Origin of the sequence: Alloprevotella tannerae ATCC 51259, from assembly GCF_000159995.1 — a bacterium.
GTDB lineage: Bacteria > Bacteroidota > Bacteroidia > Bacteroidales > Bacteroidaceae > Alloprevotella > Alloprevotella tannerae.
Genome location: NZ_GG700642.1, coordinates 300040 through 357710, shown reverse-complemented (window position 1 = coordinate 357710; position 57671 = coordinate 300040). Strand labels below are relative to the sequence as shown.

The 57671-nt window shown below is 46.4% G+C and carries 44 protein-coding genes, 1 tRNA gene, 2 pseudogenes and 1 other annotated feature (1 of these 48 running past the window's edge); of the genes and pseudogenes, 41 read left to right on the top strand and 6 right to left on the bottom strand.

The features are described 5' to 3' along the window. The 11 genes and pseudogenes from GCWU000325_RS01490 to pflA all read left to right on the top strand — a co-directional run. Positions 1-2069: the 3' portion of a TonB-dependent receptor gene (locus tag GCWU000325_RS01490; RefSeq protein ID WP_040598758.1), read on the top strand. The gene continues 307 nt to the left of window position 1, outside the view; only the last 2069 of its 2376 coding nucleotides appear in the window; the start codon falls outside the window, past its left edge; the stop codon is at positions 2067-2069. 17 nt (positions 2070-2086) lie between these two features. Continuing rightward, positions 2087-3268, top strand: a complete 1182-nt coding sequence (locus GCWU000325_RS01485) for a hypothetical protein (RefSeq protein ID WP_006254172.1) — start codon at positions 2087-2089, stop codon at positions 3266-3268. 197 nt (positions 3269-3465) lie between these two features. Continuing rightward, a complete protein-coding gene (locus GCWU000325_RS01480) occupies positions 3466-3939 on the top strand; it encodes an HU family DNA-binding protein (protein ID WP_040599118.1) in 474 nt (157 codons plus the stop codon). Between the two features lie 74 nt (positions 3940-4013). Further along, the gene (locus GCWU000325_RS01475; protein ID WP_004364067.1) at positions 4014-4397 is read left to right on the top strand and encodes a hypothetical protein; all 384 of its coding nucleotides are present in this window, start codon (positions 4014-4016) and stop codon (positions 4395-4397) included. Further along, positions 4394-5374, top strand: a complete 981-nt coding sequence (locus tag GCWU000325_RS01470) for a helix-turn-helix domain-containing protein (protein ID WP_006254170.1) — start codon at positions 4394-4396, stop codon at positions 5372-5374. The genes GCWU000325_RS01475 and GCWU000325_RS01470 overlap by 4 nt, the downstream gene beginning before the upstream one ends. Positions 5375-5846: 472 nt before the next feature. Beyond that, a complete protein-coding gene (locus tag GCWU000325_RS01460; protein WP_040598751.1) occupies positions 5847-6170 on the top strand; it encodes an RteC domain-containing protein in 324 nt (107 codons plus the stop codon). Between the two features lie 200 nt (positions 6171-6370). Beyond that, on the top strand, positions 6371-7306 hold the full coding sequence (locus GCWU000325_RS01455; protein WP_006254168.1) for an IS982 family transposase: 936 nt from the start codon (positions 6371-6373) through the stop codon (positions 7304-7306). A gap of 105 nt (positions 7307-7411) precedes the next feature. Beyond that, positions 7412-7879: pseudogene (locus tag GCWU000325_RS01450) on the top strand (IS1380 family transposase); the annotation flags it as partial. Positions 7880-8126: 247 nt separating this feature from the next. Continuing rightward, positions 8127-8321 (top strand): hypothetical protein, encoded by a 195-nt coding sequence (locus GCWU000325_RS01445; RefSeq protein WP_006254165.1) that lies wholly within the window; start codon positions 8127-8129, stop codon positions 8319-8321. 421 nt (positions 8322-8742) lie between these two features. Then, the gene (gene pflB, locus GCWU000325_RS01435) at positions 8743-10989 is read left to right on the top strand and encodes a formate C-acetyltransferase (RefSeq protein ID WP_006254163.1); all 2247 of its coding nucleotides are present in this window, start codon (positions 8743-8745) and stop codon (positions 10987-10989) included. Next, positions 10976-11758, top strand: a complete 783-nt coding sequence (pflA, locus tag GCWU000325_RS01430) for a pyruvate formate-lyase-activating protein (RefSeq protein ID WP_006254162.1) — start codon at positions 10976-10978, stop codon at positions 11756-11758. Before pflB ends, pflA begins: the two co-directional genes overlap by 14 nt. 709 nt (positions 11759-12467) lie before the next feature. On the opposite strand, the gene GCWU000325_RS01425 is transcribed toward pflA, so the two are convergent. After that, positions 12468-14654, bottom strand: coding sequence for a hypothetical protein (locus GCWU000325_RS01425; RefSeq protein WP_154646547.1), 2187 nt, complete (start codon positions 14652-14654; stop codon positions 12468-12470). A gap of 761 nt (positions 14655-15415) precedes the next feature. Between GCWU000325_RS01425 and GCWU000325_RS01420 the strand changes: the two genes are divergently transcribed. From GCWU000325_RS01420 to GCWU000325_RS01410, 3 genes are all read left to right on the top strand, one after another. Continuing rightward, positions 15416-15979 carry a methyltransferase family protein gene (locus tag GCWU000325_RS01420; protein ID WP_006254160.1) on the top strand — a complete coding sequence of 188 codons (564 nt, stop codon included), beginning with the start codon at positions 15416-15418 and terminating at the stop codon, positions 15977-15979. 37 nt (positions 15980-16016) lie between these two features. Continuing rightward, positions 16017-16829, top strand: coding sequence for a class I SAM-dependent methyltransferase (locus tag GCWU000325_RS01415; RefSeq protein WP_006254159.1), 813 nt, complete (start codon positions 16017-16019; stop codon positions 16827-16829). Between the two features lie 1086 nt (positions 16830-17915). Then, a complete protein-coding gene (locus GCWU000325_RS01410) occupies positions 17916-18641 on the top strand; it encodes a hypothetical protein (RefSeq protein WP_006254156.1) in 726 nt (241 codons plus the stop codon). A 19-nt stretch (positions 18642-18660) separates the two neighbouring features. On the opposite strand, the pseudogene GCWU000325_RS12315 reads toward GCWU000325_RS01410, so the two are convergent. The 3 genes and pseudogenes from GCWU000325_RS12315 to GCWU000325_RS01400 all read right to left on the bottom strand — a co-directional run. Next, positions 18661-18747: pseudogene (locus GCWU000325_RS12315) on the bottom strand (helix-turn-helix domain-containing protein); the annotation flags it as partial. Positions 18748-18971: 224 nt separating this feature from the next. Further along, positions 18972-19502, bottom strand: a complete 531-nt coding sequence (locus tag GCWU000325_RS01405; protein ID WP_006254154.1) for a DUF1643 domain-containing protein — start codon at positions 19500-19502, stop codon at positions 18972-18974. Positions 19503-19574: 72 nt separating this feature from the next. After that, positions 19575-19656 (bottom strand) — tRNA-Leu (locus GCWU000325_RS01400). Between the two features lie 391 nt (positions 19657-20047). On the opposite strand from GCWU000325_RS01400, the gene tsaB reads away from it, so the two are divergent. From tsaB to GCWU000325_RS01365, 7 genes are all read left to right on the top strand, one after another. Next, a complete protein-coding gene (gene tsaB, locus GCWU000325_RS01395) occupies positions 20048-20737 on the top strand; it encodes a tRNA (adenosine(37)-N6)-threonylcarbamoyltransferase complex dimerization subunit type 1 TsaB (protein ID WP_040598748.1) in 690 nt (229 codons plus the stop codon). 71 nt (positions 20738-20808) lie between these two features. Continuing rightward, complete coding sequence (locus tag GCWU000325_RS01390) at positions 20809-21318, top strand: DUF4290 domain-containing protein (RefSeq protein ID WP_040598746.1); 510 nt, start codon at positions 20809-20811, stop codon at positions 21316-21318. A gap of 12 nt (positions 21319-21330) precedes the next feature. Continuing rightward, the gene (gene murA, locus GCWU000325_RS01385; RefSeq protein ID WP_006254151.1) at positions 21331-22638 is read left to right on the top strand and encodes a UDP-N-acetylglucosamine 1-carboxyvinyltransferase; all 1308 of its coding nucleotides are present in this window, start codon (positions 21331-21333) and stop codon (positions 22636-22638) included. Between the two features lies 1 nt (position 22639). Beyond that, positions 22640-23173: a ribosome maturation factor RimM gene (gene rimM, locus GCWU000325_RS01380; protein WP_006254150.1), complete on the top strand. Its 534-nt coding sequence runs from the start codon at positions 22640-22642 to the stop codon at positions 23171-23173. Between the two features lie 4 nt (positions 23174-23177). Beyond that, positions 23178-24332 carry a 1-deoxy-D-xylulose-5-phosphate reductoisomerase gene (locus tag GCWU000325_RS01375; protein ID WP_006254149.1) on the top strand — a complete coding sequence of 385 codons (1155 nt, stop codon included), beginning with the start codon at positions 23178-23180 and terminating at the stop codon, positions 24330-24332. 16 nt (positions 24333-24348) lie between these two features. Further along, positions 24349-25731 carry an RIP metalloprotease RseP gene (gene rseP / locus GCWU000325_RS01370; protein WP_006254148.1) on the top strand — a complete coding sequence of 461 codons (1383 nt, stop codon included), beginning with the start codon at positions 24349-24351 and terminating at the stop codon, positions 25729-25731. 78 nt (positions 25732-25809) lie between these two features. Beyond that, the gene (locus GCWU000325_RS01365) at positions 25810-26886 is read left to right on the top strand and encodes a DNA adenine methylase (RefSeq protein ID WP_006254147.1); all 1077 of its coding nucleotides are present in this window, start codon (positions 25810-25812) and stop codon (positions 26884-26886) included. Between the two features lie 31 nt (positions 26887-26917). Here the strand turns inward: GCWU000325_RS01365 and GCWU000325_RS01360 are convergent, their stop codons facing one another. Next, entirely contained in the window at positions 26918-27154 is a 237-nt protein-coding gene (locus GCWU000325_RS01360; RefSeq protein ID WP_211205518.1) for a hypothetical protein, read from the bottom strand. Between the two features lie 982 nt (positions 27155-28136). On the opposite strand from GCWU000325_RS01360, the gene GCWU000325_RS01350 reads away from it, so the two are divergent. The 11 genes from GCWU000325_RS01350 to GCWU000325_RS01300 all read left to right on the top strand — a co-directional run bounded on the left by GCWU000325_RS01350 (position 28137) and on the right by GCWU000325_RS01300 (position 42126). Next, positions 28137-28634, top strand: a complete 498-nt coding sequence (locus GCWU000325_RS01350; RefSeq protein WP_050756598.1) for a hypothetical protein — start codon at positions 28137-28139, stop codon at positions 28632-28634. Beyond that, the gene (locus GCWU000325_RS01345; protein ID WP_006254143.1) at positions 28631-29563 is read left to right on the top strand and encodes a calycin-like domain-containing protein; all 933 of its coding nucleotides are present in this window, start codon (positions 28631-28633) and stop codon (positions 29561-29563) included. Before GCWU000325_RS01350 ends, GCWU000325_RS01345 begins: the two co-directional genes overlap by 4 nt. 3 nt (positions 29564-29566) lie before the next feature. Continuing rightward, on the top strand, positions 29567-30352 hold the full coding sequence (locus tag GCWU000325_RS01340; protein WP_006254142.1) for an HmuY family protein: 786 nt from the start codon (positions 29567-29569) through the stop codon (positions 30350-30352). A 19-nt stretch (positions 30353-30371) separates the two neighbouring features. Next, positions 30372-32339, top strand: coding sequence for a TonB-dependent receptor plug domain-containing protein (locus tag GCWU000325_RS01335; RefSeq protein ID WP_006254141.1), 1968 nt, complete (start codon positions 30372-30374; stop codon positions 32337-32339). A 408-nt stretch (positions 32340-32747) separates the two neighbouring features. Next, positions 32748-34382, top strand: a complete 1635-nt coding sequence (locus tag GCWU000325_RS01330) for a BACON domain-containing protein (RefSeq protein ID WP_006254138.1) — start codon at positions 32748-32750, stop codon at positions 34380-34382. A 12-nt stretch (positions 34383-34394) separates the two neighbouring features. Then, positions 34395-35999, top strand: a complete 1605-nt coding sequence (locus GCWU000325_RS01325; RefSeq protein ID WP_006254137.1) for a BACON domain-containing protein — start codon at positions 34395-34397, stop codon at positions 35997-35999. Between the two features lie 20 nt (positions 36000-36019). Beyond that, complete coding sequence (locus tag GCWU000325_RS01320) at positions 36020-38776, top strand: S8 family serine peptidase (RefSeq protein ID WP_006254136.1); 2757 nt, start codon at positions 36020-36022, stop codon at positions 38774-38776. A gap of 12 nt (positions 38777-38788) precedes the next feature. Continuing rightward, entirely contained in the window at positions 38789-39742 is a 954-nt protein-coding gene (locus GCWU000325_RS01315) for a PorV/PorQ family protein (protein ID WP_006254135.1), read from the top strand. A 34-nt stretch (positions 39743-39776) separates the two neighbouring features. Further along, a complete protein-coding gene (locus tag GCWU000325_RS01310; protein WP_006254134.1) occupies positions 39777-41339 on the top strand; it encodes a hypothetical protein in 1563 nt (520 codons plus the stop codon). A gap of 165 nt (positions 41340-41504) precedes the next feature. Further along, entirely contained in the window at positions 41505-41852 is a 348-nt protein-coding gene (locus GCWU000325_RS01305) for a type II toxin-antitoxin system RelE/ParE family toxin (protein WP_006254133.1), read from the top strand. Continuing rightward, the gene (locus GCWU000325_RS01300) at positions 41818-42126 is read left to right on the top strand and encodes a helix-turn-helix domain-containing protein (protein WP_040598740.1); all 309 of its coding nucleotides are present in this window, start codon (positions 41818-41820) and stop codon (positions 42124-42126) included. Before GCWU000325_RS01305 ends, GCWU000325_RS01300 begins: the two co-directional genes overlap by 35 nt. 120 nt (positions 42127-42246) lie before the next feature. On the opposite strand, the gene GCWU000325_RS01295 is transcribed toward GCWU000325_RS01300, so the two are convergent. Next, positions 42247-42849: an HU family DNA-binding protein gene (locus GCWU000325_RS01295; RefSeq protein WP_006254131.1), complete on the bottom strand. Its 603-nt coding sequence runs from the start codon at positions 42847-42849 to the stop codon at positions 42247-42249. A gap of 644 nt (positions 42850-43493) precedes the next feature. Between GCWU000325_RS01295 and GCWU000325_RS01285 the strand changes: the two genes are divergently transcribed. The 9 genes from GCWU000325_RS01285 (at position 43494) to GCWU000325_RS01240 (ending at position 56345) form a co-directional block, all read left to right on the top strand. After that, positions 43494-44114, top strand: coding sequence for a DUF4294 domain-containing protein (locus tag GCWU000325_RS01285; RefSeq protein ID WP_006254128.1), 621 nt, complete (start codon positions 43494-43496; stop codon positions 44112-44114). 149 nt (positions 44115-44263) lie between these two features. After that, on the top strand, positions 44264-46555 hold the full coding sequence (gene rnr, locus GCWU000325_RS01280) for a ribonuclease R (protein ID WP_211205526.1): 2292 nt from the start codon (positions 44264-44266) through the stop codon (positions 46553-46555). Between the two features lie 460 nt (positions 46556-47015). Next, positions 47016-49853 carry a leucine--tRNA ligase gene (leuS, locus tag GCWU000325_RS01270; protein WP_006254123.1) on the top strand — a complete coding sequence of 946 codons (2838 nt, stop codon included), beginning with the start codon at positions 47016-47018 and terminating at the stop codon, positions 49851-49853. Positions 49854-49859: 6 nt separating this feature from the next. Continuing rightward, complete coding sequence (locus tag GCWU000325_RS01265) at positions 49860-50870, top strand: YitT family protein (protein WP_006254122.1); 1011 nt, start codon at positions 49860-49862, stop codon at positions 50868-50870. Positions 50871-50897: 27 nt separating this feature from the next. Beyond that, a complete protein-coding gene (locus GCWU000325_RS10880; protein WP_006254121.1) occupies positions 50898-51644 on the top strand; it encodes an O-fucosyltransferase family protein in 747 nt (248 codons plus the stop codon). Next, positions 51641-52237 (top strand): non-canonical purine NTP diphosphatase, encoded by a 597-nt coding sequence (locus GCWU000325_RS01255; protein ID WP_006254120.1) that lies wholly within the window; start codon positions 51641-51643, stop codon positions 52235-52237. Before GCWU000325_RS10880 ends, GCWU000325_RS01255 begins: the two co-directional genes overlap by 4 nt. A 46-nt stretch (positions 52238-52283) precedes the next feature. After that, complete coding sequence (gene porZ / locus GCWU000325_RS01250) at positions 52284-54605, top strand: type IX secretion system anionic LPS delivery protein PorZ (RefSeq protein ID WP_006254119.1); 2322 nt, start codon at positions 52284-52286, stop codon at positions 54603-54605. A gap of 231 nt (positions 54606-54836) precedes the next feature. After that, entirely contained in the window at positions 54837-55109 is a 273-nt protein-coding gene (locus GCWU000325_RS01245) for an HU family DNA-binding protein (protein ID WP_006254118.1), read from the top strand. 456 nt (positions 55110-55565) lie between these two features. Then, entirely contained in the window at positions 55566-56345 is a 780-nt protein-coding gene (locus GCWU000325_RS01240) for a DUF4595 domain-containing protein (RefSeq protein ID WP_006254116.1), read from the top strand. Between the two features lie 1058 nt (positions 56346-57403). After that, positions 57404-57671 (top strand) — a sequence feature (16S ribosomal RNA rRNA prediction is too short).

The following is a 57671-nucleotide window of genomic DNA, read 5'->3' as shown; positions in this document are numbered from 1 at the left end:
GGAAGCGTTATACCATAAAACTACTCCCGGAATCAACAGAGCTGGCAGATGTAGTCGTAGTTGGGAAAACAAGAACACAAGTTCTCAGAGAGTCGCCTGAAGCAGTTTCTGTAATAAATGCGAAAGAACTTCAAGGCAGATCTATTTCGTTAGAAACCGTTTTGAATAAAACCATAGGTTTGAAAGTCGGGCATACCGGTGGTTTGGGGAGCAGTTCGAGAATTATTGTTCATGGATTGGAAGGAAACCGCATTCAAATCTTATGGGACGGAATACCAATGAGTACTTCTGATGGGGCTTTTTCTCTTGATGAAATTCCGATAGACATTATAGAAAGAATAGAAGTCTATAAGAGTATCATTCCTGCCCGTTTCGGTTGCGATGGATTGGGAGGCGCTGTCAATATCGTTACGAAGGAGTTTAGTACGGATTATTTAGATGCCTCGTATGAATTAGGTTCTTATCAAACACACAAAGGAAGCGTCTTCTCTCGCAAGAATTTTCCAAAGAGTGGCATTCTGCTCGGTGCGGGAGGTTATTATACATCTGCAAAGAATGACTACTCTTTCAGAGTTCCCGAGAGAGAGAATCTGTTGGTAAGGCGTGACCATGACCGTTTTCGTTCGTATATGTTGAAAGGAAAAATTGCTTTCACGAAACTTTGGTTCAATGAGATTAGTACCGAGTTCGGGTACTATAATCGTCTCAATGAAATCCAAGGCATCTTAAAAAACATACAACACGCCGAAGACCAATCAGGAATGTTTATGTTGGAAAACAAACTGATAAAAAGCGGAATGCTGGACGACCGCCTTCACTTTGAGTCCCATTTCTCCCTCTCGCATACAACAAACAATTTTGTGGATACGGCACGAGTTAATCACGATTTCGAGGGAAACATATATCCGAGTCCGAACGGAATGGGAGAAACGGGGGACGTCCCTCATAACTCAAACGACAAAGGATTGGAAATCAACGAACGTATCAATCTTGATTACAGATTGTCTGCCAATCACAGTTTGAATCTGAACACACTCATTAACTATGCACGAAGACAACCGAGCGATAACATTGCAAGTCAGCATGCAGGTTTTGTCATCGGGGGATTTCCCAGTAAAAAGACCAGTGTCGTATCGGGGTTGACTTGGGAGGCAAAACTCTTTGACAAGAAACTGACGAATATGCTCTCCGCAAAGTATTTCCACCTCCATTCCGAGATAGAAGATTTGACTTCATACGAGATGATTGAGGCTCCGAAGAAAAAGAACAATACGACCTCACAAATCGGCTGGATAGAGGCAATAAAATACGAGCCTTTCAGAGGTTTTCATCTGAAAGCATCTTACCAGCGGGCAATACGCCTCCCCAATTCGCAAGAGTTGTTCGGCGATGGTATCATCACCTTTCCTGCTGCCGGATTGAAACCGGAGAAAAGCCACAACTTCAATCTGGGCTTCTTGATAGATAAAAACGACATACTCGGCTTATCGCGATTGCAGTTTGAAGTGAACGGCTTTTATATGCAGGTAAGTGATATGATAAAACTGATGAAACAGCACATGGCAGCCGGATATGTGAACGCTGAAAAGGTACATATTAAAGGTATAGAAACCGAATTAAAACTGGACATCTCACCAACGGTCTATGCCTACGGAAATCTGACTTATCAAGATGTGCGCGATGTCTTGAACTATTTACCCGGTACCCAAGCCCCCAATCCGACAAAAGGATTGCGACTGCCGAACATTCCCTATTTATTCGCCAACTTCGGGGCGGAGTATCACAGCGACCGGTTATTCAAGAATTGGTATGTCAAGGCTTTCTGGGACGGCAAATTTACTGAGGAGTTCTTCTATTTCTGGGAACTTACCGAATTGCAGAAACGACGTATTCCCCGCAGTTTCGTCAATGACATAGGTCTGCTACTGACCTACAAAAACAAATATTCCGTAGCCTTGGAATGCCATAATATAATGAACAAAGAGGTCTGGGACCAGTTCCGACAACCGTTGGCAGGACGGACACTTCACCTCAAATTCAGATATGTCTTCTCGAAAGGGATTTTCTAATTTAACAAATATAAAAGATGAATACAACAATTTTCAATCGCATAGTCTTTTCCGCTATGCTGGTCGGCTTCATAGGGTTGACATCTTGTAACAAAAATGATGAACCTACGCCTACCCCTCAAGAGGTGCAGCAGCATTTCGCCTTTGTGCATTATGTGGACAAAAGTGCTTATGTAGGGACATTCAGTGATTTGACTCCTCAAGCGACCGACAACAAAAAAGCATTTGAATTCGGTTTCGGTTGCTATCTCTTTGCTAAGGGTAATACAGTGCTTATCCCCGAAGGAAAATTCGGGGATAAGATACATAAGTTTACAAGAGGTGCCCATGGAGAACTGATAAAAGCAGGTACTATGACATTTGAACAGATGGCTCAACCTGGAGAAATCAACTTCGTTGATGAACAGCGGGCATACATCGCTTTGCATGGACGTGGAAAAATTGCGTTAATCAACACTTCAACATTGCAAAAGGAAGATGAAATTGACCTCTCGTCTTATGCGGTTCAAGACAACAATCCTGATCCCGGCTGTAATGTCATCCGTGATGGAAAGATGTATGTTGCCCTCAATCAGCTTAATTCGCCCCATACCTCCGTACCGGGTACTGGAGCAGAGGTAGCTATCATTGACCTCAAGACGAAAAAGACTGAAGTTATCAAAGATAACCGCACAAGTGTTGTAGGATTGTTCCGCCATTCTGACGCATTCATAGACGAGCGGGGTGACATCTACTTTTACAGTGCGGGCAACAACTTCAACGTTGCCGATAAGGAAGGTTTCCTACGTATCCGCAAAGGAAGCGACAAATGGGATACCGATTATCTGTTCAACCTATCGAAGACAACCATAAAAGGAATAGGCAAAACAGGGCAGTATATGATTAAGTCTTTCTATGCAGGTAACGGTATTGTGTATAGTTGTGTGAAAGTAACGGATACAGAATTTGGAATACTCAAGAAAGACTTCCAACCCGTGAAAATCGACATTTGGAACAAAACCATCGAAAAACTTGATTTGCCAATGACTGACAGCAACGGCTCTTTTGCCATAACTCGCTACAAGGATTTCATCGTCTTTGGAATGACATGTAACAATGGTACGGGCTATTACACCTACAATACCAAGACAGGCGAATGCTCGCAAAGACCGGTTGTTACTGCCATAGGAGTACCTTCAAGTTTAGTCGCATTTGAGTAACTCTATGAAATAGTCCCAAAAGTCGCACGATTTTCCGCCGAAAGTCGTACGACTTTTGTGCGAAAATCATACGACTTTTGTGCGAAAATCATACGACTTTCTGCCGATTATTCATTATCTTTGCAACAGAAGACTTGTCGAGCCAACTGCTCCGGCTGGTCAAGCCCGGAAAAAAGGAGCACAAAAAAATCATCACTATGGCAAACAAACCATTGCAATTCGTTTTGACAACAATCAAGATGTCTGTCGGCAAAAATTCCGGTAAAACCGTGCAAATAGCCAAGCCCACAGGCAGACACCGTGTAGATTTTCGCAATTTCTGCGAGCGTGTGGCAAAGTCCACCAGATTCAATCGTCAGGAAGTGGAAGCCGTGTTGAACTACGCCACCGAGATTGCCCGAGACATCGTGGCAAACGGCGACATCGTAGAGTTTGGCGACTTAGGTACGCTCAAACCCTCGTTCAAGAGCAAAGCCGTACCACAAGGCGAAGTATTCAATGTGCAGAAGCATATCGAAAAACCAGTCGTTCGGCTCAGTCCTTCAAAGAAATATTTTACGCTTACCGATGTGAGCTACGAGCAGACGACTGCCAAACCCAAGAAAAGCAAGACAGAACCGACGCCCAAGCCTAATGAGGGCGGAAACACCGGCGAGGCTTTAGGACTTTAAGCAAACGTTGTGGAGCGATTGTCTTCATCGACAGTCGCCCCTCACCAAGAATACATCTGATAATATAACGAGGTATGAATAACAATTTAGTAATCCAATGTATACTCACAGTTATTGGCTGGATAGTAGTCTATATCCTTGCTCTTCGTCAAAATACCCAAATCAAAAAAAAAGAAGTTACAATTAAATTTTTAGTTCAAGCATGGGAAAGGTTAGAAAAAGCATCCAATAGGCAAGACAATAGCTATAATACAGACATAGAAACTGCGATTGCAGATATTCAACTTTTTGGGACAAAACGGCAAATTGAACTAGCACAGCAATTCGCTGAAGAAATTGCAAGAAACAAAGAGAGTTCAACGTTAGAATTATTGATCTTGCTAAGGGAGGATTTGCGAAAAGAATTAAGATTAGAAAAGGTTCCTAGAAAGTTTAAATTCCTCAGATTTTCTAAATGACTATAGAATTTTGTGCCATCAACAAACCCGAAGATTGGATGGAGATGGTTGCCGAGCAATTTGATACATCAGTAATAAACGATGGATTTACCATTCCTTCTTCTATGGGTAGTGGATTCTTCAAACAATATTATCCTCTGCCATGGCTCACATTGACTTGCATCAGTTTCATAGCATACGAGCCGATAACTATGATACGTCGCTCGGTGGAAAACTCGAAATGGATTCCTGTGATGTTCTATATCAATGAGCATAAGCACGAGCAGATAATTGGAACAAGTACTAAAACGGTCGGAGTGGACACGCTCGATGGTATCTTTATGCCATCAAGCAGTATCCCGACCGAATGGAGTTTTCCACCAAAGAAACGATACGAAAATATTACACTGACTTTCAATAAAGATTGGATTGAAAAGATTGATGCAGCACATGAAACCTATATCGGTCGTCTTCTCCAATCGGACAAGGCTTTTTATTTGTTTGAGACCATTACACCTGCAATGCAACAGGTCTTGGATAATATTAAATCAATAACTGAAATCGACAATCCTTTTTCAACGCTTCATTTGCATGGAAAAACTATGGAATTACTGACGATGTACTTTGAAAAGCTCGAAAAGCGTTCGGAAGTAAAATCTCTTGCCAACCTAAACTTGAATGATGTTGAATCAGTATTCCGTGTTCGTCGTCAGATTCTTCAAAGTCTCAGTAATGTACCGAGTGTTCCCAAATTGGCACGTGAAGCCAATATGAGCAGTTCCAAACTACAAAAGTGCTTCAAGCAGGTTATTGGAAAAGCCATTGCCGAATATGCCCTATCCGAAAAGATGGAATGGGCAAAACGACTGCTTTCCACTCGCCTCTACTCGGTGTCAGAAGTAGGCTATAAAGTTGGATATGCCAATCTCAGTCATTTTACGGAGGCTTTCTGCAAATATCACAGGATAAAACCCAAGCAATATCTTGATTCGTTGTAATTCAACTTAACAGGGGTACAACTATACTTTTTACGGATATTTTGTCTCAATAAAACATATGAACTTTGCCCGTAAATTAAAAGGGCAACGAAGATAACACCTGATGAGAATCTTCTTTTCATATCTCTTGCTCTATCATCTGTTTTGACTATTCAATGTTATTCAGATGTATTTACTCTTTCAGAAGAATAGTAAAACCATTCATAGATTAGGAATATGAAAAGACTCGTAAAAAAGAACTCTTTTAAAATGCTACTCTCTGAAAATACAACGAAAGCTACTGCTTGCTTAATTAGAGAAATCTTAAAGCTTGTAGAGACAGAGAAAAAATTGGAGGCATTATTTCGAACCTTGCATTACACTCGATTTCAATTGCAGATTATCCATGCGAGTCCTGCCTTAACAGTCGAAATGGGGGAAAAATGTGTCAGAACTACTCTTTGTCATTGACACGGAACTAAAATTGCTGGATATGAGGTTGCAAGGGTTGCTCCCTGCTCCACAAAAAGTGGCTTGCAATCTCTGTTGGACGGGCAAAGCAACAGACTTGGTAGAACTCCTTTACGCTCTCGACACCTGTGATTGTATCAACAACGGAGAAATCGGTGTTGAGGAGTTGGCAGATGCTCTCTCTGAAATCTTCGGGGTGGAGATAAAGAACTGCTACAACGTATATATGAATATGAAGCATCGCAAAGATGACAGCCGCACCTATTTCCTTGACGAACTCCGAGAGAAACTCAATAAGCGTATGGTGGAGAGCGACCTGAAAGGGGGCAAGTTCAAGAAGCGATAATCGCCATCAAAAGGTTAATCAGGCTTCCCTTTTATTTGAGGGAGGCCTGATTTTTTTCATTACGGAATGGTAATAACCCCAATTCGGGATAAGCAAGGCTTATTTTTGTCTTAAAATAGTTTCAATAAAAGCCCAAAAAGAGGATTATTTTTCGTATATTTGTTGTTGATAACCAAACAGATAACAAAAAACAATCCTCTATGAAACTTGTCAGCAAAGTTACGGAAATTTATTGTATTGCAGATGATTTCTGCAAAGAATATGAGTTAGAATTGAACAAAAAAGCACTTTCGCTTTCAACCCCCTCTCCAAACACCCCTAAAACTCGCAATAGAAAGGGAAGAATGAGCGATGCAGAAATGATTACCATTCTTGTCTTGTTCCACAGCAATACATTTCGCAATTTCAAACATTTCTATCTCTTCTACGTCTGTCGAGAACTTAAAGAAGAGTTCCCTAACCTTCTTTCGTATACCCGCTTTGTGGAACGTATGCCACGAGTGACGATCCCCCTTTTGCTCTTCCTTAAATTAGCTCTGATGGGAGAATGTACAGGGATTACTTTTATCGATTCAACGCGTATTCCCGTGTGTGAAAACAAGCGTGAGTATTCTAATCGTGTCTTCAAGGGCTATGCTCATAAAGGGAAAAGCACGATGGGATGGTACTATGGTTTTAAGCTGCATCTGCTGTGTAATGAACGAGGGGAATTACTCAACTTTGCACTTACCAAAGCCAATGTGGACGATCGTAACCCGGAGGTATTTAATAACTTAACTAAGGATTTATTCGGAAAGCTCTATGCGGACAAGGGATACATTTCACAATCTCTTTTTGCTTCACTCTTCGATAGGGGAGTTCACATCGTCACGGGAATACGCACTAATATGAAGAACCGCTTAATGGATGTGCACGACAAAATCATGCTCCGCAAAAGAAGCATTATCGAAACCATTAACGATATGCTCAAGAACGTGGCACAGATTGTTCATACCCGCCACAGAAGTATCTCAAACTTTATTGTCAACCTTTTGGCAGGAATGGCGGCTTATGCTTTCTACGATACAAAACCCTCTATCAATATGGAGTTTGAGATGGAGGGAGAAACAGAAGTGAAACAGCTCACACTTTTCTAAATTTACTTGCGTGAAACAATAAATCTTCGGCCTAAAACAAGGTCGAAAGAATCGTTGTGGACTATAATCTGAGTAAAAAGGAGGGGGCCTTAAACCGAATTGGGGTTAATAGAAGGAAAGTCATACAGGCTTGTCGTACAGCGTAGTCCCTTGAAAGACAAGCACGGTAGGGAACAGATGGATATGTTCGGAGTGATATACACATACCGCTGTATCCTTACCAATAACCGGACATCTACCGAGAAGGACATCATTACATTCTACAATGAGCGTGGAGCAAGCGAAAAGAACTTCGACATACAGAACAATGACTTCGGATGGTCGCATCTGCCCTTTTCCTTTATGGCTGAGAACATGGTTTTCATGATGGTTACCGCCATGCTGAAGAACTTCTATCTCTACCTCGTCCGTCATATCAGCGAGAAGGTCAAGCCATTGAAAAAGACAAGCAGGCTGAAAGCCTTTATCCTACATTTTGTCAGCGTACCAGCAAAATGGGTAAGAACGGGAAGGCAGAACGTTCTGAACCTATATACAAATAAAACCTACTACGCTGAGGTCTTCCTTGAATAAACATCATTTCTTTGTGGTTTTTCATACTTCCCCATTGGTTTGGGTGGGGGATTTCATGACTATGCAAGAACTCTCTCTCCCCAAAAAACTCGTATCAATGTATAAAGCTCCAAAAACTCATCTCAATGTATAAAATTATCTTACAAGGAATAATGCTGCGGAATTGAGGAATCAGCAAAACTTGGAGAGGATATCCTTTGTTTCATGCCATAAAGGTACAAAAAAGTATTTGATATGGGCTAATTAAATGAAGAGTTTTGTAGAGATCTCAAAGCACGAGCTTCATCCGGAAATGGCAGAGAAGAATTTTGAAATATACTTCGGCGAAATACATCCTTCGGACAAGGAAATATCTGAACAAGGTTCGATTTCATTCTTATACTTTGATGCGAATGACGAGGCGCTCTCCATTCGATACCCTTTGGAAAGCTATGTTGAATAATGCGAGGCTTGCGAAGCGGATCCTCGTATGCAGGTAAAGGAGTGTGAAAACATCGATGAAGGCTGGATTGCCATGAAGCTTCAAGGCGAAGAGGCGTGAGTAAAGAGAAGAAACAGCTTGTCTGACAAACTATCGGAGCGCAGGGCTTCGAGGGCGCGATTGGAGGAAGATGAAAACTTGTTCATTGCTCCTGCATTCGATAAGCTACTCTTGATCGCTCACCATCCACTCACAGAAGTTCTCCGCTTCTGAACTTTTCAAATCTTGATTTTTTGCGCTACATATAAACATAAATTTAACCAAGCTCTTGGTTTTACCCTTTTTATACCTAACTTTGCTCGCTGTGATTAGGAGTGCTTTGGCAGTAAGCGTACGTACAAGCATTTTAACGCAGCATTTTACATAATAACAATCAAATAGTATGAAAAAAGCATGGAGAGGATTTACCGGCACAAAGTGGGTCGATGAGGTCAACTTGCGCCAGTTTATTCAAGACAACTACACCACTTATGAGGGTGACGCTTCATTCCTCGAAGCTCCAACTGAAGCAACGGACAAACTTTGGGGTATGCTCAAAGAACTGCAAAAGCAGGAGCGTGCGAAAGGTGGCGTATTGGATATGGAAACGGAAATCGTTTCCAGTATGACGGCCTATGGTCCTGCCTATATCGGAGAGGGAACTAAGGAGCAGGAGAAGATTGTCGGTTTGCAAACGGATAAGCCTTTGAAGCGCGCCTTTATGCCCTACGGCGGTATAAAGATGGCGGAACAGGCTTGCACAACTTATGGCTATGAGCCTTCTGCAAAGCTTCACGAAATATTTACGAAGTATTGCAAGACGCACAATGATGGCGTATTCGATGCTTATACGGACGAGATGAAGCTCGTCAGACACAACCATATCCTTACAGGTCTTCCTGATACGTATGGACGTGGGCGTATCGTCGGCGACTATCGTCGCGTGGCGCTGTATGGTGTTGATTTCTTGATTAACGAGAAAGCGAAGGATCTGCGCAATTGCGGCGACGGAACGATGACGGAAGAAGTAATCCGCTTGCGCGAAGAGATCTCTATGCAGATCAAGGCCTTGAAAGAGATGAAAGAGATGGCGGCCATCTATGGTTACGACATTTCTGAACCGGCCAACAATGCGCACGAAGCTGTGCAGTGGCTTTACTTCGGCTACTTGGCAGCGATCAAAACGCAAAACGGCGCGGCGATGTCGGTAGGTCGTATTTCTACTTTCCTCGACATCTATATTCAGCGTGACTTCAAAGAAGGAACGCTTACGGAGAAAGAAGCGCAAGAACTCATTGACCACTTGGTGATGAAGTTCCGTATGGTGAAGTTTGCCCGCATCCCATCTTACAACCAGCTCTTCTCGGGCGACCCTGTATGGGCTACGCTCGAAGTGGCCGGATTAGGTATGGACGGCCGTTCAATGGTAACGAAGACCGACTTCCGCTTCCTCCACACGCTGGAGAATATGGGGCCGTCGCCTGAGCCCAACCTCACCGTCTTGTATAGCTCACGCTTGCCCAAGACCTTCAAGGACTATGCGGCAAAGATTTCTATCGCGACAAGCTCAATACAATATGAGAATGACGACGTGATGCGTCCTATTTGGGGCGATGATTATTCGATCTGCTGCTGCGTATCGGCTACACAGACCGGTAAGGAGATGCAGTTCTTCGGTGCTCGTGCCAACCTCGCAAAGTGTGTGAACTATGCGATCAGTGGCGGTGTAGATGCTAAGACGCGTGAGCAATGCGGTCCGGCTTATCGTCCGATCGAAGGCGACGTGGTAACTTATGACGAGTTTATGCCGCGCTTCAAAAATATGATGGAATGGTTAACGGGGGTTTATGTAAACACGCTGAATCTTATCCATTATATGCACGATAAGTACTTCTATGAGGCTGCCGAACTTGCACTGATCGACACCGATGTGCGTCGCACTTTCGCAACGGGTATTGCAGGCTTCAGTCACGTAGTTGACTCTATCTCGGCTATTAAGTATGCTAAAGTCAATATTATCCGTGACGAGAGCGGCTTCCCGGTAGAGTATAAGACAGAAGGCGACTTCCCGCGCTATGGTAATGATGATGACCGCGCCGATGAAATCGCTGTATGGCTGTTAAAGACTTTCATGAGTATGATTCGCAAGCACCATACTTATCGTAAATCTGAGCCGACGACAAGTATTCTTACCATCACTTCTAACGTGGTATATGGCAAGAATACGGGTAATACGCCCGACGGTCGTGCTTCCGGCGCGCCGCTCGCTCCGGGTGCAAACCCATCTTACGGAGCAGAGCAGAATGGTTTGCTGGCATCGTTGAACTCAACGGCGAAGATTCCTTATGAATATGCGCTTGACGGCATTTCCAACACGCAAACAATCAGCCCGGATGCACTCGGTCACAATGATGAGGAACGCATCAATACGCTCGTAGGCGTGATGGATGGTTACTTCAATCGTGGCGCACACCATTTGAACGTGAATGTCTTTGGCGTAGATAAGCTGATCGACTGTATGGAACACCCCGAGAAGGAAGAGTATGCTAACTTCACGATCCGTGTGAGCGGCTATGCGGTGAAGTTCATCGACCTTACACGCGAACAGCAGTTGGATGTTATTGCACGTCGCTCACATGGTTCTATGTAACGTGGATATTCATCAAACAGACAATTCCAAATTACAAACTACTGACAGTATGCTTCAGGTCCATTCCATCGAATCTTTCGGTTCGGTGGATGGGCCTGGAATACGTTTCGTGATCTTTCTTAAAGGATGCGCGATGCGGTGTCAGTATTGTCATAATCCGGATACGTGGAGCAGAGCGGGCGGGCAACTACGCTCTGTTGATGAGGTCTTAGCTCAGGCGCAACGTTTTCAAAGTTACTGGGGAGAGCAAGGTGGCATCACGGTGAGCGGTGGTGAAGCATTGCTACAGATGCCTGCACTTACCGAACTGTTTCGCAAAGCCAAGGACTTAGGCATCAATACTTGTCTGGATACTTCCGCTCAACCTTTCAGTAGGGAGGCGGCCGCTTTCTCAGCTTTTGAAGAGTTAATGAAGTATACCGACTTGCTTCTGTTGGATATCAAGCATATTGATAGCAAAGCCCATAAGCAACTGACGGGTTGGGGCAACGAGAATATCCTCGACTGCGCCCGTTATCTCTCTGAGATCGGCAAGCCGGTATGGATAAGACACGTATTAGTGCCGGGCATCAATGATAATGACGAGGCACTATACGGACTTCGTGCTTTTATTGATACATTAAGCAATGTTGAACGTGTAGAAGTGCTACCTTATCACGCCTTAGGCGTCTATAAATGGGAGCAATTAGAAATGCCCTACGCACTTACAGACGTTAAACCACCTACGGAAGAAAGTCTGCTTCACGCACGCAAGATATTAACTGCGTAAGAAGTTCTTTTATTTTGAGGCGTAATGGATAATTTGTAAGGCTAAGCAGCCCAAATTATCCATTGCGCTTTTTTGCAAAACAACACCTTGCGGATAACACGTTATTTAGAAGCCGATGTCTAAATGACTTTGATGATACTGACCTACAAACGTGTGTAAGTCTAAAGCATTCCCTCTTTACTTTCCATCTTTTAGTATCAGCCAACACAGTATTGCTGATTCATTTTCAAAGTTACAAAATGGAGTTTCAACACGTTGATACAACTGTCTCTACACGCTGAGACCAGCGTCTCTACTCGTTGATACGATCGTCTCCACACGTAGAGACACTAAATATGCCCCTATCGATGTCCGAAAAGCTAAGCTCAGATAAGTTTTACGGTAATGTCCCCCCAAAGTGTGTAAGCCTCGCTTGTTCTTATCTTTGTAATTGAAGAAAAAAGAAAGTAACTATGAAGCTTACACAGTCACAAGTCGGCATTTATTTTGGGAATGCTGTCATCAGGGTCTGGAATAAATTACGTTTCCTCATTTTATGAGACACTTTCTTTCAGCAAGATCGCGCTTCTCTCTCTCACGAACTTTACTCCCGTGAGTTTAGTGTGAGAGCATTTTACATTACAAAAAATTAAAGCAAATAAGGCTCACAGAAGAATGGACGTAATATTCTCACTCCTCTACGAGCCTTATTTTAATATCAACAGATTGCTTATGCTCCCTTGACGTGTATCTTTATGGTAGAGAGCTTTCCTTCTCGCTTCACTTTCAGGATATAAATGCCCGAAGGAACAGCAGCAAGGCTTATCTTGCGACCTCTGCTCTCTGCCACTTTGTATCCGGCAAGAGCATATAGTGAAGCTTCAGCCTTATCAGTGCCTAAATCAATGGATCTTCCGCAGAACGCTATGGTTTGATCGTTGCAGATTTCCGTTATACTTGTGGCGTTGCCCTCCTCAATAGAAATCATTCCAATTTGCAGGTGTGACACATTTGACTGTGGATATTGAGAAATGAGATGAACGCCAACACAATTGACGCCATCCGTATTAACGGGTAACTTCACTTCGTACTCGGACATAGGAATAGGGAGCTCTTCCTCACCTTTATTCTTCACCACTATTGTATCTACAGCCTGCTGCTTGTCTGTCGCGTTATTGGAACCAAGGGTAACCACAATCTTTTCATCAGATATAGCACGCATCTTGAGTTTTACCACATAAGTCTTGCTCTTTTCAAAATTGATGGGCGGCGTAATAATCCATTCATCTGCGTCTTTTCCCGAATTAGCAACACCCGGATTAACGATATACTCTGCTGCCGAGATATCATCGCCAAACTGATAGGCGCCATAAGGAGAGTTGTAAACCCAACTATAGTTGTCGTCGTTGCCGTCAACAGTAGTCCACCTACCAAAATATTCCTCTTCATTATTAAATTCTTCAAGTATCGGCGCATCAACGGCTGAACCAAGCACATAACTCGCTTGTGTATATGCACCCGTTTCTCCATAAGGATTGCAAGCATATACCTTGTAATAGTATCGTCCTAAAGAAGTGATAGACTGATCGGTGAAAGAGGTCTCGGTCAGTTCTTGGCCAACAACAACGCTGTCCGGGAAGCGGATAACTTTGTAGGTGAGTCCTTCATCAGTGAAATAACCACCGTGAAATCCCCCTTGAGGCTTTGCCCATTGAACTACAGCCGACTTGCATCCTTCACTAATCTGCACAGCAATATCGTTAGGCTTAGCGGGAGCATCAAAACCTATATAAACCCTTTTATTGGATTGCTCCCCATCTCCTACACTATTCGTTGCATATAGCGTATATCTAAACTCTCCGCTATTGGGCACAGAAGCATCCTCATAAGACATACTACCGCCTATTTCGCTTGTAGGAAGCGTGGCAATAAGTTTGCCGTCTCGCATTACAGATATAGATTTAATGTCTGAAAGATCTTTGCCTCCAAAAGTCTTCGTTGGGTTTACCCAGGTTATAACAGCCTTATTCATTCCATTATCGGCAGGCTTTATCGTTATATCGGCAAGTGATGCCGGCGCATCTTCCCCAGCCTTGACAAAAGGTATATACATGGCTAAGAGATTGCATTGGTCTCCAATCATTCCTAATTCCGTTACCTCTACGGGCGAAGTCTTCAAATTAAACCTTATCATATACGAATTCTTACCACCGTCTTTGGAGTTTGTGCAAGATGCCCAATAAAGCATTCCGGTAGTATTATCGAACTCCATTGTCTGGTGAGAGAGCATTCCCTGATATTCGGTTTCACATAACGCCTCCACTTCACCCGTCTCCTTGTTAATCTTCATAAGCGTACCGCCTTGCCCTATGGTATACAGATTGCCCGACAAATCGGCCGCCAGTGTGCCTACGCCTTTTTGTGCCAACGTGGCAACCGGAGTACGTGCGCCGGTTTCAAGATTAAATGTATAAAGCATAGAATTTCCACTTTCGAAGCCCACAGCATACATTGTGCCTGACGAATAATCGTAGGTCATATCCTGGATTCTGAGTTGATTGTTGTCGGCTGCATATTTTCCAATGACTTTCTTTTCTCCCGTGGAAAGATCGTAGGAGATAAAATCGCCTGCAGTGGGTGGTCCATAAGAATTATAAGTGTACTCACAAGCATAATAGACTCCATTGGCACAAGCCCCGGCATATACGCCAAGGGGTTGCTTATAAGGATAGGTCACTGAACAGGCTTGGAGATTATCTAGATATAAGTCGCCGAATCCATAACCTCCCAATGAATTCCCGCGTAAAAAGAATCCGTAAACCTTACGGTGTGGAACCGTGTTGTCAACATTGGAATGAGCCGTCATTCCCAAGATGCTCATAAACATTAAGCACAGTAATAATGATTTTCTTCTCATATTAGTAACGATATTAATTTAGGTAAAACGTTTTCTTCGGCATGATCAAATATGTTATGGCAAATATACATAAACATACAAACAATTTACTAGTTGAATATATTTTATTTCGTCCTCCTTATCCATCTCGTATCATTTTATTTACAAGCCTGGAATTTTGTTGATGTGCAACCATTAAAATATAGTTGCCCCACTTTAATTGACATAGCCCAATAAAGATGATTCATAGTAGCAGGGTAAAACGAAAAGATAAGAACACACTCATCAAAGACGGAGAAAAGGAAATAGAAAAACCCGCCTTGATTAGGGCGGGATAAGTTTAAGAGCCTTACGCGGTAAAGTCCTTAAAGGATGAAAATAGCTTTTCTATTTTTCCAAGAACTAATGTCTCGGCATCATCATATTCGCTGTTAGCTCCATAAAGCTTAAACCAAATTGGGTTTATTATACAATGGGGGAGTGTGTTTGGTATTTTATGGGCGTTAAAGAGAATAATCTTCTCTTTCTTTCGGAGGTGTTCTGAAATATACTTCAGAAGATACTTTGCAAAAGTGGTGTTGAAAACAGGGAAGATTGTACAAAGTGCTAAAGCTTACTTGTGTAAAATCACTATTTTTAGGGATTGTGTACTCATTTCGCCTTCCGTACCTTTGCTTATCAGAGAGGATAAGTGTGCTTTCCCTTTGCATTCTCTCTGAAACTACATTTTTAAGACCCAGCCGTAACTCCTCGGTAATAATGCGAATATAAACTTGTCAACTATGGATCTTTCTTTTTTCACAACATTGCAAGCCGGCTGGCTCAACGCCTGGATTCCTTCCTTTGGAATGGTACTGATACAATTTATCTATATGGCGATATTCAGAGAGGGCGGGAGGCGTGCGGTAGATACGTCATGGTACACTGCAAAAGATAAGCTAAATGGTCTGGTGAGTACGGTTTTACAAATCCTACTGTTGATACTTTCCATCTTTGTGCCTCTGAAGTTTGGCACGATGTGGTTTATCATCGGCTTGGTTATATTCATCCTTTCATTGGCAGCCTTTATCGCGGCTTTTCACAGTTATGCAGCAGCGCCGGCCAACAAGCCCATCAAGAACGGCATATACCGATGGTCTCGAAACCCTATGTACTTTTTCTTTTTCGCAGGTATGCTCGGCGCTTGTATTGCTTCCGCTTCACTATGGATGCTTATTGTTCTCATTCCGTTCATCGCAGCCACGCATTTCATTATTTTAGGAGAGGAACGCTACTGTACGGAAACTTATGGTAAGGAGTATTTGGAATACAAAACGCAAACGCCACGGTATTTCCTTTTCTTTTAAAAGGCTTCCCTTTCACATTGACAATAAAAATAGAGATATGATAGAAAACAAACTTACAGACGTGCCTGAAACTATGCTGATAACGCTATGGGCGAAGGCAGAAGAGACTAAGCGTGCGGATGCTCTGCTGCACGATGAAAAGGCGGTAGAGATCATAGATAAAATAGAATATGACTTTTCCAAGTTCAGCAAAGCGAAATTCTCACAAGCAGGCTGTTGTGTCAGGGCTGGTCTGATTGATGCAGAAGCCAAGGACTTTCTCAACAAACATCCTGATGCGGTGGTTGTTCAGTTGGGCGCCGGCATAGATGCACGTTACGAACGGCTACAGTGTCCACTCGTGACGCATTGGTACGACTTGGATCTTGAGGAAGCCATCAAATTGCGCCGCCAACTGTTGTCTGAAAGTGAACGGAATACCTATATATCCTCCTCTATGTTCGACTATGGTTGGATAGACATAGTGAAATCCCACGGCAAGCCGGTGCTTCTTATTATTGAAGGCGTGTTGATGTATTTCGAATCGGAACAGATAAAAGCATTCTTCCAAGAACTGTGTGCCCGCTTTGATAATGCTACCATATTATTCGATATGCTCGCCTTCTCCTTAGTTGGACGTTCTCGGCAGCATGATTCGCTACGAAAGGTAAGTAAAAGCGTAGAGTTCAAATGGTCGCTGTTAGATACAAAAGAGATGGAAACGTGGAATCCCCGAATACAGCTCGAAAAAGAACTTTATATGAGTAAATATGATCATGGGCGTTTCCCTTTCATTTTCAGAATGCTTTATAAAATACCTTACTTCTTCCGTCGTTATAACCAGCGTGTGGTAAAGCTGCGTATTACTTAGCAGAACATCTACAAAAGCCGAATAGGGAATAGTAAACAATCAATCATATAAAAATAGAACTATGAGCGTGACGAATTTTATAAACGAAGAAAACCTTACTATGATTCAAGGAGTCAATGGTATTCTGTTACATCAAGAAGGCTGGATGATACAAAGGGCACAAAAGGAGGAAAGTGCCAAGTGAAGGTCTTGTTGATGTCCTCTTCGAATAGGCTGTTTGGTCCTTGTCCTTAGCCCTTCTGCGAATGAAGACTGACAGTGAAAGAGATGTTTGCAAACGTCTAAGTTCTTTGCTGTAGCTTGGGAGTTCGAGAGGATGCCCCCAATATCGGTGACAACAAACTATGACTGATGCTCATTATGATATTGGGTCGCCCTTTCGTTTTGAGACATAACAACTTTTTCACATCCCTATGTTATAAAGGCTTGACCTTCCTCAAGTCCAAGCCTTGTTATACGATAAACTCGAACCTCCTTTGTCATAAATGGAAGGTTAAAACTTCCTTTCACAAGAATCTGTAGAAAAGGCGGCCTATCATTACGGGAAGACTATAGCAGAGGGCTCTACAGATTCAGCTAATGCGTAGAAATAGAGTATAGCCAAAGTAGGAAAAGCGAGTCCAATATAAGAACACGTTTATAATCTTTATTAAATTCTACCTATGGAAAGGCAATTAGCTATCTATCGAAGTTTGAACGAATTTCTATGATGGTTTGAGCTTGCTATAATCAATTAAAATTAATATGCTATAAGAGCTGTGGTAGTGAGTTGTTCTTTGTGGTTTTATGGCAGATCTTTCTTATTGCTCCCGAAAATGTCTTTTTAAGTTTTGGAAAATCACGCCGTATTTCTTTGCTATAAAATTTCTAAGCAGGTATATCGTGGGTGATGTGATGCAAATATTTTTTTCTGATTGATTGTAATGTTGCCTGATACAATGCTGCTTTATCGTATGTTTGTGTTGAAAATCTCGTTTAGGAAGGTGCGATTTTAAGATACATTAATTACCTTTGTGTTGTATTTCTTTGAAAGTGCGATGATTTTTACTTGCTCCTTTTTATGTAAACTTATTAATTTCTTTACAAATGATCAAAAGATTGCTGCTGTTGCTAATTGGATTACAAAGTTTTGTTGCTAATGGACAGATTATCGTTTGTCCAGAAAACGATTCAATATTCTTTACGGAGTTCAGAAATGGACGTGAATGGAGCTATGTAGTAAAAGATGGTTTTATAGTTGGTGTAAACAATCAAATGACAAAAAACGACTATGGATCTTATTATCAAATGGGAATCATTATTAAAAATATGACTAATGCGGCTTATACATTTGATCCGGCGGATGTTTCTGCTGAATTGTATAAGAATAATGGCGACACTGTGATACTAAAAGTTTATACTAATGAGATGTTTCTGAAAAAGATGAAGAAAGTTCAAATGTGGGCGATGGCCTTACAAGGGCTTGCTAATGGAATAACTACAGGATTGGCAGGTTCTCAAGCGAGGTATACGACGTGTGAAGTTGGAAATTATGCCTATACACAACCTGTTACTACTTATAATTATAGTGCTGTAAATGTGGCACAAATCGCATCAATCACCCAACTAATGATTATGGGGAAGCAGATGGAAAATGACAGGAAGGTGCGCGAAGAGGGATACTTGAAGAAAACCACAATTCATAGCGGAGAGGGAATTGTTGGGTATATGAATATAAAGAAGCAAAAAGGACAGGCAATGATGGTTGTTATCCCAATCAACGGTGTTGATTTTAAGTTTAAATGGGATGTGGGTAAGAGGAGTGTAAAGTGATGATGATACGCTGTCAAGAACTTGTTTCCTCGAAGCTAAGTACATTTTTATTAATGAATACCATTTGTTCGAGTTCTTCAACTCGAGTTTCTAATGTCTTGTTCATATTGAAAACATTTTGAATTAAACAATATGAAGGTGCACCTTCGCTAATTATTTGTTAACGAGGGCAAAATTAGAAACGATAAAAGTAGATGGCGTTGAGCAATGTTTGAGGTATCAACCTATGCTCAACCTTTTTTCAGTTGTTTGATCAATTTGTGGATGATTTTATTCCCCTTCCTTTTGGAGTTCATTTATCTGCGAATGGAACTATATGGAGGCTAAATGCTAATCACAGAGATAAGCAAGGACGTTAAAATCTTTCAGTTCCTTGTATGTATCATGCTCTCCGGGATGTCTTGGATTCCTCTTTTGGGTTAAATCTCCTATTCGTTTCCATTGTGGATTAAAAGGCAAACAACTTTCCACGATATCACGAAAACACGCTCGCAGATATGGTCGTCTCGTTATGATATCTCCAAAGGCAACAAGTATGATGGGATTCGTTACAGTAGAAACAATCTGCCGAATAGCTTTGACATTCTCTTGATGATATGTCATATCACATTCTTCATTCAAACACTCTGGGTATGGGGTACGCTGTGGATAAACATTTAACATAATAAAGCTATCAAAACCATTAAGTTCTGCATACTCCATTACCTTTCTTACCGTGGGATCAGGATCTTCATCCGTTGCTGTGCTTGGATTCGCCCCAATAACGATGAGGGGTTTCTTTCCTTCTTTCTTCAACCAAAATCGGAACTGCTCATTATACTCTTCGGGGCACATGCTCATTTTACCTTCTTCGTATTTCATAAATAGTGCACTTTGATGATTTATAAAAAGAAAACCCCTTGCAAACTAATATGCTTACAAGGGGATTTGTAGTACCCAGACCCGGGGTCGAACCGGGATGGATTGCTCCACTGGTGTTTGAGACCAGCGCGTCTACCGATTCCGCCATCTGGGCTTACGTTAGCGGGTGCAAATATACGGCGAGTTTTGGATTTAACCAAAGGAATAAGGGACTTTTTTTAGTAGAGGGCATTTTTGTTCTTAGTTGTCTATCCTAATGTAAGTTTCTGAGAAGTGTTGTCTTTTCTGTTCGTAGATTGATTACTATTTCGTTTGCTGCGTCCTCATTTTTGCCGTTTAGTAATATAATACTTCATATAGTATATGTCGTGAATAAGGAGTAGGCGAATGTGATTTTCATTTTTAGATGGTGAGTGTCCTTTCGAAAGTAGAGCGAGCAAGCTGTCGCTCTTTCTCTTGTTATGATAGGGACGGAGGGATGTTGTCGCAAGGAAATTCATTTTATTTCCCTATCTTTGCACCATTATATAAAGAAGTTAAGCGCAATGTCTTGCATTCTACATATTGAAACCTCGACCGATGTTTGTTCTGTTGCTCTTTCCCAAGATGGCGTCTGTATCTATTTGGACGAAAACAGGGAAGGCCCAGAACACGCCCGCATATTGGCCCCTTTTGTTAGCGATGCGATTAGTTTTGCTGACAGCCATGCCATTCCGATTGACGCTGTTGCTGTGAGCAAAGGGCCAGGGTCTTATACCGGTTTGCGTATTGGCGTATCGACGGCTAAAGGAGTTTGCTATGCTCGCGACTTGCGACTGATCTCGGTGTCGACATTAGCCTTGCTTTCCGTCCCTATCTTGCTCCGTCACGAGTTGGAAGACGATGCCCTTTTGTGTCCGATGATTGATGCGCGGCGAATGGAAGTTTATTGCTGTCTTTATGATCGCGCCCTGCGAACGATTGAGCCGACGAGTGCGCAAATCATCACGCCCGCTTCCTTTGCTGCCCATCTGAATGAGCACCCCGTCTATTTCTTTGGCAACGGCGCAGAGAAATGCAAAGGCGTCATCACCCATCCCAACGCTCGCTTTATTGAAGGCATAGTACCGCTGGCCAAATATATGTTTCCGCTGGCCGAGAAGGCGGTGGCAACAGAAAGCTATGAAGATGTAGCCTATTTTGAGCCTTTCTATCTAAAGCAGTTTGTGGCACAAAAGCCTAAGAATCTGTTGTAGGCCTTATATTATATTGAGCAGCCGGCGTCGCCGTGTCTGTTCTTGTCGAACAAAAGAAATATCCCGCATTTATGCATTACAATACGAACGAAGGAAAACTGAAACTGCCGGAATATGGCCGCCTTGTGCAGCGAATGGCCGAGTATGTAGTGACCATTCAAGACCGCGCAGCGCGTCAGGCTTACGCAGAACGTCTCGCTTTTATTATGGAAAGAATGATCCCTAAGGGACAACGCGCGCAAGACGTCGCACATAAGATTTGGGATCATTTGGCTTATTTGACCAATTATCAATTAGATATAGACTTTCCCGTGGAGATTCGCCGCTTCGAGCCCAGTATGCAGCCGCAGCGTTTGAGTTATCCGCAAGGGCGAATCCGTTATCGCCATTATGGGCGCTTGGTTGAGCGCGCCATAGCCAAGTTGCGCGATATGCCGGCCGGCACCGTGCGTGATCAGACTTTGCTTTTAGTGGCTAACCGAATGAAGCGCAACTTGGCTTCTTGGAAGAGCGACAACGCTACTGACGATAAGGTGGCACACGACTTGTCTTCTTATACTGACGGTCAACTTACCATCTAACCTGTTCTGATTATGGCTTCTTTTGTTATTGAAGGCGGTCACCGCCTGAAAGGTGTTATTGAGCCGCAAGGCGCCAAAAATGAGGCGCTCGAAGTTATTGCGGCCACCTTGCTCTCTGCAGAGCCTGTGCGCCTGACTAACATACCCGATATATTAGACGTCAACAACCTCATTCGCCTTATTGCCGATATGGGGGTAAGCGTTACGAAAAACGGGGCAGGCGATTATACTTTCTGCGCCGACCATGTTGATTTGAATTACCTTCATAGCGAAGAATTCCTCCAACGTTGTACACAGTTGCGTGGCTCTGTTTTGTTGATGGGGCCGCTTTTGGCGCGCTTTGGTCGAGCTTCGATGGCAAAGCCCGGTGGCGATAAAATTGGCCGCCGTCGGTTGGATACCCATTTCTTGGGCTTCCGTCATTTAGGAGCTGATTTCGTTTTCGACGAAAAGGCCGGCGTGTTTACCATTGAGGCCAAAGCCTTGCGAGGTACATATATGCTCCTCGATGAGGCCAGCATTACGGGCACAGCCAATATTATTATGGCGGCCGTATTGGCCCAAGGGACGACTACAATATATAATGCGGCCTGCGAACCTTATATTCAGCAACTCTGCAAGCTCCTCAATAAAATGGGGGCCAAGATTTCGGGTATTGCGTCCAACTTGCTGACGATTGAAGGTGTCGAATGTTTGCACGCTGCCGAGCATCGCATTCTTCCCGATATGATTGAGATTGGCTCTTTCATAGGTATGGCGGCTTTGGCCGGCGATGGCATTACAATTAAGCAGGTTTCGTATGACGATTTAGGACTTATTCCCGACACCTTCCGGCGTTTAGGCGTCCGCATCGAGCGTCAAGGCGACGATCTCTTTATTCCGGCGCAGCCCCATTATGCTTCTGAGACGTTTATTGATGGCTCTTTTCTGACGATGGCCGATGCGCCTTGGCCCGGTTTGACGCCTGACTTGCTCAGTGTGCTAATTGTCGTGGCTACGCAGGCAAAGGGCACGGTGCTCTTTCATCAGAAGATGTTTGAAAGCCGATTGTTCTTCGTCGATAAGTTGATTGATATGGGCGCGCAAATTATTTTGTGCGATCCCCACCGCGCCGTCGTCGTTGGGCATAACCACGCACTCAAGTTGCAAGCCCGCCGAATGACGTCGCCCGATATTCGTGCCGGCATCGCACTGCTCATTGCCGCCTTGAGCGCTGAAGGTACGAGCATCATCGACAATATTGAGCAAATCGATCGCGGCTACGAGCGCATAGAAGAGCGTCTTGGCGCATTGGGTGCGGTGATTAAACGCATAGATTAGTATGATAAAGGCTGATGATTTGGTGCTGATCGGCAAGATCACAAAGTTGCATGGTATAGATGGCGAAGTAGTCTGCCATTTTACCGACGACGTCTTTGATCGTGGCGATTCCGCCTTTCTCTTTCTTGAACTTGATGGTCTGCCTGTTCCTTTTGAATGGGAAGAATACCGCTTCAAGGGAGCAGAAGACGCCCTTTTCAAGTTTGTGGAAGCTCCTGATGAGGCTTCGGCCCGCCATCTTGTCGGCGCGAAAGTATATTATCCTAAAGAATTTATTCCCGAACTCGACGAAAGCGAAGGTCTGCCTTCCTATCGCGCCTTGACCGGTTTCCAAGTTAAAGATGCCGAGGGACATAGTTTGGGAGTAGTCAATGCCGTTGATGATTCGTCGGCTAATATCTTATTGACCGTCGTGGATGCTGAAGATCGCGTATTACTTCTGCCTTATCACGACGATTTTCTGCTTCATTTTGATTTAAAAGAACGCATCTTGCAACTCCGATTGCCCGAAGGACTTTTGGATTTGAACGTATAAAGCGATGAGAAAAATAGCCTTACTCGGTTCTACCGGCTCAATTGGGACGCAGGCCTTAGATATTATTCGCGCCCACAGCGATCTCTTCGAAGCCTACCTTCTTACGGCCAACGACAATGCCGACCTGCTGATTCGGCAGGCACGAGAGTTTGTGCCCGATAGCGTCGTGATTGCCAACGCAGACAAATACGATTACGTCAGCGAGGCCTTGGTCGATTTGCCCATCAAGGTTTATGCCGGTGCCGATGCCATTTGCGACGCCGTTACCGCAAGTCCTATCGATATTGTCTTGACTGCGATGGTCGGCTTCTCCGGCTTGCGCCCAACGATTGCAGCCTTGAAAGCCGGCAAGGCGATAGCTTTAGCTAACAAAGAGACGCTTGTTGTGGCCGGTGAGATTATCACCCGTTTGGCCTTGGAAAATAAATGTCCGCTGCTCCCTGTCGATAGCGAACATTCGGCCATCTTTCAATGCCTAACGGGTAGTGGCGACAATCCTGTTGAAGCCCTGCTTCTTACGGCTTCCGGCGGTCCTTTCCGCCAAATGGATGCCGCCGCCTTGGCCCGCGTCACGGCTGCCCAAGCCCTGAAACACCCCAATTGGGTAATGGGCGCGAAGATTACGATCGACTCCGCCTCCATGATGAATAAAGGTTTTGAGATGATCGAGGCAAAATGGCTCTTTGGCGTGCAGCCTGAAGCCATCGAGATCGTTGTTCATCCGGAGAGCATCATCCATTCAGCCGTGCGCTATGCAGATGGCGCCGTCATTGCTCAGATGGGGTTGCCCGATATGCACTTACCCATCAGCTATGCCTTTAGTTATCCGCGCCGCCTGCCTATTTCCGGCGAGCGAATAGACCTCTTTCGCTTGGGTAGCCTTCATTTTGAGCGGCCCGACGTTGAGCGTTTTCCCTGTCTCCGCTTAGCTTATGCCGCTGTGAATCGTGGCGGCAACGCGCCTTGCGTGCTAAATGCCGCCAACGAAGTAGTTAATCTCGCCTTTCGCGAAGGGCGCATCGCCTTTTCACAAATGGCGGAGATCATCAATGAGACAATGGCGCGCACACATTATATAAATACCCCCACTTTAGACGATTATTTTGAAACAGACAGCGAAGCGCGCCGCATAGCCGCTTCACTTATTCCCAATACATAAAACAAAAGAAAACCCGATGGAAGCATTTTTGATTCGCGCACTACAATTGATATTGTGTTTCTCCATACTGATCTTCCTCCACGAAGGCGGCCATTTCTTGGCAGCTCGCTTGTTTAAGATCCGTGTGGAAAAGTTTGCCCTCTTCTTTGATCCCTGGTTCAGCTTGCTTAAGTTTAAGCCCAAGAAGAGCGACACTACCTACGTACTCGGTTGGTTGCCGCTTGGCGGCTACGTAAAAATAGCCGGTATGATTGATGAATCGATGGACAAAGAGCAGATGCAGCAACCCGTACAGCCGTGGGAGTTTCGCGCAAAGCCTGCTTGGCAGCGTCTGATTGTGATGCTGGCCGGCGTGTTCGTCAATTTCATTCTTGCCCTTTTCATCTATGCAATGATACTCTTTACTTGGGGCGACACCTACGTGCCGATGCGCAACATAGACCAAGGTTTTGCCTTCAATGAGCGAGCTCGTCAATTCGGGTTCCAAAATGGCGATATCCCCCTCCATACAGACAAGGTCACCTTCGATCGTTTCGATTCCAATGAAAGCATGGGCGACGTCTACCGCGGCATCAGTGAAGCGCGAAGCGTCACCGTGTTGCGGCAAGGTAAAGAAGTGACCCTCTCTCTACCCGGTGAGATCAATATGATTCAAATGATGAAAGAAGAGCCGCCCTTCCTGCTGCCCTTGTCCACCGCCGTTGTCGACAGCCTGCCCGCCGGTAGTCCGGCAGCCCAAGCCGGTGTGCGCGTTGGCGACAGCTTGGTCTCTTACAATGGCTCTCCTTGCACGACTTGGAACGAATACACCGATATTCGTGCCCGTATAGAAGACGTTTTGGCGGCGCAAAAGCCGGCCGATTCTCTTCGTCTGCGTCAAGTGACGCTCGTTGTGGCGCGTGCAGCCACCGGCGTGCGCGATACCTTGCGCTTCCAACTGACGCCGGAGTATGCTTTAGGCATCTCCCACTATAGTCCGTTCAAGAACTACAAGACAGTCACGAAGAACTATACCTTCCTGTCCTCCTTCCCTGCCGGATTCTCTCACGGATGGCACGTATTAAAAGGTTATGTCACCGACTTGAAGTACATCTTTACGAAAGACGGCGCCAAGAGCATTGGTAGTTTCGGTACGATCGGTTCACTCTTTCCCACGACGTGGGTTTGGGAGCGCTTTTGGGAGCTAACGGCCTTCATCTCGCTAATGTTGGCGTTTATGAATATCCTGCCCATTCCCGCACTCGACGGCGGTCACGCCTTCTTCCTCTTTTATGAGGTGATCACGCGTCGTAAGCCGAGCGACAAGTTTATGGAAAACGCTGAAAAAATCGGTATCTTCCTCCTCTTAGGCTTGATGGCTTACGCCTTGTTCAATGATGTCTTGAAGTTTATCTTCTAATATGCTCAAGCGCTTGGGCCCTGCACCATTTGCAATCGGCGCAAACGCTTTAACGATTAACATCGCCCGCCCACGAAGATGAATTACATTGGTTCCAAGCGTACTTTACTGCCCTTTATCGACCAATGCATTACGTCCATCGCAGGTGACGCGGCTCGAAGTGGGACATTTTGCGACCTTTTTGCCGGAACGGGTATCGTCGGCCGCTTTTATAAGTCGCAAGGTTGCAGTGTGATGGCCAACGATTGGCAGTTTTACGGCTTCGTACTCAATCAGCATTATATCGGCAACTGTTCTCTGCCGGCTTTCTCCGGCTTGATGCCCCACATACCGACACTTACGACGACCGCCCTCCCTGATCGAGGGGCGGTCGTTTGTCGTTTCCTCGAAAATCTTCCGCCTGTGGAGGGCTTTGTCTCGCGTCATTTTTGTCCGGGTGGGACTACACACGATGCCGCGCAAAGAATCTACTTCAGCGATGCCAACGGCCGGCGCTGCGATGCCATCCGCCGGCAGATTGATGCGTGGTTGCACGCGGGAATGATCACCAAGGGAGAGTTTTATTTCCTCTTGACGACCCTTTTGGAGAATATGGACAGTGTGGCCAACACAGCTTCGATCTATGGGGCTTTTCTCAAAAAACTGAAACCCTCGGCCTTGTGTCCGCTCACGATGACGCCTGCCGAGTGCATCTTGAGTGAGCGCCCGCAGCAGGTGTTTCAGATGGACGCCAACCAATTGATTGGCCGCTTGCAAACGGATATACTCTACCTCGACCCGCCCTACAACAGTCGGCAATATGCTGCCAATTATCACGTCTTGGAAACCATCGCTCGCAACGACAGTCCGGCGCTGCACGGCAAGACCGGTATGCGCGACTATGCGGATCGGCGTTCGGCCTATTGCTCTCGCCGCGCCGTGCGTAAGGCTTTTGCCGACTTGATCGAACGCGCCAATGCACGCTACGTATTTTTGAGTTACAATAATGAGGGTTTGCTTTCCTTTGACGACATACAGCAGGTTATGGAGCGCCGCGGGCGCTACGGCCGGTTTGAGCAACCTTACGGCCGCTTCCAAGCCGACCGCCCTTCGGCTGAACGGCAAATCAAGGCCACGCAAACCACGGAATACATCCATTATCTTATCGTGGAATGAGTGGCGCGCCACCGCGTGTATGGCTTATTTCCTATTGCGACAGGCAGACGCCGGTTAAGCCGGGCGGCTGCTTTTTTTTGTTGGCGGCAGCCTTGCCGAAAAGCAAGGTTGAGGCTTGATGAACTAAACGAGGCTTTAATCGACTTAAGGCTTGATTCTTAGACGCTTTTAGATCGACTTGCCACAGCGGCGTTCTCGCTTCCGCCGCTTGCGCTCGTGAGGTGAAGCCATTTTTATCACGAGCGTAAGCCATTTTTATCACGAGCACAAGCCTTTTTTAGCGTGATAAAAAACGGGTCAGTTGTGCTTTTGTTGTCAGCGTTTGGCGGACAAATTTTTTATGCTTCAATGCTTCGTCATCGGTAAAAGCTTTTGAGGGCTGCCCGTTTATCGGCCTTCCGAGTTCCTACCCGTTTAGACTTTGCGTTTTGTAAAAGTTATTTGCCTGTTTCCGGTGATCGATTATCCGCAAGGCTTTGCTTTGCTTCATCGCCTTCAGAGGAAATGAAGCTGAACCGGTCTGTTTTGAAGAAAGCATCAGCGTGAATCGGCGTGAAAAAGAGTTGTGCGCAGTCTGCCGGCAGTTTTCCGCAGGAAAATAAGAGACGAGCGGAGACAACGGAGAAATGTTAAACGGCTCAATCCTAACTGTTTATTCTTTTTGTTCGGATCTATCGAAGCCTTTCCGGGTCGATCTGTTCGCCTATGTTTGTTCGGCGCTGCTCGGAAGAAATCGCGGGCAAACGCTAAAAACAAGGACTCAAAACAGCATTTGATTTGCTCACCGCATACCCATTATTGGGTAATGTTCGTTGAGAGATGCGATACTCAAATATCCCCATAAATGAGGATATGTGCGCTGCGATGAAAAATAAGTGTTTTGTCAATAAAATATTAGAAGGATAAGTGCCCGCGGAGCTTTGAATGGCGGCGTTGTTGAACCATCGTTTTTGACAAATGATAAGACAAAGGAGGTGCGCAGGCAGCAAAAAGCGAGGCTCGGCCGCTTTCTCTGCGCGAATTGTGGGCGGGTCTTTGTCACGACAAACATTTGCCTGACCGGCAGCCTTGGTCGAGAAGAGGAAAATGCGTCGTCGCCCCTCGTGAGTCTGTTCGGAAATACGCAATCAAAAACCTCTTGTCGTGCATTGTCGACTTCGCAAAACATACTTGCAAAATCCTTATTTGTGGGTATTGATCCGGTGGGGAAGAGTGCGTACTTTTGCACCCGGTTTTTATTAAACAATTATATGATTACGTTATTTACATACAAAAAGAGTAGGGTGGTGCGCTTGTTCGCCTGCACGCTTTTGGCCTTTTGCAGCTCTCTGGGCGCTTGGGCAATAGATCATGTGAAGGTAGTCGACGCTAACGGCGCAGCCACTTATTTTAAGTTGGCCGAAAAGCCGGTCGTATCTTTCTCAGCTACATCACTCGTGCTCACGACGACGCAAGGGACGGTAGAATATCCCATTGCAGACTATCGCTCGTTTGAGTTTGCCGATCCTACAGACGGCATCAATCCGGCAGAAACCACATTCGGCACGCCGATTTTCTCATTTGGCGAAACGCTGAGTGGCGAACAGTTGCAGCCGGGCACGCCGGTCGTTGTCTATGACAGCAAGGGCCGCATCGTAGGTCAGCAAAACGCCGACGCTCAAGGACGCGTAGCCATTGCCCTTGGCAACACGGCAGGTATATTCATTGTAAAAACAGCAACAAAATCCTTCAAATTCATCAAGAAATGAAAAAGTTATTCTTACTTCTCTGCATAGCTCTGGCCGGACAAAAAGGCCTCGCACAATCTGTAACCATCAATAAGACCGATGGTTCAAAGGTGACGTTCACCGCTGCGGAAATCAAAAACATAGAGTTTAACGCCGGTGCGCAGCAAGCTGACACGACGCTCTTCCATACCTATAAAGGTTACATCACGGTGACGAACAGCATGTTTCAGAACAAGTACTTCGGCGACAAAGCTGAGATTCGCGTGCTTAAGACGGGCGAAAAATATCTCTGTCGCTTCGTAGACCCGCAATGGGGCGACGGCTTGTTCAGCTTGGATATGCAAGGTCAGAACATTTCCGGTACGGGTAAGATCAAAATTGCCAGCCCCGGTGGCAGCGCAAAAGAATATGAGGCTTCTTACAAAGGTACTATGCGTAACGTAGTCTTCACGATTCCCGCATTGATGGGAGGTACGACGATCAATTGGACCTTTGGCGAGCCTCCTGCTGCGATGAGCATCGCCGGAGAGTATAAGGGCACGGACGCAATTAAGGTGGGCGGCAACTTTGGCCCGTACACCGTGGCTGATGCCGTTTACAAGGTCGTGGCAAATGCAGACGGCACGATTAATGTGACTGTTCCCGAGGAACAATACAAAGATACGCCGATGGGTGACTTGACGCTGGGCAGCTTTACGGTTAGCAACATCGTTTACGATGAGACGGCTAAGGCTTTCGTGCGCGATTATAGCGGCGACGGAATCAAAGCTCACTTCACAGCGAAGAAAGGTGGCCAGGTTGTGATGGATAAGGAATATGAATTTAAGAATGCAAAGATCACGTTGAAACTGACTGAAGACGGCAAATTGACGGTTGAAAACGGCTTCCAGTTGGGTTCAATGCCTTTCCCCATCACTGCAAATTATACGGGCGAAAAACAAAGTAAATAAAGCATGAGGCTTAGTTTACGCCATATCAGCATCGTTGCAGGCTGTGCGCTCCTTTGTGGGCTCACAGCTTGTAATGGCATCTTAGGCGGCATCTATGATGAGCAGCCGGACAAGGCGGCGGTTGCGCCGGGCACACTCTATATAGATGCTTCCGGCTGGACGGACTGGCATTATGTGGACTTGGATTCGCTGGCTGCGTTGCAGGCGGCGGGCGATAGCGTCGGACTGCGCCGAGCACAAACCCATTTTACGCATTTCCCAATTCCGACGACCGGCGACAGCGGCGATGGGCGGACGGGAATCTATACGTATTGGTTTGACGTCTTCGGTCAGGGTATTGCGCACAACGAAAAGCGCGATTTTACGCCGACCGATCGGCAGAAAGAACCGCTCTCGTGGACCTTTGCCGTGCATCGCAATAATGTACGCACGAACGGCGGCGCTGTGTTGGAAACCAACTACAACGATTTAAGCGAATTGCCGGCTAACAGTGCAGACTTCTTGGGGGCTGCGTTTAAGGAGGACGAGTGGACGGAAAACACAGTCTGGGTGGATCAAAGCAAAATGCTCAATGAATTGATAGGTTGCCAGGGTATAAAGACGAATACGGTGCTTTCAAGTTGGCTTCGCTTAGAGATTCCACCGATGCCACCGGCCTTTATTCATAATAAGCACGTTTTCATTCTGCGACTGAAAAGCGGCCTTTACGCTGCGCTCCAATTAGAAAACTATATCGGTGCGGATGGCAAGAAATGCAACTTGACTATTCGTTATAAATATCCCTATTAAATATTGTGAGAGTTACACGATGAAAAGCTCTAAGTTAGCGGTATCCTTATTCCTCGCTTGTCCATTCTTTGGCTTTGGGCAAAGTGATCCCGACTCTATAAATGACGCCGGAGAGTTGCACCAGGTCGTAATAACAGGAACACGAACGCCAAAACTGTTGATGAAATCGCCCGTGTTGACCAGCGTGATTTCCGCAAAAGATATTGCGAAATCTGATGCGACAGATTTGCGCGACTTACTCCAACAGCGGATGCCCGGCGTGGAGTTTTCCTATGCGATGAATCAACAGATGCACCTTAACTTCTGCGGTTTCAGCGGACAGAGTCTGCTGATTCTCGTGGATGGTGAACGCTTGGCCGGAGAAACAATGGACGACGTGGACTTTTCGCGCTTAACGCTGGAGAATGTAGACCACATAGAAATCGTGAAAGGAGCTGCGTCGGCGCTTTATGGTTCTAATGCCGGCGGCGGTGTAATCAATATCATTACGAAGAACAAGCGTAATCCGTTTGCCCTCAACCTTAACGGACGATGGGCCAAGCATAACGAACAGCGCTATGGACTCTCTTTGCAAAACGGCGGTAAGCGATGGGATAATCTCTTTACCGTAAATCGTTTCCGGGTAGATAACTTTATGGTAAACAATGGACCGACTCCTTTAACCCGCGTAATTTCGACGATTTATGGAAATAAAACGTGGGATTTCAAAGAACAGCTGACTTATCGTCCTACTGAAAGCTGGCAACTCAAAGGGCGTGCCGGCTATTTCTTCCGCCAACTGGTGCGCACACCGGATACGCCGGAGAGATATCGCGGCTTCTCGGGCGGCTTACAGGCTTTGTGGAAGCAGAATGAGCGCGCTGATTGGGAGGCTTCTTATGCTTTCGATCAATATGATAAATCAGAATATCGCCGCTTGACAAAGGCTGACGTTAGACATTACTCAAATGTGCAAAATTCTTTCCGTCTCGTTTACAATCATCGGTTTGGAGAGAATAATGTGTTGACCGTCGGTACGGATTTCTTGCACGACTACCTCTACAACAAGAACTTAGAAGGAAAAACGCGCAAACAGGATGCCTTTGACGCCTTTGCGCAATATGATTGGAACATAGAGAAGGGGCTGGAATTAGTCGGCGCGCTTCGCTATGACTATTTTTCGGACCACCACTTTTCGCATGTTACGCCGAAAGTGAGTCTGCGCTACGAACCACTCGCTCACCTTAACCTCCGCTTGGGTTATGGTATGGGCTTTCGGGCGCCAACGCTGAAGGAGAAGTATTATGAGTTTGATATGGCCGGAATTTGGATTGTTGTGGGTAATCCTAACTTAAAAGCAGAAGTGAGTCACAACTTCAATCTCTCAGCTGAATATGCTAAAGGGGCATACAGTTTTACCCTGAATGGCTACTATAATAACATTACCAATAAAATCGCCACAGGATCGCCTTATCTGTTGAAGCCGACAGACCCCATTCCGCACCTTTCTTATATCAATCTGGCCGCCCATTCAGTAATCGGAATGGAGGCGGTTGCGCAGGGTCACTGGCGTAACGGCCTAACTGCCCGTTTGGCTTATACGCTGACGGCTGAAAACCTCCCACGCAATAAGGCCGGCGAACGTATGTCGGCGCAATATATACCCGCTCGCAAGCACTCGCTGATGGTGCACGCTGATTGGGAGCACCGCTTTCATAAAAACTTTGGCATGACCTTTGGCATCGATGGCCGCTATCTTTCGGGTGTAACTAATCCGGAATATATCGACTATTATGATGTGTCGAAAGGTATGCGTGACATAGAATATCCCGGTTATACGCTTTGGAAATTTTCGGCAGCCGGACAATTCAAGAAAGGTGTGAAGATAACGTTGGCTTTGGATAACCTCTTTAATTATCGTCCAAAGTATTATTATCTGAATAGTCCGTTGACCGATGGTATCAATGTAATGTTAGGAGTATCTATCGATATAGATAAGTTGTTTTGATGGAATGATGAGCGAATAAGAAGAGGCGATAAAGGCGCCCCTTCGTAGATTTAGCTCAAGAAATATATCGTGAGGAAGATTTCTTCCTTTTGGTAAGAATTGGCGTGAGATGGTATTAAATAGTTCTGAAAACTCTTTTTTGTTTGAAATTTTATGTTTAGATTTGCCAACAAAGGTGGTAATGAGAGCATGTAACCGCGTAACCTTACCTCTTTTGCTCCATTATGCCATAAAGTATTTCTTTGATCCGCTTTGCTTCATTCGGAACATAACGCAACGGATAAGACGATTTTCTACTCGCAATAAAGACTGCGAACGAAATAATGAACTTATTAGTGTCAGGAAAGTGAAAGCTTAGACTGACGCTCTGTGCTTGGTATATAAGACAATCAAATTATACTATAAATTATGCAAATCAAAAGAATCTTACGCTCCCTTTTCTTGGGGGGTATGGTGGTAATGGTTGCTTCGTGCGCCAAAGAAGATATCTTCGAAGAGCCCACCTTGGTCTTGTCGGAAAATAACCTGACGTTTGCGAAAGGTTTGGACGAAAAGACTATCAGCATCACAACGAATCAATCCAATTGGGTCGCTTCATCACCGCAAGAAGGGAAATGGCTCTCTATTGTACAAGATGGCAATGACTTGAAATTGAAGGTGACGGAGAATAAATTCGGTGAGGATCGGCAGACGTATGTGCTGGTAAACGCCAATGGCGCATCGGGAAAAATCAACTTGAAGCAAAGTGCTGCGGATGTGGTGTTGGATGTGATGCCGGATACCGTTTATTTCCCACGTGAAGGAGGAAGTAAAGTGGTAGATGTCACGACGAATACGACCGCCTATGATCTCGTAGCAGAAGACGAGGCTGATTGGTTGGAAATCACCAAAGGAGAAGAAGAGGTAAAACTGAAAGCTCAGCCCAATGATACCAATGAGCCGCGAACGCTTAAGTTGTTTGCGAAGAGTGGGAATCAGGCGAAAGAAATTGTGATCAAGCAGGCTGGTAAGCTCACATATATACTCGCGATAAATCCCGGAAATCCGGTAGACGTACATAAGATTATGTCGTTTGAGTTGGGCCGCGGTAGCTATTTGCGCGACTACCAAAATGCCTATCCGCAGTATGGTATGGAGGAAATGTATACTTTCGTGACGGCTTCTCCGATCTTTACCCTTATTCAATATAGTACGCCTGATGGCATTGTGCCCTCAAGCATCGTTACGGTAGGAGATGGCAAGAAGGCGGTCAAAGCTTGCAAATCGAGCGATTTTGAGAAATTCTTGTTTGCCAACGGCTATCGCCGCGTAGATCCGAACTCAAAGAAAGACTATATATCTGACAAAGAGATGCTCAAACTGAATGTGACCATCTCTGAGAAATCAGGCCAAGAAGGCGTGAATATGACCTTCCGACCCTTTATTAAGCAAGACGCTCCTCACCCTACGTTCGCATCACTTCCATATTGCCCCTTGGAGTTGCTCCAGAAGGAAAATAAAAAGGTGGCTGACGTAGAAGCGTATGAGCGTAGCGTTGGTAGTCAGGAGACCTCTCGTATTATGAATGAGAATAATCCTTCAGAGGTCGAGATTTTACAATATAAGATGGCCGGCAATACGCAGCCTTTCTATAGCCGTGGATACATTTTCTATGATACAAATCCGAAAGGTTCTGTTGATGCGAAAATGTTGGGTAGTGTGGAAACTGGCATTTTGCTCTTTGAAGATATGAGTCTGGGACTTTGGAAAAACGGAAAAGACTGGCTCGTTACGGAAGAGTTAACTGAACTCTTGGGCAAAGAGGGCTTTATTTATATCAAAACGAGTGGCACAAATCACTTCTTCGGCCGCGAGAGCGATCGATTGGTTATTTCCGTTACGCCTATCTCGGATGATAATAGACCCGTATTGGCCTTGCTCTTTAGCTACAGACCTGAAGTCTTTAAAAGTAATAGTTTGATTGAGCGCACTGCAGTGTTGCGTAAGACTTCTGCATTGATGATGCAGCAGCTGAAGCGCAATAAGCATTTGTTCAAACACTAAAAGAAGGCCTTTATGTATACATTATATAATAAGCTGAAATGGGTAGTGTCAATCGTCGTGCTAGCAGCAGTAACCGCCGCTTGTTCGGATACGACCGACTATGAGCGTCCAACGTTGACGGTTTCAGCACAAAACTTGTCTTTTGGCAAACTGATGGACGAACAGTTTATCCACGTCGCTTCAAATCGATCCTCTTGGATTGCCTCTTCTTCGGCTGAAGAAGAATGGCTTTCATTAGAGCGTAAAGGCGATAGCTTGTCCGTTCGCGTAAAAAACAACGAGACAGGCTTGACACGCAGCAGTGCCATTATCATTGACGCCGGCTTGGCTGTACAGAAGGTTATGGTTAGCCAAAGTGCAGACGACGTTGTTTTGGGCGTTGATGGCGGAGAGATTATCGTGCCTCAAGCCGGAGGAAATGTGACGGCAGAGGTACAGGCGAACATCCCTGACTATACAATAACGCCGGAGGAGTCTGCACAATGGCTAAAGGTCATTAAAAAGAAGCACGGGCTGAAAGTCTTTGCAGAGCGTAATGGGACAATACAGGCAAGAACTGCTGCTTTTCTCTTGCGTAGTGGTGAGCATCAATCACGGATTGTGGTAAAGCAACCCGGCATTGAAGTGTTTGTCTTAGCTTGTAATCCCGGTTCTCCCTTCAATGTTCATAAGGTAATGGACAATGAAATACGTCGCGGCGGCTTTCTTACTGAGTATGCAGCGCCGGATCCCAGCTTTGATCTAACGGAAGAAAGCTATTTTTTCAAAACGCCCTCTCCTTTGTTTAAAGATATTGTCTATGTCCACGATACGCAAACAGGGTCAGCGACAAGAATCTTTACGCGTTCTTTTTCCAGAGCCGGTATAGACGCTGTGCGCTCACAGGCCTTCAAAGATTATGCTGCACAATTTGGTTACGTTCAATCAACTGCAGACCCTAACGTCTTTGTTAGCGATGCAGAAAAAATGATGATCAAGGTGGATGTGCTCGAAGAAAACAACAGCGTGGTCCTCTTCTTTGAACAAATACAAGTGCAAGAGAAGGATTATCCAACTTTTGCAAAGCTTGACCTCGGCCCTCTGCATTTATTGCACAAGACGGACAAAAAGACGGCTGACGTCTTGGCTTTTGAACAAGGAGAGAATAGCACGCTGAATAGCAGCAAGAAGAATCGCTTGAATGAAGTGGAGGCCTATTCCTTTGATACAAAGAAAGCGCCCCTTGTCAATCGCACATATTTCTTCTACACAAAAGGTGCAGATGCCTCCATTTCCGATGAATGGGTTGGTAGTGTAGAACAATATACTTTGAACTTTAGTGAGCCCAATTTAGGCGTTTGGCAAAACGGCCGCAATTGGAATATAACAAAGCGCTTTGATGCGCTGTTGCGCGAGAACGGTTTCGAGTTTATAGAAGACTATGGCAAATACCACGTGTATGGTCGTCGTTCTGACAATTTAGTGTTAGCGATAAAAGGCGATAAGTTCGTCGACATCAATGACAATAAACCAGTCTTGCAAATTGGTGTACTCTATAAACCTAGCGTGTTCTCCAGTTCTAAATTCAAAGTTTCTGCAGCCGTTCAGCAATGTATTAAAAGTTTGCAGCAACATTAACGCTTCACACCTTAATTAAAATGAAACATTTAATTCTATATACGCTCTTATTGTTTGGAGCAGCAGGATTTTCCTCCTGCTCTGACGATTGGAGTTTGACAGATGGGCAAAACACGCGCAGCCAGACCTCAGTTGATGGCGTGACGGCCATTGCTGGGCGAGTGAATATTAAAGTAGCCCCCGAAGCCACACAGTCCATCAAGTTTGAGCAACCCGGAGTCGTATCCTTGCAGAGTGTTCCCAGTCCGATGCTGAAGACTTTAAGAAGCGTCGGCACTTATAAAGTTGAGCGTCTATTTGCACCTTGCGGCCAATACGAAGGACGCACCAAGGCTGCGGGTTTGGATCGTTGGTACACCGTTTATTTTGATGAGAAGCAAGATCTGCAAGAAGCCATCAAGCGCTTCGAACGCGTAGATCAGATTCAGAAGGTTGAAAAAGTGATTCCTGTAGCTTTGCCCAAGACGCAGCAACTTTCAACCCCTTCTGCACCGCGTCTGAAAGAAGCTGCTGTTGCTGCGCCGTTCAATGATCCCCGCTTACAAGAGCAGTGGCATTACCACAACGACGGCACGTTGAGCAATAAAAGCAAGGCTGGTGCAGACTGTAATATTTGGCCCGTATGGAAGAAATATACGACGGGTAAGCCCAATGTCATTGTTGCCATCATTGATGGCGGTATTGAAGTAAACCACGAAGATCTCAAGGCTTCGATGCACATCAACCAAATAGAAATGGATGGCACGCCCGGCGTTGACGACGACGGTAATGGCTTTGTAGATGATATTTATGGTTACAACTTCGTAGAAGCTCAAGATGCTGTAGGTGGAAAGATTGAACCCGATGAAGGTGGCCACGGCACGCACGTGGCCGGAACGGTTGCAGCGCGCAACAATAACGGCGTTGGCGTTGGTGGAATTGCCGGTGGCGATGGCACAGCCAATTCCGGCGTTCGTTTGTTGAGTTGCCAGATCTTTCGAAAGAGAGGCGAAGAAGGCGATGCGGCCAAAGCTATCAAGTATGCGGCCGATAATGGGGCCGTTATAGCCCAGTGCTCTTGGGGTTACAATTCTTCCGAAGGTGTTACCCAACTCCCGGCATCACTCAAAGAAGCGATGGATTATTTCATCCAATATGCCGGTTGTGATAACCAAGGCAATCAGAAAGCCGACTCCCCGATGAAAGGCGGTGTGATGATCTTTGCAGCGGGCAATGAAGACAAAGAGTTTGAGGCCTTCCCCGCCAGCTATCCTAAGGTAATTTCCGTATCCTCCATGGCTTGGGATTTTAGCAAAGCAAGCTATTCCAACTATGCCGACTGGGTTAGTATTATGGCTCCCGGTGGTGATCAAGACGTGTTCGGCTTAAAGGGTGGTGTACTCAGTACCGTTCCCAAGCGCAATGATAGTTCCGGTTACGGCTTTATGCAAGGCACGTCAATGGCCTGCCCTCACGTCTCCGGTATCGCAGCCCTCGTTGTTTCCTATTTTGGGCAGCAAGGCTTCACCAACGACCAACTCAAGGCGCGTTTGATGTCGGCCTTCCGTCCTTACAACATCGACGAATTGAATCCTTCCTATAAAGGCAAGTTGGGCCGGGGCTTTATCGATGCTGAAGCAGCTTTTGCTGAAGACAAAGGCATTGCTCCAGCGCAAGTCTCCGGTATGAGTGTCACGCCCGATTATGTTACGCTTGATCTGAAATGGTCAGTTGCTTCCGATGGCGATGACCGGACCGCTACATTCTATAATGTATACATCAGCGACAAGGCCCTCAATGCGGCCGCCTTGGCTTCGCTTCAGCCGATCCGCATTAACGGCACCGGTTATCCCCTTGGTAGTTTCATTAAGCACCGTTTTGAATCCTTACGCGACAATACAACTTATTATATGGCTATTGTAGCTGTCGATCGTTGGGGACATACAGCGCCGCCCGCTTTCGTTGAAGGCACGACGAAACTCAATCACGCCCCCGTTATCAATGGCTTCCCGCAAGGCCAGCAAGTTGTTAGCGGAGATGCCAAGAGTAGTTTCAGTTTCTCAGTCAATGATCCTGACGGCCATAAATGGGAGTATCAACTGACGGGCGATACAAAAGGCGTTGTAGCCAAGCGTGCTGATAATCAAATCAACATCACGATTTGGCCCATCTTATCTGCCGGGGAATATCAATTCACCTTCACGGCCACCGACGATTTAGGTGCTGCTACGAGTCAAGTCCTGAAGTTTAAGGTTGGCAACCAGACGCCGACGCAGTTGGCTACCGCTTTCGAAAACCTGATTATTGGCTTAGATGAAGGCACAAAGACAATCTCTTTGCCCGAACATTATCAATATGCTTCCGGCGAACGTCTTCATTTCTCGGTCGTTTCAGGTAATGAAAAGGTAGTGAAGGGTATGGTCGATACCGAAGGCCGCCTCGAACTCCGCGCAGAGGGCAAAGGTACAACGAAAGTTCAAGTACGAGCTACCGACAGTCGTAAATCTGTGGTCGAAAGCAGCTTCCAAGTGCGCGTCGTAGATCATATTGCAGCTCCCGTTTATATGGTATATCCCATTCCGGTGAAGCGCGACCTCAACGCCTTGCTTAATCCCAAGTTGACGTCGGCTACCTTTATCATCTCCACGCCAACGGGCGAAGAGGTCCTGCGCCGTACGGTTTCAGCCAATGCGCTCCACGTTGCCTCCGTTGATCTCAGCAAACTCGCTCCGGCCACTTATCGCCTTACGATTCTCACGGCCCAAGGCAAACATCAACAACTATTTATCAAACGCTAAAAACGATTTGCCATGCAACATAAAATAAAATGGATAGCTTGTGCCGTTTTTGCCTTGTGCGCCACCACCGGTCGCGCACAGGGCCGCGCCTTGCCCTTTCTGATGCTCAATCCCGATGCGCGTGCTCAGAGTTTAGGCAATACCTCCGTCGGCTTGTCACAAGGGATGTATCTCTATACCAACCCTTCCAGTGCTTTCTATACGGATAAAAAAGCCTCCGTTGACGCATCGCTGTCTTTCTTTCCCAAAGAGGAGGGAGCTACCGGCCATCTTGGTATTTATACGGCTACGGGTCATTGGCGTCCGGCTAAATCTCACGCCGTTATGTTGGGCTTCCGATACGCTGGCGGCTTGACTTTCCCGGGTTATGACCTTTTCGGCCAGCCCACCAAAGACTATAAGCCTTTTGATTGGGCTTTAGACTTAGGTTATGCCTACCGCTTTACGCCCGAATTGTCCGTCTTTGCTTCCGGCTCATTCTTTTATAGCCACTTGAGCAGCAATGCGCGTGGCGGAGCCTTCGGCTTGGGCGCTACCTATCATAAGCGCGATGTCCGCCTCGGTAGTCGTGTGGCTGCTTATACTTTGACGGCAAAGGTTTCTGATCTCGGCCCGAAGTTAGACTATGGTAATACCGAGGCCGATTTGCCCGCTTCTGCTACTTTAGGTGGCGAGTTTGCAATGGCTTTATCAGAGCAACACGCCCTTGCCGCAACGCTCGGCGCACGCTACTATTTTCTGCCCAAGGATTCCCACTTGTTTACATCCGGCATAGGCGTAGAATATACCTACGACAAGAAATATTCACTCCGTGCCGGCTACGAATTAGCGGAGCACAATATGAGTCACGCCACCTTTGGCGCCGGCGTTAAGTTGGGCGGCTTCAAACTCAATGCCGCTTATGCGCTTAAGACGAATGAAGATGGTACGAATCATTTCAGTCTCGGTCTTGGCTTCGATTTCTAAGACATTCATACAACATTCTTAAAACATAAAATAAATGAAGAAACTTTCCACTCTGCTTTGCTGCCTTGCGTTTGGCTTGACAGCATCAGCACAAATTACCGAAACACCCGAGGGTGTTATGCACGACAATCTTTATCGCCACAGCGATGCTTACGTTCGTGGCTGGACGAGCAGTAAGCCTGGCGTCTATGATGGCGCTGTCGGCAAACTCGTAGAAGCTCCTGATGGTACACTCTACATCTTCAACCCCATTTCTTCGCTCGCGAGCGACACCTGGTTGAAACTCGACAAGGTGAGCGATGGAAAATACGTTGCTAAATTGCCACAACTCATCTATTCTTATATGGAGGATGATGACGATGAAGAGGCTGGCGAAGGCACGCAGCACAATTTCTACGCACAGCGTATGGTGAAGTCCGGCGACACTTATGTTGTTTCGAGCGAAACGAGTGAGATCAATTTTACTTGGAACGGCTCTAAACTCGAAATGGAAAATACGGCGGGCAGCTCCGTCATACTTGGCGTAGCCGATAAAGACAAAAAATGGTACGAACATGGCTCTTGGACGCTTACCTTCTCCACTTTGCCCAGCGGACTCATTACGCCGCCGGCCGGTGCTAAGGAGAAGCAGTATCAGATTGCCTATACCGGTAGCACGACGGCGCGCATACTCGATGGCCGCGTTGATGGCAATGATATTTATGTCAAAGGTCTTTCTACGGCTGGCGTGTTCAAAGATGCTTGGGTCAAGTTTACCATCGATGGCGATAAGGTAAAGATGGCCGGTGCTCAATATTTGGGACAAGCAAAGCGCGAAGATTTTGGCGGATATAGCAGCGATAAGTCTGCTTACCACGTCTATGCGATGACCTATAAGCGTTTGGGCAACGACGAACTCGAACTCAAAGACGAGATCACTTTTGATTACGACGCTGCGCGTGGAAAATTCACCACAAAGGATGCCGTTTGCATTACGATTGGTTACCAAAATCCCAACGAAGACAACACGAAAGAGACGATGCGCGCCCTTTCGTTCACGCCTTACTCCGATCAAGTGGGTAATCCGGAAGCACCTACGCTCTACTACTGCACAGCTACGCCGAGCTACGACTATACTGAGTTGCTGACAACTTTTGCCTTCTACGTGAAAAATGCTGATGTCGATGGCAACTATCTCAGTCCGGACAGCATGTATTACAACATCTTCATCAACGATGCTGAGCAGCCCTACACTTTTGTAAAGAAAACCTATTCTTTCAACAAGGAAGATATGACTGATATTCCTTATATGTACAAGGACAGCCAGAATAAAGACATCAAGGTTGTTGACAATATGCGATTCATCCATTTCTACGACAAGGGTATCGACTCTGTAGCCGTACAGATGGTTTATAAGAGTGGCGACAAACTCTATAAGAGTGAATTGCTTCGTGCAAAAGTCGACAAAACCGCGTCTGTTCACGGCGTAGAACTGAATCCGGCTGCCGGACGTGAAGAATACTTCGACCTTGAAGGCCGTCGTTTGAATGCACCGGTTAAGGGTATCAACATCGTGCGCCGCGCTGATGGTAAGACCTACAAGGTTTTGGTGAAATAAAGTGCTTATCTTACCCATTTCAGTAAGATAAAGCGCCAAAATGCGTTAGCGGGAGATGCTCTAAAGGCATCTCTCGCTTTTTGATTATTGGCATCGCATCTGCAACGATTAGATAAATCTCACTCGAAAGTTGTCAAATATAGTAACATTCCATATATTTGCAACATGAATAGAAAGATAAGGACATACGGCGGCTACTTTGAGGCGTTTATGTTCGAACTCGAAGAGAAGGTACAAGAGAAAATACAGTACGGGTTGCTATTGCTAAAAATACAGGATAGACTTTCGACAAAGTTTGTAAAGGCTATTAGAGACGGACTGTTTGAATTGCGTACTGAATATAAAGGCAATATCTATCGCGTGTTTTTTATTTTTGATGAGGGACAAGTAGTTGTGTTATTTAATGGCTTTCAAAAAAAGACACAAAGAACACCACGTAAGGAGATAGATAAAGCCTTAGCTATAAAGGAGGATTATTATGAGCACAAACAATCATCAAGTAGTCGATTATGATTCAGTTTTAGATGCCAAGTTTGGCAAGATGGGGAGCTTGGAGCGTATGAAGCACGAAGAAGAAGCCCGTGCTTTTTATGCGGCTCAAATTTTGCTGCAAGCACGTAAGGAAGCTAAACTCACACAGAGCGAACTGGCTAAGCGTGTGGGTACGACGAAGTCTTACATCTCTAAAATTGAAAACGGTGTGATAGAACCCGGCGTTGGCTTGTTCTTTCGCCTGATTGCAGCAATGGACTTACGCATTGATATCAGTCGACCTTTAGGTTTATAAGGTTAACGATGTAAAGGCTATAACGCATTATTTAGCGAGTGCGGGAGATATTTTGTTGAATATCTCCCGCACTTTTTGCTTGCAATCTGCAGTCTATAAGGTCGTATCGTGATAGCCTGCTTAAAGCGCGCCTTTTTGAAATACTTTGTGCCATTTCGAGCCCACGTTGATCAGTTTACCCTCCGCTTCGAGTTGGCGGGCCAAGGCGTAAGTTTTGGCAGTGGAGAGTTGAAACCGGTCGCGCAAGTCGCTGATCTGTAAAATGGGCACTGCCGCAAAGGCTTCGGTCAAGACGCTCGCAATGGTGGAGGCTGACGGCATAGCTTTGTTGGGCCGAGGTTGATTCAGCAGCACAAACTTTGCCTCTTTCATCTGTCCCATTACCTCCTTTTCAGGCTGAAAGCGAATGGTCCGCACCTGCGGCCGCAGCAAGCGCGGGCGATGCGTTCGCGGGTGCGTGCGCAGTTCTCCCTTGATGGCGAGCGAGAAGAATCCCAAGCCCGGCAAGTGTACGCGGTTGCCCGCCAAGAGTTGCGCTTTCAGTTCCTTACTCAGCGCCTCGAGCGCACCGGCCAAGTCGCTCATCGAGAAAGTCGTACCCCTCTCAATGTTGCGCCCCATCTCCTGCAAGGAAGCCGTGGCATAGGGCGCACAAAGCGCCTTAAATGGTTTTTTACTGGCGAGTTTTCCACTCGTCGGAATCAGTTTGTAAGATACAGTCATACTGTTTACGGATTTAAAGTTAGAAAATAAATGATTGCCCGCTCCGCCAATTTTGACAAGGCTTGATGGGCTTACGTTGTTTTCACGACAAAAAAGGTTTCAGCTCACGATGAAAAAGGCTTGCGCTCGTGAGAAAAAAGGTCTACGCTCGTGAGCGTACACGCATTAACTCTGCTCGTGTGTGTCACAAATGCGTCGAGAGTAGTAGGTTTTTCAGGCCTTTCAGCTCTGATTTCCATCCCTCGTTCGCTTGTCGTCGGCAAAGGTAAACATAAAAGTGGAATGGGCCAAGCCCTGCCCGATGCCAATGAGTGCCGCGCCAACTTTGCTGCCCGAAAAGTGCGGGCGAAGCCTCGAATAACGCACGAAAAACGAGTGTCTATCATACTTAAATCCATTAAAAATGACGTGCACTCCCTCGAAAGTTAAACATTGATAATTCATTTCCCCATCGCCGGCGCCCCTTTTCCCCCGTTGCGCAGCGTGCGTGGGGCGGCTTGCTCCCGCTTACGGGCATAGTTTGTCAAAATCCCATTCCCCTCCGTTGTAAAGTAAGTCGGCCGCCACGTGTAGTCCGTTGGCCGTTAAAATTATCCTCTCATCGTAGCGTCGCAATGCAAAATTAGCTAACTTCGCCGCGAGTTATGAGACGTTTATTGCTTCTTGTGAGCCTCTTTTCCGCCTTCCTGTCGCTCGCCGCGCGACCGGTAGCCGCAGAGATTGCCCCCGACGATTCGGTGGCCTTGCCTATCTATGTGCAAGTCGGGAAGGTGAAGTACAAAGGCGATAGCATTCCGCACGTAATCCTGCCTACGCTTTACAAATATCCACCGATGGAGTTTAAGAACGAGGCCGAGCGGCAGGAATATAACCGACTCGTCTCTAACATCAAACTCCTCTTGCCGCTGGCCAAACTCGTGCGCTACACGATAATAGAGACCTACGATTATCTTCGCCTCCTGCCCGATAAAAAGAGCCGGCAAGCTCACATTGATCGTATGGAAGCCGACCTAAAGCGCAGGTACGGCCCGATGATTCGCAAGCTGACGCGCTCCCAAGGCCGCCTGCTGCTCAAACTGATCGATCGCGAGTGTAACCAGACGGGCTATAATATTGCCAAAGCTTTTATCGGTTCTTTTCGAGCCAACTTATACCAGTCCATAGGCCTGTTGTTTGGCAACAGTCTTTCGCGTCATTATGATCCAAACGGCGACGACCGCTACACAGAACGCGTCGTGCGCCTCGTCGAGAGTGGACAGATTTAAGTCTTCTCAAGATTTCTTGCTTCCTTTTGTGGAAAACGCATCTTATTCTTTGGTTTTCTTGCTGCTTTGCCGTAACTTCGCCTCGAAACGATGCGCCGGAGAGCAATGAAAGCCTTTGCGCCTGCGCAGTTGAAAAGACAAGGAAATCGATTAGTATGAATAAAGACAAGAAGCGTCTGACGAAAAAAGAAGTGACGCAAAGACTCTTGGCGCTGTTTGAGGCTTCGCCCGAACGGTCCTTTACGGTCAAAGAATTATTTTCAGAATTGTGCGCAGGCAATCACCCCGCGAAGATGCTCGTCTTGGACACGCTCGATGCCCTCGTCTTTGATGATTACGTGAGTTCGGACGGCAAGGGCCATTATCACAAAGCGCAGCGCCAGCACATTATGGAAGGCGTCTTCAAACGCAAACGTAATGGCTACAACTCCTTTATTCCTGATGGCAGCGACAAACCGATTCTCGTCAGTGAACGAAATGCGCTTCACGCCCTCGATGGCGATCGCGTGCAAGTAGCGATGATGGCGCGCCGAAGAGGACACGAGCGAGAAGCAGAAGTGATCGCGATACTCGAACGCTCAAATGATACGTTCGTAGGTCGATTGAAAGTGGAGAAAAATTATGCCTTCCTCATCACGCCCAGCCGCGTGTTGGCCAACGATATATTCATTCCGACCCAAAACCTGAAAGGTGGCAAGACGGGCGACAAGGTCGTCGTAAAAATCGTGGAGTGGCCGATGGAGGCTAAGAGTCCGATCGGCAAAGTGGTGGATATTTTGGGTCAAGAAGGGGAGAACAACGCCGAAATGAACGCTATTTTGGCCGAGTTTAATTTGCCTTATACTTACCCAAATCGGGTAACGGAGGCGGCGGACAAGATACCCGACGGCGTGACGGCGGAAGAGATCGCGCAGCGCGAAGATATGCGCGACGTGCTCACCTTTACGATCGACCCGCGCGATGCTAAGGATTTTGACGATGCACTTTCCATCCGCACGCTCGCAGATGGTGCTTGGGAAGTCGGCGTACACATCGCCGACGTGACGGCTTACGTGCACGAAGGTGACATCATCGATCGTGAAGCCTTGAAGCGCGCCACGAGCATCTACCTTGTGGATCGTACGATCCCGATGCTGCCCGAGCGCCTTTCGAATCAGCTCTGCTCGCTGCGGCAGGACGAAGATAAGCTGGCTTATTCCGTCATCTTCAAGATGAACGATGCGGGCGAAGTGTTGGATTGGCATTTAGCGCATACCGTTATCCGTTCCGACCGTCGCTTTGTTTACGAAGAAGTGCAATACATTCTCGAGCAGAACGGCGAGGCGAGTGCGGAAGATCTGGCCACGCCGGGCGAGCATCCCAAAGTGGTCAAAGGAACGACACCCGTAGGTGAGTACGCCGCCCAACTTATTACGCTCAACAGACTGGCCAAACAATTGCGGAGCAAACGTTTCAAACACGGGGCTATAGGTTTCGACCGCCCGGAGATACGTTTTGAAATCGATGACAAAGGCCACCCCGTTTCTACCTTTATAAGATTGGCCAAGGATGCAAACAAACTCGTCGAGGAGTTTATGTTGTTGGCCAACCGCACCGTGGCCGAGCACATTGGCAGAGTGGCGCGCGGCAAGAAAGCGAAAGTCTTTCCCTACCGTATACATGACGTTCCTGATCCCGAGAAGCTGATCACGCTGAGCGGGTTTATCGCCAAGTTTGGTTATAAAATTCGCACCGAAGGTTCGAAGAAAGACGTCAGCAAGAGCCTCAACCGCCTGCTCGAAGACGTAAAGGGCAAAAAAGAGCAAGGAATGGTTGAGATGGTGACGCTGCGTGCGATGGCCAAAGCCCGTTACAGCATCGAAAACATCGGTCACTACGGCTTGATGTTTGATTATTATACCCATTTCACTTCGCCCATTCGTCGCTATCCCGATATGATGGTTCACCGCCTCCTGACGCGCTATGCCGAAGGTGGGCGCTCCGTCAGCGCGAGCAAGTATGAAGAGCTCTGCGAACATAGTAGCGCGATGGAGCAATTGGCAGAGACCGCCGAGCGCGCAAGTACGAAGTATAAGCAAGTAGAATTTATGGCCGATCGCTTAGGCCAAGAGTTTGAAGGCATCATCGACGGTGTCACCGAGTTTGGTTTGTACGTAGAACTCGAAGAAAACGGCTGCGAAGGTATGATTCCCATTCGCAATTTGTCCGGCGATTACTACGATTTCGACGAACGTAATTTTTGCCTCATCGGGCGGCGCCACCGCAAGCGTTATGCTTTGGGCGACAAACTCAGAATACGTGTGGATAAAGCCAATCTGGAGCGTCGCACGCTCGATTTTATGCTTGCCGATGATGACCTTCCGGCCGCGCCGCGCCCAACAGCTTTCGCGCCCGATAAGCGTGGTCAAAAGAAGAAAAAGAACGGGCGCAAACGCAAATGAGATTAGCCATTTTGGCGCACCATTTTTACGATGAAGAGCAGCGAGACAGTCACTCTCGTTGCTCTTTTTCGTTGCGTCTGACAAAGTTTTTGGGCTTAACGCTTATTTTGCTTTTTACAGTGCACTGCCTCCTTTTCGTTTGGCCCGAGCAAACTATCGTTTGGTGGTAACAAACTATTGTTTGGTGGGAGCAAACCATCGTTTGGCGGGAGCAAACAATGAGCTTTCCAAATGCCATCGGCTGCAATTGCACACGGCGGACGTGAAATCCTATGCATCTGCATCACAATAAGCTAAAGTCGCAACAGAATAAGCGTAAGCAGTCTTACAAAACGACTCAGAAGGACAATAATACCCTGCAAACGATGCAAACGATAAAAGAAAAGCCGCTCTAAATCGGTCATTTTTGTAGGGATAACACTATCTTTGCAAATCAAATTAAAAGGAAAACGTCCCTCTTATGGAATATAATTTTCAAGAGATAGAACAACGCTGGCGTAAAGCGTGGGCCGATGAGGCGCTTTACCACACAGAGATAGAAAAAGATAAGCCGAAGTATTATGTATTAAATATGTTCCCGTACCCATCCGGGGCCGGGCTGCACGTAGGCCACCCCTTGGGCTACATCGCTTCAGACATTTATGCCCGCTATAAGCGCTTGAAAGGCTTCAATGTCTTGAATCCGATGGGTTATGATGCGTACGGCTTGCCTGCAGAGCAATATGCCATTCAGACCGGTCAACATCCGGCCGTGACAACCGAACGCAACATCGCACGTTATCGAGAACAGCTCGATCGCATCGGCTTTTCCTTTGATTGGAGTAGGGAGGTGCGCACTTGCGATCCGGACTATTATCACTGGACACAATGGGCCGTGAGAAAAATGTTTCTCTCTTATTATGATACTAAAGCGCAGCAGGCACGGCCGATAGATGAACTCATCGCTCACTTGGAAGCTAACGGAACGGAAGGGCTTACGGCGGCTGCCTCGGCCAAAGATTTGCATTTGACAGCTCAGGATTGGGCTGCGATGACTTGGGCAGAACGAGAGGATTTCTTGATGAACTACCGCATAGCTTACGTCGGAGAGACGATGGTTAACTGGTGTGCCGAATTGGGAACCGTACTGGCTAACGATGAAGTGGTAGATGGTGTGAGTGTGCGCGGAGGCTATCCCGTCGTACAGCGGAAGATGAAGCAATGGTGTTTGCGCGTCTCGGCTTATGCCCAACGCATGTTGGACGGATTGGAGACCGTAGATTGGTCTGATAGTTTGAAAGATACCCAACGCAATTGGATCGGCCGCTCAGAAGGCACAGAGATGCAATTTAGTGTGGAGGGTAGCGACGAAAAGATAACCATCTTTACCACACGTGCAGATACGATTTTCGGCGTGACCTTCGTCGTGCTCGCCCCTGAAAGCGAACTCGTTGAAAAGTTTACTACGCCGGACCAACAAGCAGCCGTGGCCGCCTATGTCGAAGAGACCAAGAAGCGCACAGAACGCGAACGCATCGCCGATCGAAAGGTGACGGGCGTCTTTACAGGTAGTCGGGCCATTAACCCGTTTACCGGTGAAGCCGTTCCTATCTGGGTGAGCGATTATGTCCTCTCCGGTTATGGAACCGGGGCAATTATGGCTGTTCCGGCCCACGATAGTCGCGACTATGCCTTTGCGCGGCATTTTAATTTGCCGATTATCCCGCTGATAGAGGGATGCGATGTGAGCGAAGAGAGTTTTGATGCAAAAGAAGGCGTGGTTTGCAATTCGCCGCGCGAAGATGCTGCACCCTATATCGATTTCTCTTTGAATGGAAAAACCGTGAAGGAAGCCATTGCCGCGACGAAAGCTTATGTGGAAGCCAAGGGCTTGGGCCGCATCAAGGTCAACTTCCGCCTGCGCGATGCTATCTTCAGTCGGCAAAGATATTGGGGAGAACCATTCCCATTCTACTATAAAAACGGTCATCCTCAGGCAGTGCCCGAAGCGGCTTTGCCGCTCGAACTCCCCGAGGTGTCCAAATTTCTTCCGACCTCATCGGGCGAACCTCCCTTGGGCAACGCTGAACGCTGGGCTTGGGACGAGGAGAATGCTTGCGTCGTAGATACGAACAAGATAGACAACGTTCGCGTCTTCCCCTTAGAACTCAGTACGATGCCCGGCTTTGCAGGAAGTTCGGCCTACTATCTGCGCTATATGGATCCGTCGAACGCTACGGCACTCGTAGGCGAGGAAGCTGACCACTACTGGCGCAATGTTGACCTCTACGTGGGCGGTAGTGAGCACGCTACGGGTCACCTCATATACAGTCGATTCTGGAATAAGTTCCTCTTCGATTTGGGCACCTCCTGCGAAGACGAACCCTTTAAGAAGATGATCAATCAGGGGATGATCCAAGGCCGTTCTAACTTCGTTTATCGTATAAAAGACACCAACACGTTTGTGAGTCTTGGTCTGAAAGATCAATATGAAGTGACGCCGATTCACGTTGACGTGAATATCGTGGCGAACGATGTCTTGGATGTCGAAGCCTTTAAGGCGTGGCGTCCGGAATACAGTACAGCTGAATTTATTTTGGAAGATGGCAAATATATCTGCGGTTGGGCTGTCGAAAAGATGTCGAAGTCGATGTTCAATGTGGTAAATCCGGACGATATTGTTGATAAATATGGTGCAGATACCTTGCGCCTCTACGAAATGTTTCTTGGGCCGATCAATCAAAGTAAACCGTGGGACTCTAACGGCGTGGACGGCTGCGCCCGCTTCTTGCGCCGCTTCTGGAATCTCTTCTTCGAAGGTGAAGATTTGCGCGTGACGGACGAAAAAGCAACAAAAGAAAATCTCAAAAGTCTGCACAAACTACTCAAAAAGGTAACGACCGACATCGAGGAGTTTGCTTATAATACCTCCATTCCGGCCTTTATGATTGCCGTCAACGAACTGATGCAGCAGAAATGTCGCTGTCGTGAAGTGTTGGAGCCAATGGTGATCGCCTTAGCGCCTTTCGCGCCCTACATTGCGGAAGAATTGTGGCACAAACTAGGACACGGTGAGAGTGTGCATAAGGCTGCGTGGCCCGCATTCGATGAACAATATCTGAAAGAAGACAGTTGTACGCTCTCCGTCTCGTTTAACGGCAAGACTCGCTTTACTATCGACGTGGCAGCTGATGCTTCCAAGGAAGAAGTGGAGCGCTTGGCGCTGGCCCACGAGTCGACACAGGCGCATATTGAGGGTAAACAGATTATAAAAGTGATCGTCGTGCCCGGCCGCATTGTTAATATTGTGCTGAAATAAACAATTATGGAACTGAGACAATCTATCCAACACCAGATTAAAGACTATTTGATCATTACGCTGGGCTTGATCATTTATTCGATCAGCGTCACGTGTTTCATTTTGCCGTATGAAATTACGACAGGCGGCGTTGTCGGCTTCGGTTCTGTGATTTTCTATGCCACGGGCTTCCCGATCCAAGCTTCATTTTTTATTCTTAATGCCATGTTGCTTATCTTGGCTATACGAACCTTGGGTTGGCGCTTCTGTCTTAAAACGATTTATGCCGTGATCGTCTTAACGGTCTTGCTCGATTTGGTACAGAAGTTTATGCTGCATTATGGTGCTGTTCATAGTGCAGAGTTTGTGCTGAGTCCAAAAGGCTTCCCGCAGATCGTAAAGAATGATGCCTTTATGTCATCCTTGCTCGGCGCGACGCTTAATGGTATCGCGCTGGGCATCGTGTTGCTCAATAACGGCTCAACCGGAGGTACGGACGTCGTAGCCGCAGTGGTCAACAAATATAAGGATATTACGTTGGGGCAGATCTTGATGTTTATCGATATCTTCATCGTCTCCTCAAGTATATTTGTGTCCGGGACTTCCGTTTCTATACTTCTGTGTAGTTACTGTACGCTGATCGTGACCAGCTTAATGGTCGATTATGTGATGGATCGCGGCCGTCAATCCGTCCAATTCTTTATCTTCTCCCAGAAATATGAAGAGTTGGCCAACGCTATTACGAAGACCCATCGCGGCGTTACGGTCATAGATGGCGAAGGATGGTTTACGCATACCGAACGCAAAGTTTTGATTCTGCTGGTTAAACGCCGCGAGAGTACGAATATCTTCCGTTTGATTCAGAGTATAGATCCGCAAGCCTTTGTTTCGCAGACAAAAGTAATTGGCGTGTTTGGCGAAGGATTTGATCGCATTCGTGCGAAAGCCAAGAAGTCTACGCCTGTTAACGATGACGCTTTAAAGGAGCAAAAGGCGATAGATGTCGCCTCCAAAGTCATAGATAAGCCTTTGGAGTAAAAGAGAATAACGTTTAGACTGACGGATATGACGATGACAAAACGCCTGACAGTCGTTCCCCAAGGCGGATTGTGCAACCGATTGCGGGTTGCGTTATCCGCCTTGTCCGCATTTCCGGATTGCGAAGTGGAGTGGGGAAGGGATAAGGCGTGTTACGCTTACTTCGACGAGCTCTTTCAGCCGCTAAAAGGTGTGGTCAGGCGTCGTTGGTGGAACGTTCCTCAGACGCGGCGCAATCTGCATATTCCCGCACTCTTGCGCCGTTGGATTTACGATGCACAATTGGTAAATGCCAAAGCACTGCCGGCTGTCATTGATAGGCCTACCTACGTCTCGACCGGCTATGCTTTAGGACCATACGGACGCGAATGGCTGCAGCGCTTAACGCCCCTTGATAGCATCCGGCGGCGTATTGATGCCATCACCGCGCAGTTTCCCCCCGATATCGTTGGGGTGCATATCCGCCGCACAGACAATAAAAAATCTTGGAGCCACAGTTCGGACGAAGCCTTTTGGAGAGCAATGGAAGCCACGGGCGGTACATTTTATTTGGCTACCGACGACTTAGATTTGCGTCAAGCGCTCTGCCGATACTTTAACGTCATCACGCAGCCGCTGTCCACCGTGCGCCGAGATACTCGCGAAGGTATTGAAGAAGCCGTCGTTGATCTTTACTGCTTGGCGGCAACGAATAGACTTTACGGTAGCTACTGGTCATCATTCTCAGATACAGCCGCCGAATTGGGCAACATTCCTTTATCCATCATACAATGAAAAAAATAGTATTTGCAACAAATAATAGCCACAAACTTACAGAAGTGCGCGCCATCGTCGGCCAACAAATCGAAATCTTAAGTCTGGCCGATATCAATTGCTTCGCAGATATCCCCGAAACAGCCGCCACGCTCGAAGGCAATGCTTTGCTTAAAGCCCGCTTCGTCTACGATCATTACGGATTAGACTGCTTCGCTGACGATACGGGCTTGGAAGTAGATGCCTTGGGCGGTGCACCAGGCGTGCATACCGCGCGTTATGCTTGCGCAGATCATAACGATACCGAAGCCAATACGCGCAAATTATTGGCCGAGTTGAAAAATAAAACTGACCGTCGTGCACAATTTCGCACAGTTATTGCGTTAATAGAAGACGGAGCGGTTCGCTATTTCGAGGGCATTGTGGAGGGAAGCATCGCCACAGAGAAGATTGGAACAGATGGCTTCGGCTACGACCCCGTGTTTATCCCCGAAGAAGCTGGGCAAACGTTTGCCCAATTAGGGCCTGCTGCCAAGAATGAAATTAGTCATCGCGCCCGAGCTGTGCGTGCCCTCGTCGATTATCTGACGGCGCAGCCCGAAGGCGTATCATAAATGGTCGCGTCTCCGTGTGACGTCGACATCCTATTATATAATGTGTATGAAGAAGGTTCTTGTCCTGCTTTTTTTATTTACCGCTTTATTGCCGCTTCGTGCTGTTGCCGACGGTCGATGGCGGATGTATTTAGCCTATCATAACAATACGTATAACGTTCCGATGGGAACGCGAATTTATTCCTTGTGTGATGGCAACCTGTATAGCTACGATACGGCCGACAATTCCGTACACTATTTCTCGAAATTAGACGGACTTAACGGCAAATCCATACGCTTCATCGCGGCAGTGTCCACGCGGCAGCGCCTCTTAGTCGTTTATTCCGATGGTAACATAGATTTAGTTTCACCCAATGGAGATGTATTCAACATTCCTCAATTGAGTTCCGCCAATGGTGGCGATTTAGTTTTGAACGACTTGGCCATCAATGGCGATGAAGTAGATTTGGCCACCAATGAAGGAGTTGTGAGGATCGATATGAAGAAAGCCGAACTAAAAGGCTATTATAAGTTGGGCGCAAATGTCGCTTCGGCCGTCGTTTTTGAAGGAAAACTCTACGCCGCTTTAAGCGATAAAGTCTTGGCTTGCGATTTAAACGCCAATATGTCCGATAAAAATTCTTGGCAAGTCTCATTGAATGCCTCCGTGCGCCGCTTTTTCGCCTTTGGTCGTCGCCTACTATTCCAAGTAAGCACGCCTTCTGTCGATTACGGACAAGGTTTATGGTCGTGGACTACCGGTTCGCAGCCCCAAAAACTTAGCGCCACTGATTATCCCAAGGCCTATATCGATGCCTCGAAGGCAGTTTTTGCTAACGATGCCCAAGTCATCGTCCTCGATGTCGCACATCCCGACCAAATCGCACAAACCATAGCCGCCAATAATACGTGGAGGCACCTCACACTATCAGGCTCTATCTTCTGGGCAAGCGAAGGCCTGAGCGGCCTGCGCAATTATAAAGTAGCCGGAAGTGCGCTGCAGCCCGCCGGCGTTCAACTTGCAGGGAGTGGCCCCAAGCGCGACCTCTGCTATTATATGAAATACTACGGCGACAAACTTCTCATTGCCGGCGGTCGTTTAGATCCTTACGATCGCATACATTTTCCGGGGACGCTGATGCAATATGACGGCCGCGATTGGCGCTCCTTTGAAGAAGAAGACATCACCGCAAAAATAGGTTATCCTTATACGGATATCAATTGTGTCGTGCAAGACCCGCGCGATCCCACGCATCATTTTGCAACCTCTGCCGGAAAAGGACTTTTCGAGTTTAAAAATTTCAAATTTCAGAAGCATTACTCGCTCCACAATTCTCCATTGCGCTCGGCCGTCAAAGACGGCAACGCACCTTACTATGTTCGCCTCGACGGACTCAATTTTGATAAGGCCGGCAACTTGTTTATGGTCAACAATCACGCAGATACCGTCATTCGCGTTTTAAAAGCCGATGGCGGCTGGGCGGCGCTCTATGCCGACGGCTTGAGTAAAGCCCCGACGCTTGAGAAAACGCTCATCGATACGAAAGGACGCCTTTGGGTAGCTTCTCGCCGCACGATCGACGGGCATACTGCAGGCCTGTATTGTCTTGATTACAATGGCACAATCGACAACACGAGCGACGACATCTCTAAGTATCGCACATCCGGTGTCAATGAAGACGCCACCGCCTTTGATTTTGGCGGCGTATATACTTTAATGCAAGATATCGATGGTAGTATTTGGGTAGGCGCTGGTACAGGATTATACGTAATTACCAATCCCGACGATTGGTTTAAGTCAGATTTTTATATCACGCAGATCAAAGTGCCGCGCAATGATGGCACCAATTATGCCGACTACCTCTTGGCTAAAGTTCCGGTCAATGCAATTACTACCGATGGTGGCGGGCGCAAGTGGATTGGCACTTTGGGTGGCGGGCTCTACCTTGTAAGTCCCGACGGCACGAGTATACTTAAGCATTTCACGAGCAAGAACTCCCCCTTGCTCTCCGATAATATTTATTCGCTGGCCGTAAGTGAAGCCGACGGCGAGGTGATGATCGGTACCGATGTCGGACTCTGCTCCTACTTTAGCAATGCTTCGCGCCCACAGCCTGCGCTCGACAAAAGCAACATTAAGGTCTATCCCAACCCCGTGCGCCCTGAATTTACCGGAGTGCTTGCTGTTAGCGGACTAACGGCCAATGCGGATGTACGCATCGTCAATACGGCCGGACACGTAGTCGCCGGTGGACGATCTGTGGGCGGAACTTTCACATGGGATCTACGAGGCACAGACGGCTTCCGCGTACCGAGTGGCGTTTATGATATCATGGTGGTCACAAACGAAGCAAATAAAGGCATTGTAGCCAAAGTTACGATCATTTAGCTTGAATCTTCGTGGCTTTTGGCGTTTTATTGAGGTATAATAAATAGGACTAAAGTTTCGCGAAAACCCGGTTGTTTAGGCCTTATGCCGCACTTTTACGCACGTTGTCAGGCCTTTTTTCTTGATTTTCATAAGAAAATTAGAAAAAAACTTGTGGGTATCTCCGACTTGCCCTATATTTGCCCGTATTAAATCGACAAAGAGATTTATTAACGCAAAAAAAATGCCAATATGAACAAAAGTGAACTCGTAAGCGCAATCGCTGCATCTGCAGGATTAAGCAAAGTTGATTCCAAGAAAGCACTAGACGCTACATTAGAAGCCATCGCTGGCGCATTGAAAGCTAACGACAAAGTTGCCCTCTTGGGATTTGGCACTTTCGCTGTTACTGAACGCCCCGCACACGACGGCGTTAACCCCGCAACGAAAGAAAAAATTCACATCCCGGCAAAGAAAGTCATCAAATTTAAGGCCGGTGCAGAACTTTCCGGAGCTTTGAACTAAAAGAACAACGGAATTTAATGTCTGACAAGTCGTAAAAGGAAATCCTTTTGCGGCTTGTTTTTTATAGAAGCGCGCCGCCGGCTTTCCTTGCCCCGCGAGGGCTCTCAAACTACTACCATATTTCGTTCTTTCAAGCTCATTTCCCTTGTCTTTATTTCTGGTTTTCACGTGCTTCCTCTTGTGCTTGCCTTCCTCAAGTGGCAAAGGCTGTGCATATAGTCCGCGATCGATCTGCTTTGCCGCCCCTTGTCGTGCCTGCAGCTTTGCTTGTAAGTGTCGTGGACGCTAAATGAATGCATGATATTTTGAATAATACCAATAAAACCCTTATCTTTGCTCGCAGATTTTTGTCGTTTGTGGCGAAAATACTGATGTAGAGCGTTTAGCGTTTGCTGTTTTACGACTGCTACCCGCTTTTGCTGTACTGATTTATGCAATTTAAATAACAAATTCAATATGAAGAAAATTCTTTCCCTTACCATCTTTAGCCTCTTTCTGACTTTGGGGCTTACCTCCTGCAAAGGTGATTCGCCGGAGCCACCTACACCACCTTTAGAACAAGGCAGAAAACTCCTTGGCTACGTTGATAGCGATGGCACCTCTATTAAAACGGTCAACTATGACGCACAAGGGCGCATTGCCTCACTTGCGATGACCCAAATCGATGCAAATACGAACAAAAATGTCAACCTGAATTTGGCTTATCGCTATACCAACGATAGCATAATCCTATCTATCACTAACCTTGAAAGCAAAGCGGTGAGTAAAGTCGAGTATGTGCTCGACGCGAAACACAGGGTGGTGAAGATGATTCTGCCTGAAACAGACGAAGCAGAGGAAGAAATGTACATCCTCTCCTATAATAATCATAACCAACTGGCTGGTTGCTATGCGAATGATGGAGAGAATCTTGAATTAACGTGGACTGATGGCAACATCTCTTCCGTTATATCTCGCGATGAAGAGACTAAGACGACAAATTATACGTATACCGACTATAACGCAAAGCATTTTCTTAGCGTCAACGCAGTTTTCGGTACGCCGGAACTCTTGGGAGTCGATCAAGTACTCTTCTTGCAGGGCTATTACGGAGAATATCCCAAAAACCTTATAAAAACGGAAACTGTGGTAGAGGATTCCTCTACACTCACCTATACTTATGAGATAGATGCTATGGGTTATGTTACTAAAGCCTCTGATTCAAAGGGTAAATTCTGTGTATTTACGTGGAAGTAATTCCCATCTCATAACAGCCCCGATTGACGCCCTTGCCAATCGGGGCTGTTTTTTTTCTGTATGTTCCGCCGCTGCTAAATAGGGAGACTGTCTCTGACTTGACGCGACGCACACCGGCCAACTCTTCGCTCGGTCTTTTATGCTCTTGCGCTCACTTCTGTCTCGCTTGGCTCGGCTTTCGGCATATAAAGTCTTTCTACAAGCGCCCGTAGCGTTTTGCTTTTTCAACCCATGTCCTCCATTTTTTAGCGGCCACCGCCTATTTTGCTCACAACAACACATTATATATAGAAGCAACTCATATTTCGACGCTGCCGGCGCATTTCTTTACGCGCAATCGCGGCGGGTTGCCGGGTAGCGGCGCAACTTTTGACGCTTCTCTACCATCTTTTCACGCAGCAACTCATTTTTTTCCATCTGTATCGCTCTTTTTATACTCGACCGTGGCTTTTACATCAAAGAATATCCCGCATCTTCGCTTTTTATCACGAGGTGAAGCCTTTTTTATCACGAGCGCAACTACTTTTTCTCACGAGACAAAGCCTTTTTTGTCGTGATCAAAAAGCTCGCAATCCGCTCCGGCGTGCCTCGAAACCTTGTTTTTCTCACTTTTCTCTCAACTTTTCTCACCCCATTTTGGGATATTCTTCCTTTTATTCTGCCATTTCTGCATGTCAAATTTTGTTTTCTCTGAAATTATTTTCGTTTTTGCGTAAAAAAGTTTGTTGCGGGCTTGGTGGTAATGGGATTTTGTTCTACTTTTGCACTCGCTTTCCAACGCTGCGGCGTTTGGTTGAGCTTGAAAAAAGCGATCTTTGAAAGAATTCCATAGACTTTTATGCAGAAGAAGCAGAAAGAGTTTCAATCCGAGGATGCTTCGGTGTTTTGCGGATTGTTATTCGGTAAGCAGTATGTTTTCTTGTAAAAGAGAAGTACAAGAATCGTCAAATTCCTTTTTTACATTCAACTCGTTGAATCAGAAAAAGAAAAAATGAGATATACAATGTAGAGTTTGATCCTGGCTCAGGATGAACGCTAGCTACAGGCTTAACACATGCAAGTCGTGGGGCAGCGGATACTTAGCTTGCTAAGTATGCCGGCGACCGGCGCACGGGTGAGTAACGCGTACCGAACCTGCCCATCACACAGGGATAGGCTTGCGAAAGCAAGATTAATATCTGATGGTCTCAATTTTATGCATGTATGATTGAGTAAAGCCTTCGGGCGGTGATGGATGGCGGTGCGTCCCATTAGGAAGTTGGCGGGGTAACGGCCCACCAATCCTTCGATGGGTAGGGGTTCTGAGAGGAAGGTCCCCCACATTGG

Excerpts from the sequence above, each read along its gene's own strand:
- GCWU000325_RS01485 (WP_006254172.1), top strand. The coding sequence starts at position 2,087 with ATGAATACAACAATTTTCAATCGCATAGTCTTTTCCGCTATGCTGGTC.
- GCWU000325_RS01480 (WP_040599118.1), top strand. The coding sequence starts at position 3,466 with ATGGCAAACAAACCATTGCAATTCGTTTTGACAACAATCAAGATGTCT.
- GCWU000325_RS01475 (WP_004364067.1), top strand. The coding sequence starts at position 4,014 with ATGAATAACAATTTAGTAATCCAATGTATACTCACAGTTATTGGCTGG.
- GCWU000325_RS01470 (WP_006254170.1), top strand. The coding sequence starts at position 4,394 with ATGACTATAGAATTTTGTGCCATCAACAAACCCGAAGATTGGATGGAG.
- GCWU000325_RS01460 (WP_040598751.1), top strand. The coding sequence starts at position 5,847 with ATGAGGTTGCAAGGGTTGCTCCCTGCTCCACAAAAAGTGGCTTGCAAT.
- GCWU000325_RS01455 (WP_006254168.1), top strand. The coding sequence starts at position 6,371 with ATGAAACTTGTCAGCAAAGTTACGGAAATTTATTGTATTGCAGATGAT.
- GCWU000325_RS01445 (WP_006254165.1), top strand. The coding sequence starts at position 8,127 with ATGAAGAGTTTTGTAGAGATCTCAAAGCACGAGCTTCATCCGGAAATG.
- pflB (WP_006254163.1), top strand. The coding sequence starts at position 8,743 with ATGAAAAAAGCATGGAGAGGATTTACCGGCACAAAGTGGGTCGATGAG.
- pflA (WP_006254162.1), top strand. The coding sequence starts at position 10,976 with ATGGTTCTATGTAACGTGGATATTCATCAAACAGACAATTCCAAATTA.
- GCWU000325_RS01425 (WP_154646547.1), bottom strand. The coding sequence starts at position 14,654 with ATGAGAAGAAAATCATTATTACTGTGCTTAATGTTTATGAGCATCTTG.
- GCWU000325_RS01420 (WP_006254160.1), top strand. The coding sequence starts at position 15,416 with ATGGATCTTTCTTTTTTCACAACATTGCAAGCCGGCTGGCTCAACGCC.
- GCWU000325_RS01415 (WP_006254159.1), top strand. The coding sequence starts at position 16,017 with ATGATAGAAAACAAACTTACAGACGTGCCTGAAACTATGCTGATAACG.
- GCWU000325_RS01410 (WP_006254156.1), top strand. The coding sequence starts at position 17,916 with ATGATCAAAAGATTGCTGCTGTTGCTAATTGGATTACAAAGTTTTGTT.
- GCWU000325_RS01405 (WP_006254154.1), bottom strand. The coding sequence starts at position 19,502 with ATGAAATACGAAGAAGGTAAAATGAGCATGTGCCCCGAAGAGTATAAT.
- tsaB (WP_040598748.1), top strand. The coding sequence starts at position 20,048 with ATGTCTTGCATTCTACATATTGAAACCTCGACCGATGTTTGTTCTGTT.
- GCWU000325_RS01390 (WP_040598746.1), top strand. The coding sequence starts at position 20,809 with ATGCATTACAATACGAACGAAGGAAAACTGAAACTGCCGGAATATGGC.
- murA (WP_006254151.1), top strand. The coding sequence starts at position 21,331 with ATGGCTTCTTTTGTTATTGAAGGCGGTCACCGCCTGAAAGGTGTTATT.
- rimM (WP_006254150.1), top strand. The coding sequence starts at position 22,640 with ATGATAAAGGCTGATGATTTGGTGCTGATCGGCAAGATCACAAAGTTG.
- GCWU000325_RS01375 (WP_006254149.1), top strand. The coding sequence starts at position 23,178 with ATGAGAAAAATAGCCTTACTCGGTTCTACCGGCTCAATTGGGACGCAG.
- rseP (WP_006254148.1), top strand. The coding sequence starts at position 24,349 with ATGGAAGCATTTTTGATTCGCGCACTACAATTGATATTGTGTTTCTCC.
- GCWU000325_RS01365 (WP_006254147.1), top strand. The coding sequence starts at position 25,810 with ATGAATTACATTGGTTCCAAGCGTACTTTACTGCCCTTTATCGACCAA.
- GCWU000325_RS01350 (WP_050756598.1), top strand. The coding sequence starts at position 28,137 with ATGATTACGTTATTTACATACAAAAAGAGTAGGGTGGTGCGCTTGTTC.
- GCWU000325_RS01345 (WP_006254143.1), top strand. The coding sequence starts at position 28,631 with ATGAAAAAGTTATTCTTACTTCTCTGCATAGCTCTGGCCGGACAAAAA.
- GCWU000325_RS01340 (WP_006254142.1), top strand. The coding sequence starts at position 29,567 with ATGAGGCTTAGTTTACGCCATATCAGCATCGTTGCAGGCTGTGCGCTC.
- GCWU000325_RS01335 (WP_006254141.1), top strand. The coding sequence starts at position 30,372 with ATGAAAAGCTCTAAGTTAGCGGTATCCTTATTCCTCGCTTGTCCATTC.
- GCWU000325_RS01330 (WP_006254138.1), top strand. The coding sequence starts at position 32,748 with ATGCAAATCAAAAGAATCTTACGCTCCCTTTTCTTGGGGGGTATGGTG.
- GCWU000325_RS01325 (WP_006254137.1), top strand. The coding sequence starts at position 34,395 with ATGTATACATTATATAATAAGCTGAAATGGGTAGTGTCAATCGTCGTG.
- GCWU000325_RS01320 (WP_006254136.1), top strand. The coding sequence starts at position 36,020 with ATGAAACATTTAATTCTATATACGCTCTTATTGTTTGGAGCAGCAGGA.
- GCWU000325_RS01315 (WP_006254135.1), top strand. The coding sequence starts at position 38,789 with ATGCAACATAAAATAAAATGGATAGCTTGTGCCGTTTTTGCCTTGTGC.
- GCWU000325_RS01310 (WP_006254134.1), top strand. The coding sequence starts at position 39,777 with ATGAAGAAACTTTCCACTCTGCTTTGCTGCCTTGCGTTTGGCTTGACA.
- GCWU000325_RS01305 (WP_006254133.1), top strand. The coding sequence starts at position 41,505 with ATGAATAGAAAGATAAGGACATACGGCGGCTACTTTGAGGCGTTTATG.
- GCWU000325_RS01300 (WP_040598740.1), top strand. The coding sequence starts at position 41,818 with ATGAGCACAAACAATCATCAAGTAGTCGATTATGATTCAGTTTTAGAT.
- GCWU000325_RS01295 (WP_006254131.1), bottom strand. The coding sequence starts at position 42,849 with ATGACTGTATCTTACAAACTGATTCCGACGAGTGGAAAACTCGCCAGT.
- GCWU000325_RS01285 (WP_006254128.1), top strand. The coding sequence starts at position 43,494 with ATGAGACGTTTATTGCTTCTTGTGAGCCTCTTTTCCGCCTTCCTGTCG.
- leuS (WP_006254123.1), top strand. The coding sequence starts at position 47,016 with ATGGAATATAATTTTCAAGAGATAGAACAACGCTGGCGTAAAGCGTGG.
- GCWU000325_RS01265 (WP_006254122.1), top strand. The coding sequence starts at position 49,860 with ATGGAACTGAGACAATCTATCCAACACCAGATTAAAGACTATTTGATC.
- GCWU000325_RS10880 (WP_006254121.1), top strand. The coding sequence starts at position 50,898 with ATGACGATGACAAAACGCCTGACAGTCGTTCCCCAAGGCGGATTGTGC.
- GCWU000325_RS01255 (WP_006254120.1), top strand. The coding sequence starts at position 51,641 with ATGAAAAAAATAGTATTTGCAACAAATAATAGCCACAAACTTACAGAA.
- porZ (WP_006254119.1), top strand. The coding sequence starts at position 52,284 with ATGAAGAAGGTTCTTGTCCTGCTTTTTTTATTTACCGCTTTATTGCCG.
- GCWU000325_RS01245 (WP_006254118.1), top strand. The coding sequence starts at position 54,837 with ATGAACAAAAGTGAACTCGTAAGCGCAATCGCTGCATCTGCAGGATTA.
- GCWU000325_RS01240 (WP_006254116.1), top strand. The coding sequence starts at position 55,566 with ATGAAGAAAATTCTTTCCCTTACCATCTTTAGCCTCTTTCTGACTTTG.